The sequence below is a fragment of the Bacillus sp. 1780r2a1 genome (assembly GCA_024134725.1).
Classification (GTDB): domain Bacteria; phylum Bacillota; class Bacilli; order Bacillales; family Bacillaceae_H; genus Priestia; species Priestia aryabhattai_A.
This window is the reverse complement of sequence record CP099863.1, coordinates 330,344-388,014: the sequence shown is the minus strand read 5'-3', so window position 1 is coordinate 388,014 and position 57,671 is coordinate 330,344. Positions and strand designations below refer to the sequence as shown.

The window sequence follows — 57,671 nt, the reverse complement described above, 5'->3', positions numbered from 1 at the left end:
TTCTAAGAAACCTTTAGTAATCAAATCTATCTTACTTGTCTTTTCCTTTTCTTTCAATCTCTAATTAGTTCTATATACCTGTTTTATGTAAGGTGGTGCGTATCTTATTGCTGTGCATAATACGTATTGTACAAGCCGTTATAGTCATCTTTTAACTTAGCGATGTTCATTGTATCGTTTGAGACAATATCAATAACATCCGTACTTACATATAACAAATAGTCATTCGAATAAAATGAGATATATGCTGGCCTTCCTCCCTTTCTAATACTCAAACAATAATTATAAACATCGCTAGAACTTAAATTTTTGACAGAAGCATAGACAACTGCATTATTTTTATCTTTCGCTGCTATGTATTCGTTCCAATTGTTCAACTGAAAGGTACGACCAACTCTAGATTTTGCTGACCGCCGCTTTCCATTAAAGATGTACGCTGAAATAAAAATAGCATTAATGTCTTTCCTCTCAGGAAAGACTTCGTTAATAATACTTTTAAAATCAGCCAGCGATAGTTCATAAAGATCAAATCGGATTCTATTGTTCTGATGAACTTGGAAAAAAGGTATTCCTTTTGTATAGTCAAAATCAATCATAAAATCTTTTAATTGAACCAAATTGTATCAGCTCCTCTTTTTTAGGGTGACGTCCTAATTTTTAAAACGCTCTGCTTTACATATGGGAATATATTCTAAACACTTTTTTATTATAGATGATTTTAGTTAAAATTGAACCTTCTTTCATAAGGAATAGATTAAGCATAATCATAGATAACAAGAAAAAACCCTCTCAGATTTATTCTGAGAGGGATAAATTTATGCGATCAACTCAAATGTTTCCATTACATTGATGCTGTTAACAACAGATTGAAGCATTGAACAATTCTTTCTAGCAAGTTCAATTGATTTTTCAATTTTATCGTGCGGAAGATTTTCACCGCTAATTTTATAGTGTAAATGGATGCTTTCAATGCGATTTGCTTCTTTTTCATTTCGCGTCACGTCTGCTGAAATGTGAATATCTTTCACTTCAATGCGCTTCTTTTCTAATATTTTACGAAGAACGCCACCGCTACAAACCGCAATGGATGAAACCATTAGCTGAAACGGACGAAAGCCGTATTCATCATCTCCTGCCACCTGCAAATTCCCAAATGGTAAATCTGTTGAGAAACCAACTTCTTGCATTTTAAATTCCATCCCAAAATACCTCCTAGGGTTTTAATTCGTTATATCACGAATTGGAACGATACTCAAATATTTAAGTTCCCTTATTGTCATTTTCAGATAGATTCTATACGATTATACGTGGAGAAAAAACATCTAAAAACGAGGTCACTTATATGAACAGAACGTTACGAACACGATTTTGGGTCTTGGTTAGCCTAGTAGCGATTTCTGGCTTTAGTCAAGGTATGTTGTTACCACTTATTGCTATTATCTTTGAAAAAGATGGGGTATCATCGACTTTAAATGGATTAAACGCTGCTGGCTTATATATTGGTATTTTACTGGCATCTCCATTTATGGAGCCACTCTTACGAAATTATGGCTATAAACCGATTATCATGTGGGGAGGAGCTTTAGTAATCTTATCCCTCTTTTTGTTTCCACTTTGGAAATCGGTTACGTTTTGGTTTTTGCTTCGTCTCGCAATTGGAATTGGGGATCATGCTCTTCACTTTGCTACGCAAACATGGATTACAGCATTTTCACCTGTTGAAAAGCGCGGACGGAACATCTCACTGTACGGCCTTTCCTTTGGCATTGGTTTTGCGGTCGGTCCTTTGATGGCCAATTTGGTTAACGTAAGTGAATCGTTGCCGTTTATTTTTTCAGCATTCATTTGCTTCATCACATGGGCATTTTTATTTTTATTAAAAAATGAAATTCCAACGGGTGATGAAGAAATAAGTACAATGTCTTTTGCTGCAACAATGAAGCGCTTTTCACAAGCCATAAAATACGGTTGGATTGCGTTTTTACCACCGCTTGGTTACGGGTTCTTAGAGTCGTCACTGAATGGAAGCTTTCCGATTTACGGATTGCGAATTGGTTTAAACGTAGAATTTATTTCACTTTTGCTAACCTCTTTCGCAGTCGGCGGTATTATATTTCAGCTCCCTCTTGGCATGCTGAGTGATAAATATGGACGAAAGTTTGTTCTTCACTGGATTTTATTTTTAGGCTCTGGAGCATTTTTATTGGCAACGCTACTAGAATCCACAACAATTCCACTATTAACTTGCTTATTTATCGGAGGGATGCTCCTTGGCTCTACGTTTAGTCTAGGAATCAGTTATATGACAGATCTCATGCCAAATTCGCTGCTACCAACAGGCAACTTGCTGTGTGGAATTGCCTTTAGCGTTGGAAGCTTAGCGGGACCGTACCTAGGTGGAACTTTTATTGGGCTGTTTGAAGGTTTAAGCTTTTTTGTCGTTATTAGTTCTATACTATTTTTAATTTTCCTGTGCGTCTTTTTGTTTGGCACATCCGTGCCAAGCTACAAAAAGACTACCTTATCAAAATGAATGGAAAAGGAGGTTGCTTTATTGCAACCTCCTTTTCCATTCTTCTCTATACCTTCAGCTCACCGTGCTCAAGTCCTGACTTCTCAACTTGAATCGTCGAATGCTCAATACCACACTGCTCCTTCACTAAGTTCAGTGCCTTTTGTAAAATAGCCTGACAATCCTGGTCGTCACTTACTTGTAAATGACAGCTAAAAGAATGAAGTCCAGATGTAATCGTCCATACATGAATATCGTGAACATCTTTTACACCATCAATTTCTTTAAGTAACTCCTTAATTTCGTTTGTATCTACGTGTGCAGGTGAACCCTCCATTAAAATATGAACGCTATGAGTTAAGACTCCCCAAGCACTTTTTAAAATCAAGAGTGCTACCACCACAGAAATAATAGGGTCGGCAATATACCAATTAAATAAAAGCATGAGTAACCCGGCAACTAAAGCGCCAACAGAACCTAAAGCATCTCCTAACACGTGCAGATATGCACTTCGCAAATTAACGTTATCTTTTACGTCGCCTTGTCGTAAAAGCGACCAAGCACTAAGCAGGTTAGCACCTAGACCAATAGCTGCGATAACCATCATCATACCGCTCGCAACCGTTTGAGGATGCAGCACGCGTTCATAGGCTTCATAGATAATAAAACCTGCGATAACAAAGAGAGTTACTCCGTTAAATAAGGCAGCCAACACTTCGAATCGATAGTATCCGTACGTTTTTTCCGATGAAGCTGCACGGTTTGCAAACCAAATAGCTACAAGGCTTAGTGCTAGTGAACTTGTATCCGAAAGCATATGCCCACTGTCGGATAGGAGTGCCAAGCTGTTTGTCACAAGTCCTCCAATGAATTCTAAAATCATAATACCTGCTGTAATACATAAAGCAATAAGAAGTCCTTTTTGGTTGCCCTCACGCTGCCTGTCAAAATGATGATGCCCATGGTGGTCATGGCCGTGATGGTGATGATGGTGGTGACTCATTCAATCTCCTCCCTATTCTTCGTGCACGCATTCAATGTGCTGAATCACTTGATTTAAAATACCTACAACATGTTCGTCGGCATATGTGTAAAAGTATGTATTCCCTTCTCTTCTGTATTTCACTAATCGTAAATTTCGCAAATAGCTTAGCTGGTGGGATACAGCGGATTGTGAAATGTTTAATACTTCTGTCATATGGCCAACGGAACACTCTTCTTGAAACAGTAAATATAAAATTTTCATTCTTGTAGGATCAGAAATTGCTTTTAGCATGCGAGACGCTTCATCGACCGTTCTGGCCGATAAAAAGTGATGGTCTTCTCTTTTCATTAAAGCTTCCCCTTCCACAATACACAATAGTATATGAACATATGCTCATATACTTTATTGTAAATTTCAGAAAAATATTTGTCAACTGTTACTATTTCCAGAAATACTGTTTTCATTACTACGGGGTAGCATGCCGTGCTGCTTCATCATTCTTTATTTAACGAGTTAAAACTAGATATAACGTCTGTGATTTCTAGACTGAATCAATCATTTTAAAAAAATAAGCCTAATTTTAAAAAAAAGCTACACAAAATCCAGAAAACTGTTATATAATACAATTAATAATAATAAACTGTATTAAAACAGATTGAGAGGAGAAATAACAATGAGCAGACAAGAACGCAAGAATATGATTATGTTTATTGAAACAATTAAGGGGTTTGATCGTGAGACATTAATGTATATGACGGACGCTGACATCGAACATGTTTATTCTTCTGCATATCGACTGTATGAAGAACACTTAGATATGTAAGAGCATATACTCTTCTTAGATTATAAACGCAATTTTCACTATTCCTTCTGTAGCTATTCCATGTTATACTTTTGTTACTAATATATTCAAAAAACCTTATAACAATTGTAAGACGTGCTGCTATCGCTGAGATGGCAGCTTTTGTGCTTTTTTAGGGGTAATGATTGTGATTATTCTTCTCAACTACTACATTATAGGAGGCTTTTTATGGAACAAACATTAGCAAAAAAACAAGAGAATCAATCAGCTTCTTCGTTCCTTGCTGGCATGCAGGCACACGGCGAATTGATTGCTGCTCTTGTAAGCGGCGTGCTTATTTTAGCTGCTTGGCTTTTATCAAAACAAGATGCTTCGACCTTATCTATTACGTTATTCGTGCTTGCTTATGTTATTGGCGGATTTGCCAAAGCTAAAGAAGGCATTGAAGAAACAATTGAAAATAAAGAACTAAACGTAGAAATGCTGATGATTATTGCAGCTGTTGGTGCCGCTGTAATTGGTTACTGGACAGAGGGTGCCATGCTTATCTTTATTTTTGCATTAAGCGGAGCGCTTGAAACATACACCATGAATAAAAGCAGTCGCGAAATCAGTGCTTTAATGGATTTACAGCCTCAAGAAGCAACTCGTTTAAACGGGGATCATGAAGAAGTCGTAGCTATTTCTGAACTACGAGTAAACGATACTTTACTTGTGAAGCCTGGTGAACGCGTACCTGTAGATGGCATTGTCTTATCAGGTGAAACAACAATTGATCAGGCTGCGATTACCGGTGAATCAGTTCCCATTTTAAAAACGGCTGATGAAGAAGTATTTGCAGGTACGGTAAATTTAAAAGGCGCTATCGTCATTCAAATGACAAAGCCAAGTACGGAAACGCTATTCCAAAAGATTATTCAGCTTGTTCAAAGTGCCCAAAGCGAGAAATCACCTTCTCAGCTATTCATTGAACGATTTGAAGGAACCTATGTAAAAGTGGTTCTATCCGTTGTTGCCATCATGCTATTCCTTCCTCACTATGTTCTTGGGTGGAGTTGGACTGAAACATTTTACAGAGCGATGATTTTACTGGTTGTCGCCTCTCCTTGTGCACTTGTAGCGTCTATTACGCCAGCTTCTCTGTCAGCTATTTCAAACGGAGCCCGTAAAGGAATCTTATTTAAAGGGGGCGTACATTTAGAGCGATTAAACCATTTAAACGCTGTTGCATTTGACAAAACCGGGACGCTTACGAAAGGAAAGCCTGAGGTAACGGATGTACTTGTTCGTGACGGCGTTTCTGAAGATGAGTTTTTAATTAAAATTGCTTCAATTGAACGTCATTCAAACCATCCGCTTGCTCAATCAATTGTACAATTTGCAAAAGATAAAAAAAACCTTCAGTTACTTCAACCTGAATCTCTTGAAGATGTTCCGGGATTTGGTGTTATTGGTACCATTCAAGGTAAGCAGTGGAAGATTGGAAAAGCAGATTTTATTGGCAAGAACGATGCAATGTCCTTTAAGGACGGTTCTGCAACGGCTCTTGCTTCGGAGGGAAAAACTGTTGTTTATGCAAGAGATGAACACGGCGTTATTGGAATCCTAGCATTAAAAGACGTGGTGCGAACAGAAGCAGTCGAAGCAATTAAAGTCCTGAAATCTTTAGGTATCCACACGGTTATGATTACGGGAGATAGTGAAAAAACAGCGGAAGCCATTGCAAAAGAATGCATGGTAGATGAATATATTTCTGAATGCTTGCCTGAAACAAAGGTGGATAAAGTAAAGGAATTAAAAGAAAAATATTCGACTGTAGCTATGGTTGGAGACGGAATTAACGACGCTCCGGCTCTTGCTACTTCCAATGTTGGAATTGCTATGGGAGAAGGTACAGACGTTGCATTAGAAACGGCTGACGTTGTATTAATGAAAAATAATCTATCTAGAATTGCCGATGCTGTTAAATTATCTAAGCGAATGAACAGCATTGTTAAGCAAAACGTTATTTTTTCAATCAGCGTTATTTTCTTATTAATCGCATCAAACTTCCTTCAAGTTCTCGATATGCCTTTTGGCGTGATTGGACATGAGGGGAGCACAATTCTCGTTATCTTAAATGGACTGCGTTTATTAAAGTCTTAACACCCAAAAAGAGGCCTTTTATCAGGCCTCTTTTTTTATAAAAGCAAATTGCTTAATGGTAACCGTTTTGTCCATTTTGGCTGTTGCTTGTTTTATGTTTTGGATGACTTTTCTTGTTTTGTTTTGTGTTACTTCCGTCTTTTTTCGTATGTTTTGTCATGGTAAATCCCCCTTTCATTTCACTATTAGTATGCCCACTTTCCAGTCTTCGTCTCATACCAATATGTGCAAATAGGGTCTTCGCCTTATGCTTTGATTGCTTTTTTTCGCTCATAAAAAATGGCGTTAATTTCTCCACCAATGACAATAATCATCCCTGATAAATACAGCCAAATCAGCAACACAATAATGCCGCCTAAGCTTCCGTATGTCGCCGTATAGTTTCCAAAATTATTAACGTAATAAGAGAAAATAAACGACACAACTGTCCAACCAATCGTTGCAAAAACAGCTCCTTGTACAACGTTCTTTAAAGTCAAGCGCTTATTAGGAGCAAAATAGTATAGCCCCATAAACACAATAAATAAGATAACGCCGCTAATAATCCACCTAGAAGCGGCCCATAGTGATAAAAAGGTTTCAGATAGCCCAAAAGTTGAGAATAGGTAAAAGCCGACCATATGACCAAACACAGGCAACAACAGCGCCACAATAATCACGAAAATCATCGCAAACGTTAGTAATACAGCCATGCCCCTTGCCACTAGAAAAGGACGGTTCTCTTGTACATGGTAAGCACGGTTAAACGCTCGGACAATAGCATTAATTCCGTTAGACGCTGACCACATTGTCGCGATGATTCCAAACGATAACAGCTTTCCGTTATGAGAGCCTATAATATTATCTAGATTGTTTTCAATCATGCTCATTGCTTGATCTGGCGCAAAACTTTCAACAAGCCCTAATAAATCAGGGGCCTGAACGGGTAAAAAGCCAATAAGCGTAATGAGAAAGATTAAGAATGGAAAAAGGGATAACAACAGATAGTACGCTAGCTCCGCTGACAGGCTTGGCAGTTCATCGTTATGAATGCGAGCTGCTAATTCTTTTATAAAAGCTACAATCTTTGCTGTGTCGGCCATATGCTCACCTCTCAATTATTCCTGTTCATCTTGGCCATACTTATGTGAGAAAGTCTCCTTTGTTGTTTTTACTACGTCTAGCACTTGGGGAGTTGTTTTCTTAAGTTGCTCCACCTGTGTCGTTAGAAAGGAAACGTCATCGGATACTTGCTCAATTGTTTCACGCACGGCAGCATATTTTTCTTGAAGGTTTTGCTTTACCTCATCTGGATGTTTAATCATATGTACCGTCTTATTTTTAACAGCTTTACTGTTTTCAATAACCGTTCTACGCGTATTTTTGTCAAGCATTGAAATTGCAGCACCAGCGATTGCTCCAATAATAATCCCTTCAAGTAGTTTGCTTTTTCCTTGACTCATATTCTCACTCTCCTCTTGTTTAATTAACTTAATTTATGCTCTGTTATAATTTCTTCTACTAACTGCTTACATCCTGCCGTAACCAGATCGTATACCTCGTCAAAGTTCCCCGTATAATAAGGGTCAGGAACGTTCTCAACGAATAAATGTGGGACATAATCTAACAGACGTTCAATGCGTACATCACGACGATGTCCAGCCATACGTCTTAAGTTCCCCACATTTTCAGCGTCCATGCCAATAATGTAATCAAACTGATTCAGATCTTCTTCAATAACTTGGCGCGCTTTTAAACCTGTAACGTCAATTTTATTATCTGTTAAGATGCTAAGCGTTCCTTCATGGGGTGGCTTGCCCTCATGCCAATTTCCTGTTCCAGCTGAATCAACCTCAATTTGCTTCTCAAGTCCTTTGTCTTTTACGAGCTTTCGAAAGATTGCTTCTGCCATTGGAGAGCGACAAATGTTTCCAAGACATACAAATAGTACTTTAACCATAGTTTCGACTCCTTTCTCTTATTACAAACATTATATACAAGCCTTTTCATTTAAGAAAACCCTGTTTTTGGTCAAAGAGTTTGACAACACAGTGTTCTTCTTATAAAAACATGTTACAATGAAAAAAAAGCTCGGAAGGATGAACATAGTGGATTTATCAGTAAAGTCTCCAGAAAACATTACGTTTATGATTGATCAAATTAGCGAAAAGCTTCGCATGTTAAACATCGGTGCAATTAAAGGCGATGCGTTTGATGAAGAAATGTACGAGGATTTAAAATATTTATATGAAATGGTTATGCGTAAAGATTCATTCAGTCCAAGTGAAATGCAAGCAATTGCAGAAGAATTAGGGGCATTACGCAAGCAAGCTTAAGCTTCACAAACGCCGTCAGTGTCTATCTTGTACATTGACGGCGTTTTCTTACCTACACGGCTTCTTCTCACTTCATTACATTTGTTTATCTTTCTTTAAAACATTATACGAGTAGAATTTTTTAAAAAGTCTTTCTTTTCCGAGAGTAATTGACGATAGTTAAAAATACAGATACAATGTATCGCAATACCTATAAGCATACACTCGTATAATCTTGGAAATAGGGTCCAAGAGTTTCTACCAAACTACCGTAAATAGTTGGACTACGAGAGTTGAACATTTTTATACCTCTATATTACTTCTGAGCGGTGTTCTACTCTTTTTAGTCCTTCATTGTTTCACAATGAGAGGAGATAAACCATTATGTCAAACCATTCACTTAAAAAGCAAATTGCTGTTGCAAATAAACAAATCCCAGCTGATTTAGTCATTAAAAACGGACGCATCATCGATGTGTTTACGTTAAGCATTCTTGAAGCAGACATCGCCATTGCAGATGGAATGATTGTCGGCCTTGGCCACTATGATGGCAAAGAAACAATTGATGCTACTGGTAAATATATCTCACCCACTTTCATTGATGGCCACGTTCATATTGAGTCATCAATGGTCACACCTAAAGAGTTTGCAAAGCTTCTTGTGCCAAGAGGTGTTACTACTGTCGTAACCGATCCTCATGAAATTGCCAACGTTTCAGGCGAAAAAGGCATTGAATTTATGCTTCAAAACTCTGAAAACCTTCCGCTTGAAGTACTTGTTAACTTACCATCAAGCGTTCCAGCTACTCCGTTTGAAAGCTCTGGAGCTGTCCTAAAAGCAGAGGACTTACGACCATTTTTCAACCATGAACGCGTGATTGGTTTAGCTGAAGTTATGGACTTTCCTGCTGTTCGTGACGCAAACGATGATATGCTTGCTAAGCTTCAGGGAGCAAAAGATCATCAGGGCGTAATCGATGGCCACGGAGCAGGACTAGATTCAACAGGAATTAATATTTATCGAACAGCTCACATTTCCACAGACCATGAGTGCGTAACGGCTGATGAAGCACTAGAACGCGTACAACGGGGCATGCATGTCCTTATTCGCGAAGGATCTGTTGCTAAAGATTTGAAGCAAATACTTCCGGCTGTTAACGAGCGCAACGTTCGACGATTCTTATTCTGTACAGACGACAAGCACCTAGATGATTTGCTAACCGAAGGGTCTGTCGACCACAACGTTCGCCTTGCAGTGAGTGAAGGTTTAGACCCTTTTATGGCAATTCAAATGGCTTCATTAAACGCGGCTGAGTGCTACGGATTAGCCCAACAAGGTGCTATTGCTCCTGGATATAAAGCAAACATCATGCTATTTGATGAATTAGAAAATATTTATGCGTCAACGGTTATTACAAATGGAGAAGTGGTGGCCAAAAGCGGCCAGCTAGTAATTAAACCGTCTAATGAAACGAGCGAGCCTAAAGAATTGATGCACTCCGTAAATTTAAAATCTATTTCCATTGAACAGCTACAAATTAACATGAAAAACAATAAAGCAAATATTATTGAAATCATTCCAAATCAGCTTATTACCAACCACGTAGTGGAAGAAGTAGTAGTTGAAAACGGAACATTTAGGATTGATACAGACAGAGATCATTTAAAGTTAGTCGTGGCCGAGCGTCATCACCAAACAGGAAACATTGGACTGGGGATTGTTAAAGGGTTTCAATTAAAAGATGGAGCCATCGCAACAACAATTGCCCACGACTCTCACAATGTTGTTGCTGTTGGTACAAATGACCAGGATTTACTGATGGCTATTAAAGAAATGGAAAAAATCCAAGGTGGAATTGTACTGGTGAAGGATGAAAAGGTGCTTGCTTCTCTTCCACTTTCAATTGGAGGTCTAATGTCTCCTCTCCCTTACGAACAAGTAAACAAAGAGCTTCACGTTCTGCATGAAGCGTTAAAAGGATTAGACATTAGCAATGCCTTCAATCCATTACTTACTTTATCTTTTTTAAGCTTACCCGTTATTCCATGCTTAAAATTGACGGATAAAGGACTTTTTGACTTTACAAGCTTTAAGCATATTGGAATAGAAGCAGATTAATTCATAAAAAAGCTCACTCTCGTAACGAGAGTGAGCTTTTTATTTATACGTACGCGTAGACGTTGTTGAACGGTTCTTGCGGTTTTTATAGTACTGGTAGCCTTCTTTCATTAAAATAGGGAATACAGCCACTATGATTTTTTTTAAAACTCTTCTCATGTGCATCGCACCCTTTCCTTGTCTTATGACATTAATTTACCCGACTTTCTTTAATAAAAAACATAAAAAAGCAAGCAGATTTTCTTCTGCTTGCTTTCTTGTGCTTGCTTTCTTGTGTCATGAATTATTTTGAAATAAACATTTGTGTCCAGTAAGTTGAATCTCCTTCAACAAAACCTACACCGATGTGAGTAAAGTCAGGATTCATGATGTTTTTACGATGACCATCACTGTTCATCCAGCCTTCCATTACTTCTTCAGGTGTTTTTTGACCTTTTGCAATGTTTTCACCTGCAGATGAATATTTAATACCGAATTGCTTCATCATATCAAATGGTGAACCGTACGTTGGTGAAGTGTGATCAAAGTAACCTTTATCCATCATATCTTTTGATTTTTCACGAGCTACGTCACTTAGTTCTGTGTCAAGCTCAAGTGGTTTTAAACCTTCTTTCGCACGCTCTTCGTTTACTAATGTAACTACTTGTTGTTCAAACTCACTTACGTCTTTTGCTTCAGCTTTTGAATCTTTAGATTCTGCTGGCTTTGCTTCAGCTTGCTGAGCTGGCTTTGCAGCTTCTTTTTGTGGTTGAGCTTCAGCTTTTGGCTGTGCTTCTTCTTTAGCTGGTGCTGCTGCTTCAGCTTTTTGTGGCTGAGCGTTGTATTTCTTTACTAACTCATCGACATTTATATTTTGTGCTGCTTGAGCATCTTTAATAGTAATTTGCTTTGGTGTGTTGCAGTCAGGTGCAGCTGCGTTAGCTTGTCCTGCTGTTAATAAGCCGATTGAAACGGCACCTGCGATTGTAGCAATACGGAACTTCTTATTCATGTTGTAAATTCCTCCTTGAATGATATATCTGTATTTGTAGACAGCTACGCTACAGAATGAATCTGCTAATCTCGCGTTGCATATTCATTGTTACATGGATTCATAGAGTCAATCAACCGCTTTTCCGTTACCAAAATTAACTAGAGTTTTTTGTAATTTTTTTTAATACATTGTTAGCCGTTGGTATTCCTCACTTTTCTCCTCTCTTTGCCTGCTCTATTAAAGTCGTTAGTAATATAACTGTAAATATAGCGTTACAAACGTTACAAGAAAAGAATGAGAATAATAGGAACGAGACCATTTTATATCCTTTTTTACCATTCAAGAAAAAGGTTTTGTGATATGATTCAATGTGTGGATTCATTTAGAAACACGAAGTAGTTAGTAAATAGAAGTGCTTCGTAGATATACTTACTAAAATGATCGGGGAACGATATTATGTGGAAAAATCGCAACGTATGGATTTTACTGTCGGGTGAGCTAATCGCTGGATTAGGTTTATGGATGGGGATTATCGGCAACCTAGAGTTTATGCAGGCTAAAATCCCTTCCGATTTTATGAAATCAATTATCTTAGCCATCGGAATTGTCATTGGGGTGGCTCTAGGCCCTCTTGCTGGAAAGCTTACTGACCAAATACATAAAAAGAAAGTAATGCTAGCAGCAGGATTGCTTCGAACAATCAGCGTCTTATTTATGTTCCTTGCATTGGCAACTGGTTCGATTGGTTGGATGATTGTTTTCCTTATTTTAATTCAAATTTCTGCTGCGTTCTACTTTCCTGCTCTGCAGGCTACGCTTCCTCTTGTTGTAGATGAGAAAGAATTACTTCAGCTAAATGGCGTATATATGAATGTTTCTACGCTGTCTAGAATTTTAGGTACAGCACTGGGCGGTGCTCTTTTAGTTGTCTTACCCTTACACATGCTTTACCTTTTTTCATTCGCTGCTTATCTCGCTCTATTTCTATTAACTATGTTATTAAAAGTTGAAGATGATAGCGTGTCTAAGGTTGCAGATCGTGTTAAAGAAAAGCGGAATTTCAGCACTTTATTCCCAATAATTAAGCAAGAGCCACTTGTTTCAATTACGCTTATCATGCTGTTAATTCCTTTGTTATTTATTGGTGGATTTAACTTAATCGTTATTAATATTAGCGAGCTACAAGATAGTGCTGCAATTAAAGGTTGGATTTACACAGCAGAAGGCATCGCTTTTATGCTTGGTGCATTTACAGTTAAACCGCTCACTAAATATATGAGCCAAGTACACATTTTGTTTGTGTTTTCATTTTTTGTGGGCGTGTCGCAGCTCATGCTTTACATGGCCACAAGCTCTGTTATCACAATTACCGCCTTTACTATCTTTGGATTTGCCGTCGGCTGTTTCTTCCCAGTAGCAGCAACAATTTTTCAAACAACGGTCCCAAAAGATTTTCATGGTCGCTTTTTTTCGTTCCGTAATATGCTTGAGCGTATCGTCTTTCAAGTGGTGCTTTTAACAACAGGGTTCTTGCTAGATAGCATTGGTTTTCAGTTAATGACGGTTGCTTTTGGGATCGTGTCTATTGTTCTTACTATCCTATTTTACATTTGGTATCAACAAACGCGGCAAAAAGTCACCTTAAACAAGAAAAAAGCGCTCAGCTGAGCGCTTTTTATTTTTACGATAATACATTTACTGATTCACGAATAAATGTAGGTAGATCATCAGGCGTACGGCTTGTAACTAGTTGGTTTTGGCATACAACAACTTCTTTATCATGGAAGTTTGCGCCTGCGTTTTTCAAGTCAATTGCAATTGACTTATAGCCTGTAATATCGCGACCTTTTAACGTATCCGCATTAATTAAAAGTTGAGGGCCATGACAAATCGCCATTACTGGCTTCTTTTCATCCATAAATGCTTTTGTAAATGCAACAACATCATCGTTAGCACGCAGAATATCAGGTGAAAAGCCTCCTGGTAAGAATAAAGCATCAAATTCCTCAGGCTTTACCTCTTTAATGCCTTTATCAATGCTTACCGTTGCTTCCCCTTGCTTACCTTTTACCGTTTTTCCACCTTCAACATCAATCGTTGTTAACTCATGACCTGCTTCTTTTAATGCTTTTGCAGGATCTGTGTATTCCACATCTTCAAATAAATCTGTTACTAATACTGCGATTTTTTTACTCATCTCAACAAGCAACTCCTTTATTTCTATGTGTAATATCTTTTGTTCTATAAATAATGTACCCCTGTCCTTTCACCTTAAACATGGAATTTAAGAACGATATGTATAAAAAAAGCTTTGCTGATCGCAAAGCTTTACCATTTTGTCTTATATTCTTTATAAATTTTAACTACAACAGGGCTCAAAATGAAGAGCGCAATTACGTTTGGAAGAACCATTAATGCATTAAATGTATCAGCCAAGTCCCATACAAGCGTAACGTTTAAAGTAGATCCTAAAACGATAAAAAGTAGTACAAGCGCACGATAAACGCTAATTCCTTTTTTTCCAAACAGATAATTGATATTATTTTCTCCAAAGTAATACCAACCTAAAATGGTTGTAAAAGCAAAGAAGAATAGACAAATTGCAATAAACGGATGGCCAAACTCGCCGAGACCTCTTGTGAAGCTTTCCTGAGTTAACTGGATACCATTTAAGCCCGTTTCATAGGATTTAGTCATAATAATAACGAGAGCCGTTAGGGTACAAATAATGACTGTATCGATTACAACGGCCATGATTGCCACTAATCCCTGTTGAGCAGGATGTTTTACGTTTGCCGCAGCGTGAGCGTGAGGCGTTGAACCCATCCCTGCTTCGTTCGAAAATAGACCTCTTGAAACCCCATAGCGAATCGCTTCTTTAATCGTTGCCCCGATAACACCGCCAGTGGCAGCAGTGGGGTTAAACGCTGATTCTACGATTAATACAAATGCATCCACGATTCCAGAGAAATTTGCAAATACGATAACTAAGCTTCCTCCTATATAGAAGAGCGCCATAAACGGCACAACAAACTCAGCAATTTTTGCGATCCGCTGAATTCCACCAAAAATAATAAAGCCAATTAGCACTGCAACAACAATTCCTACAGCGACGCGTGGAATATTAAACGTATCAAATGATGCCGCAATGGAGTTTGACTGCACCATATTTCCGATAAACCCGAGCGCAATAATAATAGACACGGCAAAAAAGCCTGCTAACCATTTGCTCCCTACGCCCTTTCGGATATAATAAGCCGGTCCTCCAACAATCTGGCCATCTTTTTCTTCTTTATATTTTTGCGCAAGAACCGCCTCTGCAAAAATCGTGGCCATGCCGAAAAATGAGCTAATCCACATCCAAAAGATGGCCCCAGGCCCTCCAAGAGCAATGGCTGTTGCCACACCTGCTAAATTCCCTGTTCCAACTTGAGCAGCAACTGATGTTGCCAACGCTTGAAAGGGAGATATTCCATCTTTATTATCGGGGTTCTTTTTAAACATTCCGCCAAACGTTTGAACAAATGCTTGCTTGAGCATTGTTACTTGGATAAACCCTAAACGAAACGTATAAAGAATACCAATTCCCAATAAAAATGTAATCATAAATGGTCCCCATAAAAAACCATTTATGCTGTTTACAAATTCTGATATGTTCACTTTTTCTACTCACCTCAAATACTATAATGGTTAAATCAACATGTATGTTTTATCCACACTTCTACCTTCTACTTTGTTATCTCAAAGTAGAAGGTAGAAGTGTCGATGCGATAGACACCGAACCATATCCTTTGACAATACTGAGACAAAACTCCTGATTTATTGAACACAATTATGTCATTATACCGAAAAAAGATAAAAAGACAAAGTAAGTTTTTAACTGTAAACACTTACATTTTTCATAAAAATGAGGCTGGTTCATAGGTCTTTCATTCAATCATATATCTAAACGATTGAGAGTTATCTCTTTTTTTATAATTCCATTATTTGTTGACTTGGAAAACAAGTTTAAGAAAAGCGCGGAATACAGCGTAGGACATGCGACTTCTGCGGGAACTAGAGGAAAAACTGAGACCCCGCATCAAAGCGGGGAGGATAAGGTTCTTCCCCGCGGAAAACGAGTGCCTGTAGTAAAATGAAACGAACGTGTTCTAACAACTTAACTTATTTAAAACAGTCCCGATTCTTCTTTAGAGAAGCATTCATGTAATTAGGTCACACTCTCACTCAGGTAAATTGAATTGTTGAAAGGTCGTGTTAAAGGAAACAGGATAAATTTCTTTCCCCGCAATTGTATTAATGATACATTGATTGCGCTGAACAGATAACCCTAAGTTTGTTGCGCTTGAACCATGGGAGTGTTCAATATTTGTTAATGTAAATATGTGATGGTCACGAGGAGTTTTGAACTGCAAACGATAGTCTTTCATTACCTTAAAGCGTTTATCATCTTCCCACTCAATTTCATGATGAAATCTATCCATCCACTTTGGTACATGTGGCTTATAACCCGTTGCAAGAACCACTCGATCAGCTTCATAAGAGAATTCTTTATTCGTTTGCTTTTGGCGGCAATGTAAATGATAGCCACCTTTATTTGTTATTCCTTTTACTTCGATTGAAGCTCGGATCGTAACTGGAACCTCACCTTGAATTGAGCGATGATACATTAAATCATAAATGTGCTGAAGAGTAGAAGCTTCAATCCCATTTCGTAAAGGATTTAAATCTTCTAATGCTTGCATTCTTTCTTTAAAAGGTAGACTGTGAAAATGCTGAACATAATCTGGTGAGAATAGCTCTTGAGCAAGCTTTGACTGATCCAATTGCTGAAAGTTTGAAGAGCGGGTAAACCAGCTCAAATGATAGCCATATGTAGGCTGATTTTCTAAAAGATCATAAAAAATCTCTGCTGCACTCTGACCAGAACCAACGACGGTAATATGATGCCCTTCTTGCAAATGTTTTTTGTGTTGTAAATATGAACTGCTATGTACAACATCATTTCCCAAGGAATACTTAAGGCCTTTTGGTACGAACGGGACTGCACCTGTTCCTAGCACCACATGCTTCGCATAAAATAGCTCTTCTTTATTACTCTTCGTCTGCTTCACCGTTACTTCATATCCATATTCGTGATCCTTTACATCAACAACTTCGTGTTGAAAATGGCACGAATTAAGCTGAGCTTCTACCCACTTAGCATACTCATTATATTCCTGCCTTGGAATATCAAATCGATTAAAATAGAAAAATGGATACATCCGCTTTTGCTTATGGATATAATTTAAGAACGTGTAGGGACTAGTCGGATCAGCAAACGTAACTAAATCTGCTAAAAATGGTACTTGCAAATCTGTTCCGTTAATTAACATACCTGGATGCCATTCAAAGTTCTCCTCTTTATCAAAAAACACTGCACTTATTTCTTCAACCGGCTCGATTAACGCAGCAAGTCCTAAATTAAATGGACCAATACCAATTCCAATCACATCATATACTTGTTCATTCATTCAAAAACTCCCTTTCACCAAAAAAGCTAGCAGTTTATAGTCCTGTTAGCTTTTTACCCGTTCTACATAAATTTATTCAGCTATCGCTACGCTCATTTTAGGGGTAAAGGCTTCAAAATGAATGTTTTTCCTTTTCACTCCTATTATCTTTAAGCTTTTAATCATTTCTTCCATAAAGAATGGTGAGCCACAAATATAAAAAGAAGCTTCTGGGTCTTTGCACCACTTTTGTAAATCCTTTTGAGTAATACGTCCAACTTTTTGGTCATACGTTTTGTCAGCATCTACATCCCCACCACTATATGCTACATGGTAGCTAAACGGATGCTTAGCGAAAAGCTCCTCTAGCTCCTCTTTAAAAATATGCTGTTCTTTCGTTCTAGCTGCATGAATAAACGTAACATCTTGATGCTCTTCAATAGCTTTTTTCAGCATTGACATTGTTGGCGTTATGCCAACTCCTCCGCTAATTAAGACGATTGGCTGTCCTGAACTTCCTTCTAAAACAAAGTCACCAGCAGGCGCGCTCACTTCAATTTGGCCACCTACTTCTAAGTGATCATGTAAGTAAGCTGAAACCTTTCCTTCTTCTACGTGCAGCTCTCTTTTTACCGTAATGCGATAGTACGATTGCTCCCAAGTATGAGATAAACTATATTGACGAATAGACGTATATTCTTCTGAAGGCACTTGAACACGAATACTTACATATTGTCCTGGTACAAAGGAAGGTAACGGATTTTGATCCACTGGTTTTAAATAAAAAGAATACACATCACTCGACTCTTTAACTTTCTTAGCAACCTCAAACGGTTTATAATCACCCCATCCACCATCAGTTTGCTCAGCTTGTTTGTACATCTCTTTTTCAACAGTGATAAAAATAGCAGCAATTTCTCCGTATGCTTCTTTCCAAGCTTCCAAAATATCATCAGTTGCGTTGTCTCCAAGGACCTCTTTAATAGCACCAAGTAAAAACTCACCTACAATTGGATAATGCTCAGCTTTCACCCCAATGCTTCGGTGTTTATGTGCAATTTGCTTCACAACCGGAACTAATACGTGGAGCTGATCAATATGCTGTGCGGCTGCATACACCGTGTTAGCAAGAGCAGTTTGTTGACGCCCTGTTCTTTGATTTGTACGATTAAATACGTTTAATAACTCAGGATGAGCTTCAAATAAATTGCGATAAAAACAGGTTGTAATTTGTTCACCATACTGAGCTAAAATAGGAGCCGTACTTTTCACAATATCAATTTCATGCTGATTCATTTTGTTGTCCCCCTAAAAGATATATTTAATATATATGTTTTAAATTATAAAGATGTATCAAAAATACATCTTTATAATAACCTAAAATTTTTGAAAAAAATAGCTATTTCTGAAAAGCGTAATAAATAATTCACAAATTAGTGATGTGTATAAAAAAGAGCAACTTGCTATTCCTCTCGCAAACAGGCATGATATGATTACTACAGTTGGTGAAGAAAGAAGCGTGAGACTATGAGGCTAACACAGTATACAGACTATTCATTACGTGTGCTGCTTTACTTAGCTGTTCGAGATCGTCAAAGCTTAAGCAATATTAAAGAAATTGCCGATGCTTATCAAATATCAAAAAATCACCTTATGAAGGTAACTCATGAACTAGGAAAGCTTGGATTAATAGAGACGATTCGCGGACGTAAAGGCGGCATTCGATTGGCAAAAAACCCTAAAGAAATTAATATTGGCTCCGTCGTGCGCCAAACTGAAGAAGACTTTCATATTGTTGAATGTTTTAACAATGAACTCAATAAATGCACCATTTCTCCTTCATGTAAGCTTAAACATGTGCTTTACGAGGCTATGCAGGCTTTTATTAAAGTACTTGATAGTTATACGCTTGAAGACTTAATCACAAATAAAGATGAACTAAATTTCTTATTGTTATCCCGTCAGCAGCTCGATTAAAAAATTGATTTCACCCCCTTTTTTCTTATTTTAAAAGATGTTACAATGGCACACAGATTGGAAAGACAAAGCTCTTCCATTCAAGCAGACAATGAACCTCATTCTGTTCAGCTGTGTAACTACAAATGAGAAGAAAGGGTGTTATAGGATGCACGTAGGAAGTAAAGGTTGGTACGTTGAACAATTAAAACGAAATGGTGTACGACACCATGAAGGACGTAAAATTGAAAAGTACAAAACGTATGTACTTGCTAATCTACTTGATAAGCACAAAAGATAAGCATAACCATTAACTAATTTTCCGCGGCTTTGGTAACGTCAAACCGCTAAATAAAGAACATATTCTTTCTATAAGAAAATAAAAGCCACGAGAAATCATACTCTCGTGGCTTTTAATATGGTTTTTTCTGATAAAAATAATTTGGTGACAGCACCTTGTTTTTATAAGGCTTGTGAAAAATATGCGTAGTTGCTGGTGAAACGGGTGGGATGAGCCAAGTCCAGTTCCCCGTTACTTCTCGTCCATTTTTCTCTTCACGCTCTTCAAATAAGCGAAACTGCTGAGCAGCTGTATGATGGTCAACAATGCTGACCCCTTGCTCTTTAAAAGAAGACAAGACGGCCACATTTAGTTCAACAAGCGCTTTGTCCTTCCATAACGTTGCATTATAGCGAGTATCTAGATCCATAATAGAAGCCACTTTAGGAAGCATATTATAACGATCTGTATCCGCTAAGTTACGTGCACCAATTTCTGTACCCATATACCAGCCGTTAAACGGTGCTGCAACATATTCAATTCCACCAATTTCTAGCTTCATATCAGAAATCATTGGCACTCCATACCATTTAAGCTGTAGGTCAGCAAATTCTGCTATCTCTGGGTGTGTAATAATGACTTCCTTGACAAGTTCTTTAGGAATCGAGAACCATTGTGGCTTCTTCTCATCCACTTGAATAACTAAAGGAAGTAAATCAAAGTGCGTACCTGCCCCTTCCCAACCTAACTCTTGGCACACTTTTGTAAACTCATTGGATGCCGCATCACCAAGCTGGCCGTATTCCATTTCATAGCCCGCGTACCTCAGAAGCTGGTGATTCCAGATTCGTACCGGCTCTTTCTCACCTATTTTTGGTTTGAAAACTGTAATTGTTGAGCGAATTTTCCCATCGTTAGTTGCATACTCAATATGCTTAAAAAGAGCATCGCGTACTTCTTCAACAGTTGATGCTTCACGCTCATCAAACACATGAAGAGACTGCCAAAACAAGCGCCCAATACACTTATTACTGTTTCTCCAAGCCATTCGGGCACCATGTTCAAGCTCATCAAATGTATGAGTATACGTTCCTGTTTCTTCAATTTCTCTTTGAATCTGCGCTAAACGCTCAGCAGTTTCGTGGGTTCTATCAAGCTCTGTATAACAAAGGTGAATAAATTCACTCGCTTTTATCATCAAGTCTTGTTTGTTCAATTTTGTTCACTCCTAGAAGAACAACTTCTTGCTTTTGTTAAACCGTAAGCATTCTTCAGTATACCATTACCTTGAATTAAAAGCTTTTTACAATGTTTATTTTATACGTTAATATCCTCGATTAAGGTCTACTTTATTTTCTAAAGGTTTGTCCGCTTCAATTCTGTCTAAGGTGTCTAAGAAACAAGCAACTGCTTCTTCAGGCGTTGTAACAGCTGAAATATGAGGCGTGATTACGATGTTTTTATGCTCCCATAGCATATCAGATTCAGGTAGCGGTTCTACTTCAAATACGTCTAAAAAGGCCTTTTTAATTTTTCTCTTATTGATCGCTTCTATAAGTGCTACCGCATCAACTGTTGCGCCCCTTCCTACATTAATAAAGTATGCACTTTGTAAAATATTCATCCACTCCGCATTAAACATATGATTCGTTTCAGGCGTTAGCGGCAGTGTGTTAATAATCCAATCTGCTTCTTGTAAATACGATGCTTCATCACCAGCTGTCACAACTTGATGAAAGCGTTGATTTCTTGTGCCGCTTCGAGAAACTCCCGTTACGTGGACTCCAAACTGTTTTAACATCTCTGCAATAGCCTGTCCAATTTCACCAGTTCCATAAATAACAACTTTTTGGGTTGATAATAAAATGGGTTCCAATGGTTGCCATTTCTTTTTATTCTGCGCTTTTTGAAAAGCAGCATGGTACTGAAGTTCACTCAGCATATAGCTTAAACAATACTCGCTCATTCTCTCTCCAAATGAACAAACAGTGCGTGTCAAAAGTACATCTTCTTTCCAGCTATCTAATTGAACATAGCGATCCACACCTGCCCCTAGAGAATGAACCCACTTTAACTGATGAAAAGCAAAGTTTTCAACAGGATAAAAACTAACATAAGCATCTGCCCACCTTAAGTCCTCATCCTTTATATGTTTTTCATCAACATATCGAAAAGCTTTTCCTCGCTTATCTTCTTTTTCAATGATACTCTCTAATTCTTTATACATGCGGCTTGTGACCAAAATATTTTGAAGCTCCACTGTCCTCTCCCCTTTGCGTTAACCTATATTCATGCTTCTTATTATGAAGGATGAAATAGAAACAATCGAGTCCAAACCATTTATCTATTCTATTTTTCTAAAACAAGCATTTAAACACCTCATGTTACTGGATGTCATAATATTAGCATAGATTTCTCGCTCTAATTTCGCTATAATCGGGGGTGGATTACTGATAGATAAACAATCATCGATTGATTTTAAATAGAAAAGGTGTGTAAACATGAGCGTACTAACGGTTAAAAATTTAAGTCATGGCTTTGGTGATCGCGCAATTTTTAATGATGTTTCGTTTCGGCTGTTAAAAGGTGAACACGTAGGTTTAATCGGAGCAAATGGCGAAGGTAAATCAACATTTATGAACATTATTACAGGAAAACTCGAGCCGGATGCTGGGAAAGTTGAATGGTCTAGAAAAGTTCGCGTTGGTTACCTCGACCAGCACACTTCTCTTGAAAAGGGATTAACGATTCGTGATGTTTTAAAAGGCGCGTTTCAATACCTATTCGACTTAGAAGCACAAATGAACGGATTATATGAAAAAATGGCTGACGTCTCTCCTGAAGAACTAGAGAAGCTTCTTGAAGAAGTAGGCACAATTCAAGATTTGTTAACGAATAATGATTTCTATGTCATTGATGCTAAGGTTGAAGAAATTGCTAGAGGATTAGGTTTAGAAGATATCGGATTAGAGCGTGATGTGCAAGATTTAAGTGGTGGACAGCGTACAAAAGTCCTTCTTGCGAAGCTCTTGTTAGAAAAGCCAGAAATTCTTTTACTCGATGAGCCTACCAACTATTTAGATGAGCAACACATTGAATGGTTGAAACGTTACCTACAGGAATACGAAAATGCATTTATTTTAATCTCGCATGATATTCCATTTTTAAATAGCGTTATTAATCTTATTTATCATATGGAAAATCAAGAGTTGAATCGCTATGTAGGTGACTACGATGATTTTATGAAAATCTATGAAATGAAAAAGCAGCAGCTAGAAGCGGCTTACAAAAAGCAACAGCAAGAAATGGCTGATTTAAAAGATTTTGTTGCTCGCAACAAAGCTCGTGTATCGACACGAAACATGGCTATGTCTCGACAAAAGAAGCTTGATAAAATGGAGGTTATTGAGCTTGCTCAAGAGCGTCCGAAACCAGAATTCAACTTCAAACCTGCACGTACATCCAGCAAGCTAATTTTTGAAACAACCGATTTAGTCATCGGATATGACGAGCCTCTATCAAAACCACTGAGCCTTCGCATGGAGCGTGGTCAGAAAATCGCATTATCTGGTGCCAACGGAATTGGTAAAACAACGCTCTTAAAGAGTATCTTAGGTGAAATCAAACCGTTGTCTGGTTCTGTTGAAAAAGGAGACTACCAGCACATTGGCTACTTTGAACAAGAAATCAAAACAGCCAACTATAACACATGTATTGAAGAAGTCTGGAACGAGTTTCCCCACTTTACGCAGTATGAAATTCGCGCCGCACTTGCAAAATGCGGTTTAACAACGAAGCATATCGAAAGTAAAGTTGAGGTATTAAGTGGTGGAGAGAAAGCAAAGGTTCGCCTCTGTAAGCTTATTAACAATGAAACCAACATTCTTGTTCTTGATGAGCCTACCAACCACTTAGACGTAGATGCTAAGGAAGAATTAAAACGTGCTTTAAAAGAATACAAAGGAAGTATTCTGCTTATTTGTCACGAACCTGAGTTTTATGAAGACGTTGTAACGGACGTATGGAACTGTGAAACGTGGACAACAAAATTATTTTAATTTTTTCATCACCATGTGCATATAAAGGACAAAAGCGGGAATGCTATTAGTAAGTTCCCCCCCCTTTGTATCGAGTAACCATTTTCGGATGGTTACTTTTTTTAGTTTTTATGAATACGCTATGTATAAATTTCTCTACATCCGACCATACTAGAATCATATTCTCCCCTAATTGGACAAGCCGGTTAGCTTTAATAGCTAGCCGGCTTATTTTTTCATATTCACCCAACTGTCAAAATGATGAATGCTGAAACGAGTGGATGTATCACCTACTATAGAGATCATTTCTTGAATTTCTTGCATCATAGTTGACTCGCCTTTAGAAGCAAACGAAATAAACTTCCCTTCTTTTGAAGGCATGGTTTCCAATCCAATTTCAATAGAAGTTGAAAGCAATGAGCCCCACCTACGCTCATTTTTTGTAAGCTCAATAAACCCATTTTCTCCTTTTGCTTTATTGCGGTAAGCCATTATTGTTACTTCATCAACCATCTTAATAACGGAGTAAGCAAGGCTATCTGATTCAGTGATTGAATCGATTTCATCAAACCAAAATGGAATATCAGCTCCTATTGTCATCTGAAGCGCTTTAGATTGATCAGCAGCGTCTCTTATCATGTCTTCGTATGCACGAACAATTTGCGTCTGATTCTCTTTCCAATTTGACAATAAATACGGCTCAACATCTAGATGAACGCCTTTAAAGCGTTCATCAACTGCTACTTCTTCTTGGTAGCGTCCAATCCATTTCCAAAAAGCTTCATAATCTGATTGACCTGATGTTGCCCATGTACGATCACCATCTAAAGCGTAAATAGTTATTCCGCTACTGCTTGCGGCTTTTATAAAGCGTTGATAGGCCAAGATAGGTATCTCAGAGTTAATTTGCAGATATACACGATTTACTCGCTTTTCTTGAATATCTTTTACTAGCTGCGCTGGATCCTGTTCAATCCGCGTCGTATCCCACAGCCATGTTGAAAAAGAGGAATCATATACTTCTTCACCACTGCTAGCAGCACAACTCATTGAACTCAATAAAGCGAACATTCCTACAAGTAAACCAACAACTTTTCACTTCACACTTATTCCTCCCTTTTATGATCTTCTATTAAGTAAGCCTGCTTTGGATGGTTAGGCTGTTCAGGATATTTAAGCTGAAGTTTGCCTTTGCGCAACATTTTAGATAAGTAATTGTTTCTTACTCCATCAGGCGTTCGATCTAGTAAGTGAGCCAAATCTTTCAGCATAAGAGGCTGTTGTTCACAAAGAGAAACAATTACTTCTTCCATTTTGACTGGGCTTAGACGCTTTTTACGCCTTGCTATTTCAGCTAGATTCCATAAAACACTATTTTCATCTTCTAAATTTGAAATTGGAATTTCTTCTTTATTATAGGAGTATTTGTTTTTATTATAGGACTTAACCTCTTTATTATAGGGGTTATCTCCTTTAATAACAGGAATAACTCCTCTATTTAATCCTTCTAACTCCTCTATTAAAGGCGTTTTATCTTTATTGTAGGAGTTTTCAACTTTATTATAGGAGCTTCTTTTTTCAACAAATTCCACGGTCGATTCGACATCTTCTGTTTTATTTCCCGTATTGCTATTAAACGATAGAGTTGCATTCTTTAGATTTTCAATCTCTTTTTGTCCTTCTAGAAAAGACATAGGTAGAGTGAGTGTTGTCCTCTTTAGATAGACATCTTGATCAATGGTTGGAAGCTTGTAGCCATATGATTCCCATTTATCGTGAAGAACCGTTAAGCCACTGCCAGAACGTTCACATAAATTTAGTAGCCGAAAGAGCTTAAATAAATGTGGATTTCTTAAATTACTCATCTTGGTTATGAACACTTTATCCACAGGGATTCGAAATAAACCTGGATTAGAGAATACACAGCTATGCTGATTGTATTCGAATGTTAATCCACCTTCTCCATTATAGTCTGCATGCAGTAACATATTCGTCACTACCTCAACTAATGAGGAAGCGATCTCACTATTTTGCTGGTGTTTATGAATCTGCTCTGTAACATAAAAGTAGAAGTCATATAGATTTCCAGACCACGTACCGTCTTGGGACGTAAACCGCTCATTCCATCCACCTTGTACATCACTTTCTCGATACTCTAAAAAGTATTGTGGTAAAACTTCTGTGATCATTCTTTCTTCACTAAACATAAGCAGCCCCGCAAGCGTTACACCTTCTTTATGAGTGTCTCTCGCTTTCCCCCATGCCCCTATCTTATAAAGAAACTCTTTAGTCTCAAGGACGTTCCAAGGATGATCCGGCTTTACTGCTGCAAACTTATCTCGATAGCTTTTAATTGTTTCAAAGTTCAGCTCATTTAATCCATAATGCTCTAGGATGAGGTTATCTTGTATCATTTTTTACTCTCCTATTGTATATTTATTCATATTTATCCACTTCTTTTGTGGATAACTAGGCACTTATTCAGTTTATACTTCTTATGTGACTTATAAAAACGAATTTAGTACGCTTGTGATTATGCATAACTGACTGCTAGCAGGTATATAAGCTAGGCACATATCCTTTTTATTTTATCACTTTTTTCTTCTTTACTCTTCCGCATTCTCAACTATTCATAGCTAACTGTTTTTTTGCTACATAAATTCTTCCTTGCCAACAACCTATTAGGTAAATTAATTATTCGCTCTATGAGCTCTGTTTTGTTATAATACAGAACATAATTATAAAGAGAATGAGGGATTTATATGGAAAAAGCAACATTTGCAGGTGGATGCTTTTGGTGTATGGTTACACCTTTTGATGAACTAGAAGGCATTCATGGTATTGTATCAGGATACACAGGTGGTACCGTAGACAATCCAACTTATGAACAGGTAAAATCAGGTACTTCCGGCCATTATGAGGCTGTACAAATCACTTTTGATCCGAACGTATTTCCTTATAAGCGCTTATTAGATCTTTATTGGCCACAAATTGATCCTACTGATCCAGACGGTCAGTTCCAAGATCGTGGTCCTCAGTATCGAACAGCAATTTTTTACCATACTGAACAACAACGCATTGAAGCAGAAGAATCAAAGCAAGCCGTTGCTAACAGCGGTCGCTTTAAGGATCCTATCGTGACAGCGATTCTTCCTGCCTCTGAATTCTACGCAGCGGAAGACTATCACCAAGATTTTCATAAGAAAAACCCTAAACACTATAAAGAAGATCGTGCTAAATCTGGCCGCGATGAGTTTATTAAAGAGAATTGGAAATAAAATCAAAGCACCCACGTTAAAGCGTGGGTGCTTTGATTTTTACCAGTTATTCGTATATGTTGTAGATGTTCCTGGGACATTCCAATACTGCTGGGTTGGTTGCCATGATTTTACTGAGCCATCTAATCGCTTGATAATCGCTTTGAACTGAACGCTTCGATCGGCTGGGAAATTAACAGTTCCTCTCCAATCTCCGTACGTTGAGTTGTAAGAGAGCTTAATTGGATAAGCAGTTGTGTCCCACTGTCCAAGTTCAGGACGATCTCCGACGATGTAAACACTCTCTCCAGGCGCTGTAGGTGCATTTTTAACAACCATGGTTTGTGCAATCGGTTTTATATTTAAATACTGATTAAACTGACTCATACGTGTTGAGTTATTAATAACATCATAGAATCTTAAAAGCGTAAAGCCCGCAAAGTTATAGTTAAATGTCATTTCAGCTGCGCGTTTATACTGCTCTTCACTTCCGATACTTAAAGCATTTTCACCATTTAACACAATCCCTTTTGCATTTGCTAGGCTTGCAACTTCTTTTACCAACGTTTTTGGCATTGAATATTCAGGATATGTGCCGCTATCGACCATTTCTAAGCATGTAAACGTTAAATCTAGCTTGGCTGTTTTAAATGAGTCTAATAATGTACTGTAGTTATTATAACCCGCTGGCTTTTCAGCAGCATGAGGCATTGTTGGGTTATTATATTGCCAGTGTATTCCTGCTATTTTAGCTCCTACAGGTACATTAAACACCGGATCAAATGCTTGATGAGCTAATGCTCCAATACGCTTCGCATGGTCTTGCAGAACTCCTTGATACCATTCTAGAAAATCTTTTCCATAGTTTGTGCTATATCCATCCTTTAAAAACTGATTTCCATCTGAAGGCGGTAAAATTTGCGATATAGATGTTAAATTTAACCCCCATGCTTGGTTTACACCTGCTAACGAACCATACTTGTTAACAGCCCACGTTTGGAATTTTGATTTTGCAAAATTAGTATATGCTTGAAATTTCCCTCTAGAAGGATAGCCTGTGCCATCAGCAGCTGTGTATGAAGGGTAGCGAAGCTCACCAGCTGGTCCCCCTGATAAATAAATCTTTGGAATAACGTCTTTATACGGTGCTAACGCTTGCGCAAACGCTGTGTATAGCTCCCCGTACTGTTTTGTAATCACATCTGTCGCTAATGGATTTACTGTTTCTTTGTTTACTGTACCTGTCTCTGATTTGAAATATAGGCTATCATCCGTTTTAGTATTCCAAATCCATGAAGGAAGAGGTGTGTTACAGTCATCTCCTACATTTCCACCACATTGGTGTGTCGAGATAATCGGCACCATTTTTATTCCAGCATTTCGAGCTGCCTGTGCAAACCTCTGTGCATAAGAGAAGTCAAACTGCTGGTCACCGTTTTTCTCCATATCTCCCCACCAAAAATCTACTGTCACGGCGTAAAACCCATTTTGCTTTGCCTTGCGAAGGTCATTTTCAAAAGCTTCCCACGTAGTAAACTCCGTTACTTTCTTTAGCGGTGCCATCAAGTAGGTCTTGTAATTCGAGTTAAACGACTGTCCATTTACCGCCGCTTGGCTATTGGTTGGCGCTAATATGAAAGCGGTAACAAAACTTAACAAAACAATAAGTGATGCAAACTTTTTAATTGGCTTGTACATACAATTCCCCCTATTTTTTAAATCCAATAGGTTATATTCGGCTTCTTTTTTTTAAATCCTGTTGCTAAGAAAAATAAAATCAGTGCATGAAGAGTCATGCACTGATTTCTTATCTTGTTAGTTCCAAATAGCGCTTACCCATTCAGGATGGTCAATAAATGGATTTCGATTATGCTGATAATCTGAGTAGATAATCTCATTACGACGGCGCTCTGAAGCATCTACAGGATCCTGCTGATGCCACTGTAACAACACTGATAGCTTCCCATGATACGGAGCACTTCCATTGTTCACTAAGTTGTTTAACTCTAAATCTGGTTCGTCGCTTATATCCCCTTCATAACGGACAGCCATATAAAATAGCATACGTGCCACGTCACCTTTTACTGCATCGCGGGGCTCCCATGAATCGCTGTCATAATAGTTGCCTAGCGCTTCAGTATGCTCTTTGCCGCCATTATCAAAGTCTAAATTGTTACGCGTGCTGTTAACTGTAACATCTGTTGGACGTAGATGATGAATGTCTGTTCCTGCTCCCATCGTTGTCCCAAAGTCACCATGTGATTTTGCCCACACGTGCTCGCGGTTCCAATCATTTATCCCTGTACCATTTGTAAACTTCCCTTGAGAACGCCCAGTATACAGTAAGATTACATTATTTGAGTTATTAGGATCTTCATCTGTTTTGCGAAGTGCATCCCATACTGCTGAATATGAGATTTCTGTATGGTCATCAATGATATTATGTAATGCTGATTTCAATGCAGTACCCGTCTTTCCTTCAGCAGATGAATAGTATTCTTCAACCGACGAAGCAGGTGGATTGGTTGGTTCCGTTGGATTAGTCGTACCGCTTGTTTCCTTTGACATCATCGTTACATTTTTTAAGCCTGGATGTGAAAAATAAGCTGTTAAATTCCCAGTTGCTGAAATTTTCTTTCCCTTTAGCGTTGGATTCGTTTGGAGTCCAAAGCCTGAACGAAACGTAGAAGGAATTTGAACATAAAGCATTTTAGCTGGATTATTTTCAGTTGGTGTATCCGCAATTGCTAGTGCATAGTCGTTTGGATAATTACTAGTTAAAACTGTGGTTGTACTAGTTGGTTGCCCGACAACGTATCCTTCTACTGTTTGAATTGCGTTATTTTGTAATGAGACAGCTTGTGAGACGCCAATCGCAGTAGCAGCCTTTGAATGCTGCAGTGGCAGACCGCTAATGACTAGTGCTACTAATAGAGTAACTAGAAACAGTACCTTGTATAAAGGAGCTGAACTTTTTTTCAACATTTTTTCCCCCTATAGAGTTATTATTTGACTCTTTTTATTATAAATTTCAAACGTTAAAATTTTTGTAGGAATTTGTTAAATTTTCTAGGGAAAAGGAATCAATCTTCTTTACAAGTCTTTCTTCTCATAGAAAAGGTCTGCGTCTTTCAAATGAAGTATGATATAATCAACCGAATGTAGAAATTATAGACTAGACAGTCTAATTTGAAATGAGGTTAATGAATGCTTACTTTTGACGAAAAACTATCCGTTATTACGTCTTTCTCTGAACTAGAGCGTAAAGATGTTTCGCTTGGACGCGTAAATTTTCAATACAATGAAAGTGTTTATGATAAAAAGAATATCGTGTATCACTTGCATCCAAACGGAAACGGATTTGTATATGCTGGTCACCTTTCTGAATACGACACAAATGATAAAGGGCTTGTAAACATCCGTGATTTTTCACAAGAAGAGCTACGTACAATTATCGAGCAGTCAATTAATAGTCTTTCACACCGTCCTGAGCAGGAAATGATTGAAGAGGCGGTAATCGGAGATGGGCGCGAACAACGCTGGCATGGTCCTGAAGGAGCTACATTATTGCTTGTACATGAAGATTCATTATGGAATATTTATGCAGGCTTAAATTTAGAAGCGGCGTTTGAGTCATATGAAGAAGCAGAAGACTATTTAATGGATGAAGGATTTAGCCGCTTACGAGGTTAATTTATAAATAAAAGACGCCACGTTCTTTTGATAGAGAACGTGGCGTCTTTTATTTATTCTTCCCATTTATCTGAGCTGGTTTTAATTTTGGAATAAGCACTGTAAATAATAAAACCAATCCAATTCCAATCAATAATAGATATACCCACTGTAGTTTTAATCCTGTTTCCTGCGGTACATCTTGTACTGGTGAAGACCGAACAGGTGACTCAGGTGACGCAAACAAACCATATTTATCAACTTGAGATTGAATGGAGTGATTTGTTGTTGAATCATTTAAAAATAAGGAGCTCTTTAGAGAAGGCTTTTTCTCTTCATTCGTAAATGAAATTCCTATTATTTCCTCAGGAATGTTTTCTACTTCTCTTTTAGTTTGACCAAGAGAATCCGGATTAAGTTTTATCTTCTCATCTTGAAAGATATTCGGTGCTACATCTTGAACTTGTGTTTGCGTATCATCCGCTGCGTATGCACTTGACGTAGATAGAAAGAGAAGAATCGCTATAAATGCGATTCTTCCGATTATATTATGCTTCATACGTTTCATCACTTTCTGCTTGTTTATCCTTGGATGTGAGCATGCGAATGATAAACGGGATAACTGTTAATACAGCAGTTAGTCCAAGCAGAATAATAGTCGCTTCTGCAAATAGAGAAGTCGTTTCGTACTGGATTGACATATATACTTTTGAAGCCGGATCTTCATAATTAAAATTCGGCATTGCTAGATTTAATAGCGGCGTGATAAAGAATAAAATCATCAGCACTGTTATAATCCAACCTACGAAATTACCAATTAGGAAAGCTCCTCTTACAAGAGTTGAAGCTAATAGTAACAGTACAATCGTGAAGATAGACCATTCCATTGCCCTTTCTCCTGACAGTGAGTAAATATTTAAACTAAACGTACTAATCATTAAACCAACAATCATTACCAGTAGCCCAAAGAGTGATCCTCTTACTAAAAGGGGTGCATTTTTGTAGTAATGACTGAAGTAACCTATTAATAAACTGCTGATAAGAATAATAACAAGAAGCACAACCGGTGGAACAGTCTTTGTTTTTTCTGCTGGTACTTCACCGCTTACCTGTAGGGGATTTGCTAAGTAGTCATAAACATAGTCATTGTTTTGACCATCTACTAATGTATTATTCAATAGGCGATATACTTGGCCACGCACAAGCTTCGTTGAATCTACGTTTTGTGACCATTTATTATTAAGCGTATCTGCTTGATCTTGTACTTCATTAACCTTCTCTTGCAGTTCACCCGTATACTCCACAACGCTTGATTGACGTTCACCAAGAGTTGAAATCAAATCATTCATTCCTTTTAACTCTTGCCCCATACTCTTTTGAAGAGTCACAAGACTCGAAACATCTGCATTCTCTTGTGTTGGAGCTTCAACTGCACTTTCAGAAGCTACGCTTTGAACCGTCTCATTCATCGATCCTGCCTTTTCTTGAAGCGCTGATAAGCTTTCAACAATAGATGCTTGCTCTCTTTCAATAAGCTGGCCATAAGAATCCGTAAACTCTTGCATAGATGAAGAGAATGAATCTAGTCCTTCTGCTGTTGATAATAAGTTATTTTGTAGCTGCTTACGGATAACGCTTGGTTGCTCATCTCCATACAAAATTGCTTGAATGCGCTGACGGGTACCTTCATCTTGTAACACAGCGTCTTGAAGATCTCCGTTATTACCTCGATTTAAGGCTAGTTCATACTGTGAAAGGTCTCCATAATATTGGAAAAGCTTTGACATATTCTCTGTTTGAATACCTGGAGCAAACAGCTCAGCCAACCTTTGTTTTCTACTTTCGGATAGTTGACTTGACGATAAAATCTTGGCTTCCTTATTAGTAATCATGCTAACAACAGTTTGCACATCACCATTAGGCTGATTGTTTATTTCTTCTAACTGCGCAACTCTTTCTCTTAGCGCTTCATTGACAGCTAACAGCTCTTTGATTTGCTTTTGCAGTTCTTCTTTTCCATTATTGTCATTGTCTGCTTTCGGAACTTCAACCGTGACGTTTTCCAACTGGTCACTTACGCCCTGTAAGCGTGTAGAGAAGTCTGCAATTTTTTGTTGTGTGTCGGCCACACGTTCATTTTGCTCCTCTTCCGGTAACGCAGCAAGGTTTTCATTCCACGCTTGAAGGTCGTCTTTTATTCCTTGAAGTTGTTGACGTTGATTCTCTAAATCAACAGGAACCGTTGTATAAGAGTCTTCGCTATCTTCTGGAGGCGCCTCACCCTCTTCATCTTCAGGAACGACCGGATTATCTTCTATCGGCGGTAGGGTCTCACCCTCTTCCCCTTTTGAAGGTGGTATCTCTAGATCTTTTCGAAGCGTAGACAGCTTACTTTGCACTTCATTTAGCGTTGTTTGCTCAGTCACTTGGCTGTATTGGCTGAGTAAATCCTGATTTAAACGATTAAGTTCATCTTGCTGTCCAGACGTTTTATCTTCTGTCGCTTCCTGCAAGTTATCAACCATTTCTTTGTTCTCATCAATTTGCTGCTGCACGGTTGAAAGCTTCCCAAATACTTTTCCTGCTTCACTCTCAAACTGCTCGCGATCACCATTTTGCCCTTCAGAAATTGTTGCAATTCCTTCTTGAATATCGCCCACACTTTCCGTTTGAGCTTTTAACAACATTTCTTTTTGTTTTTCTTGATACACTTTGTATTCTTCAACGTATTCAATGAAATTTGTTAAGTTTTCTTCAACCTGCTGTACATCATTTTTACGTTCACTTGAGCCTTCTTGCGCACTTTTTACGTTTGTTTGAATTTGCTCAAGAATTTTCTTTTGATCATCAATTTCACCAGCTAGATTTTTAGAATTAGGCTTATAGAAAGCTACCATGGTGTTTTGGAAAGCAATCTCTTTTTCTAAAATTTTATCGAATTGGCCTCTAACCTTTTCTACTTCTTGCGATACGTAACTCCAATACAGAGAAGACATATCATTATTTACTTTGGCCGTCGCATCCTCTAGTTCACGAACAACTTTTTCTTTATTAACTGCATTTAATTGATTTTGAACTTTGTATTGGAATGTGGCTTTCTTCGGCTTCTCTTGATCATACGTTAAAATATTCTCTGAGAAGTTCGATGGAATATAAATTACCGCATCATATTTACCACTTTGTAATCCATTTGCAGCTGCGCTTCGACTTAGGACTGTCCAATCGTAATCTGAGTCCTTATCTAATATGGCTGCTACTCGTTGTCCAAAACGAATAGGCTCTTCACCTTTTTCTTCCTCCACACCAATATCCTCATTTACAACAGCTATGGCTCTTGTTGCGTTTTCAGTTACTTTCAGCGGGTTATCACCAATATATTGAAAGAAAAGGGAAGGAAACCCTAAGATGAAAATGACAGCTACGATCACTTTAAGCATATATTTTCGCTGTTCCGTCATATTAGAACCTTCCTTTCACTCATACATAAGGGAATTTGAATACGTGTTGCTTTATTGTCTTTTACATAGTATCCAAAACCTGGGTTTACATCTGCTTCTTTACGGTCATAGTTTAGGTTAATCAGGTTTTGCTCTGACTTTTTCATTAGTAACACAGCTTGACGTATTTGCTTCATTTCAGTCGTTAATACATCAAACCCTTTAGAGAAGTCATTTTGACTTCCTGATGCAACGATATTAAAGCCAACATGGCTGTAATTTTTAATAAGCTTTGTAATACGATCTTGCATCAAGGTATCAATGGTTTGCTGGAACCGTCCAAATCCATCAATTACAAGAAGTATCGGTGTAAACGTTAGCTCACCAACGGTTCCATCATGAATCGCTTCCAAGTAGCGCTCTTCTCGTTTTTTGAGCCGTACTTCTGCTCCTTCTATCCACTGCATAATCTGCTCTTTCGTCTCAATGTATGCAATTTCATCTTCCGTAGCATAAGAAGAAAGGCCACGGTCAATTGCGTCAAATAAACCAATTTGATGAATTCCTTGTGCAAGGGACGTTTGTAGCATCACTTTAAGCACGTTTGTTTTGCCTTTTTGTGTCGGCCCCAGAATGAGACAATGTTTATTCTTGACTAGGTTTAAGTGAACTGGACGAACAAATTCTTCATCTAACCCAAGCGGTATAACACCGCTTTCTCGTACGATACGACGATCGGTCATGAACTCATGCAGTACAAGCTTAGGTTGTAACATTGGCACTTGTTCTGGTGGTGTAATATCTGCATATTTCTCTTTCAGAACCTGAACTTGATTTTTAATGTTATCAAGAATCGTGAAGTCATCTTCACCTTCAGCTGGCAAGAACATTTGTGAGAAATAAGACGTATCTGTTTTAATAACCGCACGCCCAGGTATCGCTTCTAGCGCATAAGGAATGCGCCCTAAAATCGTATAGGATTCCGAACTATCCATTAGATAATGAACAACCTTTGTTTTTAAGTTATTCATAAGCGACTGACGAACTGAGTTGATTCGTGTGGCTGTAAAAATCATGTAGACGCCAAGCGACTGGCCGTCGCGTACAAGCTGGGTAAACTGCATTTCTAAATCTTGCATTTCTTCCTTTACAAGATCAAAGTTATCAATTGTTATAAAGATAAGCGGCAGCTTCTCCTGACTAATTCGGTTATACATTTTTATATTGCTTACTTCTCTGTTTTGGAATAGCTGCTTGCGCTCGGCCAGCTCTTGCTTAATAATCTTCATGAACTTTTCAATTTTGCGTCCTTCGTCCATTAAGAAATAATCAGCCGTGTGTGGAAGCTGGCGTAATGGAAGCAGCGTACCATTTCCAAAGTCAAAGATATAGTAGTGTAGCTCATCTGGCTGATAACACTCTGCAAAGCTAAGCATAAGCGTCATCGCAGTGAATGATTTCCCATAACCTGATGAACCGAAGACACCGATATTGCCGTCTTCCATCATTTCGTATGCATATGGCGTTTGGCTCTGTTTTTCAGGCTCATCTACTAATCCAATATAGAATTTCTCTCTCTCTTCTATTTTGAAAGCAGAGCGATATAAACGATTCTCTAACGGTGGTAGCCATGGGCTTCTTAATCGATTAATCCCTAAGTTATACTGGACTTCTTCGATTCTTTCTACGATTACGTCAATCTCTGGCTGAGCGCTTTTCTTTTTCGTTTGCTGTGATGATACGTCAGAGAGTGGAATTAATCCTAAGTCTGTTACAATGGCCACTTCATCTTCCGTTCCATATACATCATCTTGCTGATAAGGTGCCCCGCTCCAAGCAGATTGGAATAGCTCATATACTTCGTTATTACCAACCTGTAAATAACCTCGACCTGTCACAGTAATTGAAGCCGCATCAGCATTTTTTAAGATTTCTTTACTATCTGTTGCGTCCTGTACTTTTAAAGCCACTTTAAACCTTGCGTTACTCCAAATTTGCTCATCGATGACTCCACCTGGCTTCTGTGTGGCCAAGATTAAGTGAACGCCTAAACTACGGCCAATACGAGCAGCGCTGACGAGTTCTCGAATAAATTCTGGCTCTTCACTTTTTAGCTCAGCAAACTCATCCGATATCAAGAATAGATGTGGCAGCGGCTCTTCCGCATCGCCTTGCTTATACAGGTCTGTATAGTCGTTTATGTGATTGACTTCATACTGATCAAATAAACGCTGGCGCCTTTTAAGTTCACTTTTTATAGACGCCAAAGCACGCGTACTAAAGTTTTTACTACCTTCTATATTCGTGATAGTTCCAAGTAAATGTGGCATGTTTTTAAACGGCTGCGCCATTCCTCCACCCTTATAATCGATTAGTAGAAATGCGACTTCATGAGGATGAAAATTGACTGCTAACGATAGGATATATGTTTGTAAAAATTCACTTTTACCTGAACCTGTTGTTCCAGCTAGTAGCCCGTGTGGACCGTGTGCTTTCTCATGTAGGTTCAGCTCCACAAGATCCTCTTTGCCTTTTAAACCGATTGGTACAGCCAAAGACTTGGCCGACTCATTCGTATACCAGTTCTTCTCAATCGGCAGATCATCCACTTCCTTTGCTTGGAATAGCTCAAGAAAGGACACACTGTCTGGAATAGAATTAGTCATTCCTATTTGATGATCTAACGTCCGCAGCATGCGAGCAAATGCTTCATTATCTTCGTTGCGGTGTTCATCAAGCTGAAATGGAATATTAACGGCCTTTTTCTTTTGAATTAAAATGTCTCCCTCTTGTTCATTAATATAGCGAATAAGAGTGTGAACATTATCAGATAAACTTTCCTTTGTTTCGGCTCCAAAGATTGTAGAGAAACCAAGGTGCGGATGCTCTCCTTCGAGATATTCTAAAATCACATGATCTGCAATAAGCTGCTGATTCGTAACAATGAATACTAAGTGAGGTAAAAACGCACCAGTTCCTTTCTCTTCATCCAAATCTCGCTCACGCAATAATTCATAAATAGACGATAAAAGCTGGTCTCTTGTTTTTTCATTATAAATAAAGCCTTTCGCAAACGAATGAGGCAGCTGAAAATGTGGAAGCCACTTCATCCATTCCCAATCCTTATACTCGCTTTCATCAAAGATAAAGATAAAGCGAACATCATGATAGCTATGGGCAAAGGACAGCTGACCAATTAACTGATGAAGCTCACGCTTAACGGTTTTTGATTTACCAATTAAGCCAATAGCTCCGTTTTCTAATTTCGCAGTGATTGGAGCCTGGGAAACTTCGCGGTATACCTTTTCCATGTGCTGAGACTGTTCAAGTAAATCGTCAATTTCTCTATTAGCCATATCTCCTGTATTTAAGGAAATTTCATAGCTAGAAGGTACTGTACCGGTACCAAGACGCATTTGAAGAAAATCGCTACTATCTAGCGTTCGTTCCCAAATACGATCAGAAATATGATTAGTTAGATACTTCATTCGCTCAAATGTTGGAAAGTGATAATGAAGCACTCTTCCCTGTGATTCAGCTAGCTCTTGAAGCTCCGTACGTTTATTTTCTAAATACTGCGTGTAAATACGGCGACGACGTTCTTGACGCTTTTTACGCTGCTTTTTATCTCTGAAATACTGTACCGTTGAGACAACAAGCGTCGTCGTAAACATCATCACGGAAATAATAATAAAGATTCCACGCGGCTGAATAAGGGCTACAGTCCCCATAACGAGGAGCATAACAAGTGGTGGTAAGATTGTAAGCCATAGGCTCCTATTATTATCATCGCTATCCTGTGCTGGAAACGATAAGTGCACTTTTTCATCGGGAAGTTCATAAATCATCCGCGGTGTGCGACGATAAATAGGATATTTCTTTTTCATTTCGGAAATAGGCTGTTTTGACTTAGGAAGTTTCGTGAAAAATTCAGTAAAGCTATGAACCTTTAATAAATCATGTTCTATTAATTCAATTGTAACAGCTCCCCACATAATCACATCACCAAGTTTTAGCTCGGTCACACTTGAAATATGCTGGCCGTTTACAAATACGTTACCGTCTTTTGGAATGATTCGCCACATTGCTTTGGTTTTTAGCAAAGAAAATTCCTTGCTGTTATGTACAATTAGATTTTCTTTAGGCTGATAGACATCGGCTGTATCGTCAACGGTGGAAAAGTTAATCTCATGATAATAATCTATATAGTACGTATCTTCGTGCAACTTTTCCGGACTTAGTACAAACCGAAGATTTTGATCGCTTTCTTGGAGCGTAATCGAGTCGTAATAACTCAGTTGACTCAGTTCGTTATTACCTTGGGAAATAACTATTTTTCGATCTTTTGTTGTTGATATAGTAATGACACCTTTTTCAAATGGATAGGAGAAAAAAGTCACCGTCTCTTTCGAACTATTACCTACAGTTGCTTGGCGAAAATTATCCCAGTTGATCGGCAACTGCTGATAAGTGGTTCCGCTAAAAATCCATAAAATACTCATCTGTCCACCTCCTAGGATGCCGGTTTATCCGACGAATCTGAGTTAGGAGCAGGGGTTTCATCTGACTTTTCATCTTTATTTTGCTCAGCTTCTTTTTCGGACTGCTTCTTATCTGCAGGCTCAGGCTGCTTTTCGCTCTCCTGCTGCTCCTCTTTGGCTGACTCTTCTGCTTGCTTCTTCTCTTCTTCAATCTGTGATTCAAGTTCTTCAATTTCACTTTGAACCGGGTCTAGCTTCTCTTTTCTTTTATCGCTCGCAAGATTTTCATCTACTTTTAACTGATTTTCATATTTATAAAGACCATATAAAATTAAGCTTCGATCTTCTAATAAGCGTGCTTCTTCTAAAGCCTGTTCATTTTCACCTCGACCGATATGAATCCAATAGCTTAAATATTTATCGTCTGATTGAAGCGTAACTGTATTTTGAATCACTTCTTTTTGTTCTTCACTTAATGATTCGTTCGTTAAGTAAGCTAAAGCCAGTTCGTACTGAACAACCTTTGGCATTTCTTTTACTTTATAATCTTCTAACTGCTCAATGACCCCGCTATACTCCTGCTGTAAAAAAGCTTCATTACTATTTACAAAAGCCTCTTGCTTTGGCTGCAAGAAAAATGTGGAGTAAAATGTATAAATTAAAGCGGGAATTAAGAGCACCGTGACACCAATTGATGCAAAGCGAAAAATAGTCCACTTTTTCTTTGGAACGGTGATAACGGTTTTTCGCGCTTCTTCTACTATCTTTAGCTGTTCTCGAATAATCGTTAAAAGTTCACTTAAGTCGTTAGCCTTCATTAGTTTGGAAGCAACTTCTGATAGCTCAATTGTTTCGTGCAATTTCAAATACTGAATAAAGCTATATTTCGAATCAACAAGTGAAGCAATTGTCGCTTTTACTTCTGATAGCTCACGAGCCGAGTCATATTCGTATGGTGGAATGCTTTCTTTAATTCCATAGTGTAAAAAAGCAGGTGTTAAGCTTGCATCAAACATTAAATTTTCTGGACAAATTACAAGGTGAAATCTTGTAAAAGCATGATTTTGTATAGATTTTACAAGCTGATACGCAAACTGCCACTTTTGCTCTTCCGTCTTTTTCTTAAAAAAGGAAAATGGAACGAAAGCTTCGGACGGCTGAATTTTCACATGGAGCTCATCTTCATTTACGATGATTTCACGAATGAAATCTGGATGCATCTCCTTTAACATATCGACTTCTATGCCATCATTTAGCTTTATCTTTTCCTTTTGAAAAATAAACGTATAGCCTTCTTGTTTATCACGAATAATAGACGCTTCTAATAAGCTTTCTAAGTAAGTCGGTTTCTTTTCTGCCATTTTAGTAAGCTCCTTCAAAGAATTTCAATGCAATCACCGCTTGAAATGCCACATTCATTTAATTTTTGATGGCCTGCAAATACCACGTTTTTATTCGGAACGCGAACCCAGTATCCTTCTTTTGGTGTACTTGAAATTTTTTTAGCTTGCCATGCAATTTCAATCACTTTTTTTACAGAATGATAGTCTGATAGTCTCAAATCAAACCGCTCACCCGTATAGTGTTTTAGATCGATGGTCACTTCAATATACATATGATCTCACCTCAAAACATAGAAAAAGCGCCGTCATCTAAAAAAATGGGGCGCTCTTTTTATCTTATCACTCTTTGTATGAGCAAATTAACCGCGAATTTGGCTAGCGATTTGGTTGTCTGTATCTTCAAGAACGGTTGCAGAATCATCAAGCTGTTTAGCAATTTTGTTTAACAGATTCGACATTTCCACGAAAGATGGCTTTAGCTCTTCATATTGAGCGATAAATGCTTGGCTAGAAGCACCTTCCCACATATCTTGTAATTGATTTCTCATCATATCAAGGCGGCCAACTAGGTCTTGAACTTGCCCACTTTCATTATTATAGCGAGCAGCCATTTCACGAAGTTCTGCTGGAGTAACACGAATGATTCCTGACATCGATTTCTCTCCTTATGTATCGTTATAGATTTACTTTAATTGTAAGAAAGAATAGGGTTGAAGGTCAAAGAGAACTTGTAAGAACCAGAAAAAATAAGAATATATATCTACATATACCCCTAAAAAATTACAAAAAAACCTATAAAACAATGATTTTTATCACAGTAAATATGGCATAAACAGAGACAATTATACCTACATAATAGAAATATGTTCATTTATCATACAAAAAAAGCTAACAATTGTGATAAAGTTTGTTAGCTTCTATTTAAGATGAAAAGTAATTAAAAAGATTCTTATTTTCTTTTAGCATTTTTAATTCTTCTGGAATAAGAAGTTTTGAAAGCGGGGTATCTGGATTTAGTAAAATTGCCGTATTCTCGTTTATCTCTTGCAATAAATCAGAAAATTTAATCACTGCAGCTCTTTCTTCTTTTAACATCTTCTCAAATGGATAATTAGATGAAAAGGCAGGTAAATATATTTTCTGATTCTTTTCCATTACTCGTACACGCTTGTAAAAGTCAGCAGACTTTTCATTACCTGATACTTCGATACATAACAGGTTGCTTTTCATTAGTTCTTTATAGAAATGTCCAATTTCTCTATTATCTTTCATTGCTTCAATTAAAGCTTTTTCTAATGAATTAAAAGAACTACCCATATTTTTCAATTCCATGCTGTATATTTTTTGAGTCGTTAAACGTCTGTAAGAAAGAAACTTGTTGATTAGTTAACAGTTTTTTGTACAGACCGCCTTTTTCTCGTTTATTCATCTGATCTTATTACACCTCAAACTTCATAAATTTTCAATCAATTACATCGCGCTTTCTTTGCATGGAGCGCAGTAACTATTCTTCTTCGTTCCAAGTTTTCATAAAGGAATTCTCACTTTCCCTTTCATTCCCCTGCAAAATCTAGATTTTGAGCTAAATTTGTTCTATCTTCTATTTTTTGAAGGCCTTTACCACCCAATATGCCTAAACCCATTTGGATAACACCGTATGTGAAAAACTCTGTGCGAGTATGCAAATCACCGCTTGCTACTTTTTCTTCCCATGAATTCGAAAGTGATGCCCACATCATGTCTAGCGTCTCTAAAGGTTGCGTAATTTCAGCTCGCATCGTTTCAAAAGTTCCCCATTCCGAAAGAGACTTAATCCCTTCCCATGTATCCTTAACCCCCGTTGTGGCACCGTCCCACACGCTGCTCCAAAACTCTGTCCAACCACCGGATAGCTCATCTGCTTCTTTTAGTTTTTCAGCTGTTTCGCTAACGAGGAGGTAAGCACTTTCAGTTAGCGATTCAATTTTTCCAATAATTTGCTGAATTTCCTCTTGTAAATTTAGAATAGACTCAACGTTTGCCACGGATAAAAAGTGCAGATTCGTGGATTCCCAGCTTAAACGCTGCAACGCATCTTCTGCTTCTCCTCTCGAGTGCTTAATGCGCTCTGAAAACCGCTCCAAGTCTTCAAAATTCACTTTAATTTCCATGTATACACCCTCTTTCCTATCGATATGTTTCATTTACATATATTAAAAGCCTACTAGATAGCCTCTGCTTCTTCTCTTAGCCTCAACATTTCGTGATGCAATGAGCGGTATAGCTCGTCTCGAACGTCATATAACCGATAAGCTGTCTGTAAGATTTCATTATTAACATTCTCATAAGAGTCTTTCGAACGGCCAGACCATTCAGAAGTATACTGTTGATGAGCATTTTGAAGGGCATATAGCATTTCTTCAAAACGATTAATAATTTGTTGGACCGTCTCTAAATACAGCTCAAGCTTTTCAACATCTCGATTATATTCCATTCGCTTTCTGTTGCGATCCATATCGTCAAAGAAGTCATCCATCGCATCAATCAAAATATCCCACGTCCTTATTCCTTTATTATTAGAAGTCTCTTAAAGTAATGTTAAAATAAGGTTATCCAAAACAAAATGCATCGTTTAAACTATTTTCAATAATAGGATAATATATCTATATGATTTTTTACCCAAAAGAAAGCAACGCCCTTTAGCTTATAGGCGTTGCTTTTTAAACTCTTATTACTTTATCACAATCAAAATTCTTTTGAAAAGCAAATAAAGAGATTATTTCTTTTTACTATGTTTATGAGAAGATGTTTTGTTATTTGTCTTTTTTCTAGGCTTGTAACTTTGCCTTTTTTCTTGCTTTGTACCTTCTTCTACAACTTCACCCATATACAGTTCTTTCTTTGCTAGTTCAATTTTCAACTCGCGTGCAATTTGCTTTAGCTCTCTCTCTTCACGCTCTGTTACAAGTGAAATGACCGTTCCCTCAGCCCCAGATCTTCCCGTACGTCCTGATCTGTGCACATATTGTTCAACACTTTGAGGAACATCTACATGAATAACGTGTGACAGCTCTTTAATATCAAGGCCACGTGCCGCTACATCCGTCGCTAATAAGATTGGAAACTCGCCTTTACGAAATGACGTTAAAACCTTTGAGCGATCAAGCTTTCGCGTTTCGCTATGAAGCGACCCTACGTTAAGCTTCTTAAACTTCAGCTTTTCTTCAAAAGTAGATAACGTTTCAATCCCTTTGAAAAAGGCTAGAGCTTTCATTGGTCCCTGATGCGCAAGCTTACGAAGTACTTCTACCTTATCTCTACCTTCACTTACGATATACATATGCTCAACTTTTGGAGCAGGAAGTTCATCTCTATTTACTTGAACGAAAAGAGGGTCATTCATTAATTCCTTAGCTAATATTTGCGTATGCTGGGATAGCGTGGCTGAAAACACAAGAAGCTGACGGTCACTTGGAGCCATTTTAACAATACCTTGTACCGTTTGAATATGTTCAGACACAAACAACTGGTCGGCTTCGTCAATAACGATTGTTTTCACTTCATGCATCTTCACTTTTTTCATTTTAATCAGCTCTTGAATGCGGCCAGGTGTTCCAACGATTAGGTTAGGACGTTTTTTCAACTTTTCCACTTGACGCTTAATGTTCGCTCCACCAATAAGCGCTGCGCTAGAAATTCCGCTTCCTTGCCCCCATGTTTGAATTTCACTATGAATCTGCATAACAAGCTCATGAGAAGAAGCTAAGATTACAGCTTGAATATGAGATGGTCCTGGCTTAATGTCATGTAAAATTGGCAGTAGATAAGCAAGGGTCTTACCCGTACCTGTTGGCGATTCGCCCATTACATCTCTTTTATTTAAAATTTCTGGTATAGCTTTTGTTTGGATAGCCATTGGCTGTTCAAAGCCTGCCTTCTTCCACGCTTCTTGCAAGAAAGGCTGTAGCTGTTCAATAAATTGACTCATATCTTTTCTCCTTTGTCGTTCATCTATTATAAATGCGTAAAGCATCCGTTTCACCTTCAATAGAAGTCCCACCTATGATACACCATTGATTCGTTGAAATACAATGCTTCACGTGAGTATTCATAAGAAAAGCATTGAAAACGCGTCAAAACAATGCATTTTCAATGCTCTTTTCTTGGGACTATCTTAAAATTGGAAGCCTCATTGTAATGGTAGTTCCTGCACCAGTAACGGACCTTACAATAATATGGCCACCATGGAGCTCACAAATGGCTTTGGCAATGTTCATTCCAAGACCCGATCCCTCTTTTTTTTCACTTGTATTTGTTCCCCGGTAATAACGCTCAAAAAGGTTTTCAAGTACGGTTTCATCCATTCCTACTCCATCATCCTTCACTTCGATAGAAATAAAGTCTGTTTCTACAAAAATTGATAGTTTAATAGTAGTATGAGGTGGATTATGCTTGATTCCATTAAAAATGATATTATCAAGCATTCTCTCAAACCAACGTTTATCAACCTTTACTAAAACCTTTTCATTTAAAGGTTTATAAACAAAATGAACATCCTGAATTGTTCGATCATTTACAAACTTTAACACCACATTTTGGAGAAGTTGATTAATTTCTAAAGGTTTAGCCTCTAAAGGAATAGCTTGATTTTTTAGTTTAAAGGCTAACGAAAAATCCTCTACCAGCTCAACCATATATTCTCCTTTTTGACGAAGCGTCTCACCAATTTCTTTCAGCTCTGCTTCCGTCCATTTATACTGCCCACTTTCAAGCATATGACCATAGCCTTGAATAGTCGAAATGGGCGTTCTTAAATCGTGAGAAATGCCTGTCATCCACTCCTCTCTCGTCAATTCGAGCTTTGTTCGCTCTTTTTCAGCGACGCTGAGCTTTTCTGCCATCTTATAGAAAGCTTTTATGACTTCTTCATATAAACGGTACTGGAATCGAACTTTTCCATTTTTACGAAACACACGCTTTTTTTCTTTATCTGTTAGTACTTCTGAATAGTTACCATTTCCCATTCTTTCAAGCCAGCTGGTAAACAATAGAAGCGGACCTCCGTATCGAAAAGCATTCCATACGGCAAACGCAATGGTGGCCAACAATACAGTGACTGCAATGACAATAACTACAATAATAATTTGTTTAATAACAGATGCATTCACAATATCCGTATGCTGGCGGTTAGGAGTATGAAAAACCCACGTGTACCCCGTCTTTTTATCATAAAAATTAGTGGTGGTTGTATCATATTTACCTGGTTCAAACTTGCGACCAATTAACTCTAAAGGACGATATCTTGCTTCTCGTTCTTCTCTAAATGCAACAACGATATGGCCTGTTGAATTTAAAATTTGCAGACTCGCATTGTTTTTCACTATTTCCTGCGTAATATCCTTTTGTTCTTTTTCATTCGGCAACTTTCCTTGATACTTTTCATAGATATTCTGTAATTCATCCCGTAAGTCATTTTCATACCCAAGGACATAGTAAGAAGGTACGTCAAAAAATTTCTCAAACGAAGTAACAACCTGATACTCTTTTAGTTTCTTTGTTTCTTCCATTTGTATAAGTTCAGCCACTGAATATCTATCTGGAAAGCCTTCCGGAGTATTTACTTCACCGATGACCTTTCCACTTTCATTAATAACTTGATACCACATATTTTCCTTTACAATTTGCTTTTGAATCTTTTCTGGTATTACTGCGTGGTCTTCTGTAACATCAGTATCTGTAACAAGAAGGCTAAGAGTGCCTGAAGGAAAGTCATGTTTAATTTCTTCGTTTGAAAGATAAAAAGCAAGAATAAAAAACACTGCGCATAACAGCAGTAGTATGCAAACAAACAAGGAGATAAACTGAAAAGAGAAATGGAAGGTTAGTCTTCTTTTAATTGATTTCACGATGTTTTTCCACGGACCAGCTTATATCCAAGTCCTCTTACGGTAAGAAGATGCTTTGGACTTCCTGGATTTTCTTCAATTCGCTCTCGAATTCTACGAATATGAACAGTGACTGTATTTTCATCAACAAACTGATTGTATCCCCAAACCGCTTCTAAAAGCTGTGACTTAGATAATACAATGTTGACGTTTTTACAAAAATGAAGTAGCAACAAAAAAACCTGAGCGGGACAAGCTACAACCTTTCCATTCACAATTAATTCGCCTGCTGTTTCATCAACTATAAAGTGATCAAACGTATAGCGCTTCACCATTGAAACAGATTGGCCATGCTTTGATTTTTCAAGAAGCGCTTCCTTCCGCCGTAATCTTGCTTTAATTCGAGCTGCGATTTCTAATGGGTTAAACGGCTTCGTCACATAGTCATCCCCACCAATCGCAAACCCAGTTAATACATCTAAATCCGATACCTTGGCCGTTACAAACAGAATATAGGCGTTTGATAGTTCTCGGATTTTTGGACAAATATCAAAGCCGCTCTTATCAGGTAACATGACGTCTAATAAAATAATATCAACTGAATGTTTTTGTAATACATCTAGTGCTTCTTTTGCATTATACGCTTTATATATATGTTGAAAACCCTCTTTATTCAGTACCGTTTCCATCATTTTCACAATGGCCACCTCGTCATCCACTAATAAAATAGATGCTTTATTCATCTTAGTCACCTCTTTATCTTATTATCCGTTTTCGATTTTATCATAGCAACATTACGAAAAGATTAACATTATTAGGGAATATTAATGAGATGATAATCTACTGTTTACGTTCTTGAAAATATGCGGCCATATACTGAATACATAGATTAACAGAAAAGAGGCTTTTGATATGGACACAAAACGTGTGACGCTAATTGATAGCATGAGAGGATTTAGTTTATTTGGTATCTTACTCGCTAATATGCTCATTTTCCAGTACGGAATTTATGGAAAAGATGCGATTCACTTATTCTCTTTATCGGAAAGCGATATGGGTGGATATTACTTTTTAAAAATAGTTGTTGAAGGAAGCTTCATGCCAATTTTCACTTTTTTATTTGGGTATTCAATGGTCAAAATGCAAGAGGGCTTAAAGCGAAAACAGCTGAGTGTGAAACGTCACTTTTCTCGACGTTTTATCTTGCTTTTGGCAATGGGTATGTGCCATGGAATTTTCCTTTGGGAAGGTGATATTCTTGCTTTTTACGGGATGATTGGCTTCTTTTTATTATTTTTCTTTTTAAACCGTAAGCCAAAAACGCTGCTACTATGGGCTGCACTGTTATTTCTTTTAGTTGGGGCATCAAGTTACGGATCGTTAAATGAAACAACTGAATTCTTAATGGATAAGGATAATTTAGCAACTTACGTCAAAGAATCTATTTCAATCTATGGTTCTGGAACCTATACAGAAATTAGCGATTATCGTAATAACTCCGATGAGCCGTTAAACATTGATGGAACCAAACTGGCATTGATCTTTTTACTAGCTCCATTTGCTACAGCACCTTTATTTCTACTCGGTATGTATGCAGGAAAGAAAGGTTGGTTTCAAAGTCCAGCACTGCATCAAAAGCGTTATGGACGCCTGGCCGTCATTTTAATCCCTATCAGTTTACTTTTTAAAGCTACTGCGCATGTGTGGCCAGATGCTAGCTGGGCAGGTATTCCAAGTGCTTTTGGATTAAATCTGCTATCGCTCGGCTATATGTTTGGGTTTGCATGGGTTTATTGCAAGCTTGAGAAATCCACTCTGATGAAGGCTTTTGAAAGCGTTGGCCGCCTTTCACTAAGCAACTACTTGTTCCAAACGGTGATCTGCACCACTATTTTTTATGGATATGGCCTAGGGCAGTTCGGAACATTTGGCATGATTAAAGGCATTGCACTATGTACAACAATCTATTTCATTCAGCTCGTTTTCAGTTTGCTTTATTTACGTAAGCTTAAAGTTGGCCCTGTCGAACAGCTGCTTCGTATGTGGACGAATTTATCATGGAGTGGCAAAGCAACCATGAAGAAAACATTTATAGATAATAGTAACAAATCTGTGATTTAATCGATTTTCATAGGAGGATTTATTGATGTGGGCTATTAGTACAAAAGAGTTTCAAGGGTTATTTAAAAGTATTCGATCTATTATTATTATTCTATCTATTCTCGGAGTATCCTACGGATTAGCTCATCTCATGGAGCAATTTGAAACCCAATTAACGCAGACACAGTTTAAGGATGGCGCCAATAGCGGGATTATCATAATGCTATTAGTATTCGGCCCGCTTTTTGTTTCAAGCCTCTCTCACGGCTTAATAAATCAGGAAGTAAAATCCCGAACAATGAGATTTTTAGCTACAAAAGCCTCTAGAGAACACATTATTTTAGGAAAGTTTTTAGGGGTTTGTCTCTTTTGGTTTACGTGTATTACGGCATCATTTTTCTTAATTGCGCTTGTTTCACACAGCTTTTCTTTGTCCATATTTTTCGAGTGTATCTTGTTTGCCACTTGTATCATCTCATTAGTTCTCATGATTTCAACATTAATTTCTAATCCAGCTCATACGATGTTTTTTACAATAGTTTTATCTGTCGCTTTACCAGCAATAAGCATTTGGAGCATATTTTCATCTAAGCTATATATTACATGGTTTAAATATATAACCCCATACTATTATATCTATCTAGGAAAGGGCTATATACTGATACTCTTAGCATTTGTCGGCTTGTTTATAACAATCAGCTTGCTTCATTTTAAAAGGAGAGAACTATGATGTATGCAATTGAAACATATAACCTAACTAAGCAATATGGTGATAAAATCGCTGTTAATCATATTAGTTTAAAAGTTTCTTCAGGAGAAATCTTTGGATTTCTAGGTCGAAATGGAGCTGGTAAATCTACTTTTATTAACATGTTAACAGGTATTTCTTTACCTTCTCAAGGAGAGTTTAAACTTCTAGGCAAGCCAATGAGCCAAAAACAAAGAAAGCAAATTGGGGTACTCCCTGACTATTCAACTTTTTATGACCATATGACAGCTTTACAACACTTGCGTTACTTCTCAAAAGTACAAGGAATTAAGCTATCTATAGAAGAAGCTTCTACCTTTCTAAAAAAGGTCGGCCTTTTAGGTTCCCAACATCAAAAGGTAAAGAATTTTTCATTTGGAATGAAAAAGAAATTAGGTATTGCTCAGGCCATTTGTTCCAACCCTACGCTCATTTTTCTGGATGAACCAACTTCAGGAGTCGATATGGAATCCGCACTTTCTATTCATACGCTCATTAAAGAGCTGCAGGCAGAAGGAAAAACTATCTTTATGACCTCACATAATTTACATGAAGTAGAAAAACTATGTACTCGCATAGCCATTATGAAGGACGGCGAGATTGTAACAGAGGGGACCATGGAAGACCTTCGCTCTCAACATCAAAAAAAGAAAAGGGTTGTAATTAAGCATGACCCTTACCCAACAAATCAATCTAAGTCAATTAAGCAACTGTTTCGTACTCTAAGCCCTAAGTTTGAATGTGGACATACGGAGACAACGGTTATGTTAACAAGCAGAAAGAATATTCCGTTTCTCATTCGTGAGCTTACACAATTAGATGTCAATCTTTATAAAGTAGAAGTGGAGGAACCTTCTTTAGAAAATATATTCTTGCAAGAAAACACCTCACCAACTTTACATGTAAACAATTAATAAAAAGCCCCCGCCTTTATCAAAGCGGGGGCTGTACAAGTACTATTCATTAGCTAAAGGCAATGATACTGTTACCAATGTTCCTTTTCCTTTTTCACTCTCAAATTCAATTTCACCTTGGTGACGTTCAATAATTTTAAAACAAACGGCTAGCCCCAGTCCTGTACCTGCTTCTTTGGTTGAATAAAAAGGTGTCCCAACTTGTTCAACTCTCTCTTCACTCATGCCAATTCCTGTATCCCTGAACTGAATAACGGCAAAACCTTCTTCTTCAGCTAATGTTACAATAATCTCACCTTGATTAATTATTGCTTCAATACTATTTTTAATAATATTAATAAATACTTGTTTTAGCTGATTAGGATCTGACATAACGTACAGGTCTCTCTTTGAGTCATAATGAGCAATTAAAGAAATGTTATTAAAATTTGCTTGAGCTTCCATTAAGATTAACACTTGCTTTAACACTTCGTTTAAATTGGTTATCTCAAAAGCTACATGCTGTTTTTTACCTAAAATAAGCATCTCACTAGAAATTAAATTAATTCGATCAATTTCAGCCATCATGATGTCAAGGTAACGTTCATCTACTTGCTTTGTAGCCTGCATGACTTGTACAAATCCTTTTAATGAAGTAAGAGGATTTCTTACCTCATGAGCAACGGCGGCTGCCAGCTGACCAATTACAGACATTTTCTCAGAAGCAATCATAAGCTCTTCATCTCGACGATAATTCGTAATATCCCTGGCAATCATAAATACACCGACAACTTGACTATTAACGACGATTGGTAAAAGTGAACTTCTTAATAAGCGTACTTGCCCTTTTTGATTAATAATCTTTAATTCATACTTAGCACTCTCACCTTTTAAAACATTACGAAAATGTTCATGACAAAGACTTTGATCATCATCAGCGATTAATTCTGAGGTTTTCATCCCTTTTAGCTGTAATCTTGAATAACCTGTTATTTTTTCACCTTGAGGGTTAGTAGAGAGAACTTGCCCTTCTTTACTAATCTCAAATACTGCATCCGGGTTATGTTTAAATAATGATTGATAGTGTTCATGGCTAGTTAGAAGTTCATAATCCTTTTTGGATAACTCATCCTGTGATTGAAGCAAATGATATGCACGACGATAGACTAACCCGTATAGAATAATACCTGTCGCCAACATGAAGAACCAGCCTTTATACTGTTGAAAAAAGATATATAATTCGAACTTATCTTGAGCAAGAATACGAGACAACTTATCAGAAATAAGAATCCATACGGCTCCCGTTATAATGTACATCACTGCAATCTTCAGTGCTGCTTTACGAGCATCTTTTATCAATGTTTATCCACCTATTATTTTTTATAGTTTTTGATGTCAGAGCAAAAAAGTAATTTACTTTTCATTAAACCCACTTCTTTATCCTTTATGTTAAACGTTTGCAACTAAAAAAACACCTGTTTTTTAGTTACAAAGTGAAAATACCAGACAATGGCTCCTGGACTACTATGATAGGTAATTACTTAATATATGTTTTTGCTTTTCATTATAAATATAAGCATAAACAGGACGGCCAATCGTTCCATAGGTCATTCGTTCTCCAAGAACACCAATATCGGTCAAAAATTTTAAATATTTGCGAACCGATACTCTAGAAATGCCTGATTTTTCAGCAATATCATCCGTTGAAAAAGCCTCACCACTAAATTCTTCTATTTTCTGAATAACAACTTCAAGGGTACCCGTTGTAAGCCCTTTTGGTAAGGTTTCTGCTTCAACTTCATCTGCACTATGTGAAGTGAACAACTCGTCCACTTCCTGTTGGTTCATCCTAGACTGTGATTTCATTGTATAGAATTTATTTTTATATGCGACTAATGCTTGTTGAAAACGGCTGAACGTAAACGGCTTAATTAAGTATTCAATTGCGCCATTTCGCAACACTTGTTGAATTGTTTTCATGTCGGAAGCAGCTGTTATAGCAATAACGTCCACTTCTTTCTGTTCTTTCCGAATATATGTCAACAGCTCTAATCCATTTTGACCTGGCATAAAAATATCAAGCAAAATCAAGTCAACGTGCACTTCTTCTAATTGACTGATTGCATCCTTCACGGAATGAGCGACACCCGCTACTGAAAATCCATCAATATCTTCAATATACTTTTGATTAAACTGCGCTACCATCGGATCATCTTCTACAATTAAAATGTTAATCATGTTGCTCTACCCTTCCTTTATATATAAGGTTTATTGAAAATGTTGTTCCGCTATTAACAAATGAGTCAATCATTAGCTCACCTTGTAAGGCATCGATGCTTTGTTTCACTAGATATAATCCAAAGCCTCGATTAGCACCCTTTGTTGAAAAACCTTTTTCAAATATCCGAGTAAGCTTATCTGATGACATTCCATAGCCATTATCTGAAACCTCAATTGCCAAACGTTCATTTTCATACTTTAATACTACGCCTACTTTTTTTGATTTTTTATTATCTTTAACGGCATCAATTCCGTTATCTACTAAGTTGCCAATAATGGTAATAAGATGATGTGTAAGCTGTGAATCTTGGGGCTCTGGAATTTGATTAATCACTTCCATGCTTAACTGCACTTGTTCTTCCCTAGCATAGCTCATTTTCCCCATTAAAAAGCCAGCTAATGCTAGATCTTTTATTTGTTTCGTTACCGAATTTACTTCCCCGTACCTGTGATCAACAAGTTCATGGATATATTTTGAAAGTTCATCATGATACCCCATTTGTACCATTCCTAAGATAACATGTAGCTTATTCATAAACTCATGGGACTGAGCACGTAACGCTTCAACATACGTTTTAACACCTGTAAGCTGCTCAGCTAGCACATTCACTTCCGTTTTATCACGAAATGTTGATAAAGCTCCTACCGCTTCGCCATCTACAAGCAGCGGTACGCGGTTTACAACGATTGAAATACCATTGACTACTTGCTCTTCGTCATAATGAGATTCGCCTGTTGACAATACTTCCTCCAATCGTGAGCCTGGCATATAATCAGCAATCTTTAAGCCGATTGGCCGCCCCGATAAGCCCGCTTTTTTAAATAAGCGTACGGCCGATTTATTGGCTAGAGTAATCGTTCCTTCCTTATCAATCGCAAGAACACCCTCTCGAACGGACTGTAACATCATGCTTCTTTCCTCAAGGATTTTAGCAATGTTTGATGGTTCTAAACCGAATAACGTTCGCTTAATATAGGTTGCTAATAGGACAGCACCGATAATTCCAACTAATAATCCGAAAAGAGAACCAATTAAAATGCGTCGATGGTCTTCCTGAACAGCTTGCTCGACCTGAGCTAGCGAAATTCCTACAGCCACCGCACCAATTTGTTCACTGCGTTCATTATAAATAGGTACAAATGCTCTTAACGATTCATCTAACGTTCCTTTTGCAACTGATGTATACCGTTCACCTTGTAAGGCCTTTTTCTCATCTCCACCTTCAAAATGCTCTCCAATTTTAGCTTCATTGGGGTGAGACTGACGAATTCCATCCATATTCATGACTACAATAAACAACACACCTAGCTCTTCTTGAATGGAATTAGTATATGCTTGAATGTCTTCTGAATTTTTTTCTGCTAATCCTTTTCTTACCTCACTGGAGTTTGCAACAATTTTAGCCACATCGGTCGCTTTTTCTGCTTTTTGATTCCGAACGTTTTCCTCCGTTGAGTTACTGACTAACAAATCGGTTAATAATAATGACATTAAAACAACGATACATACAAGTAAAATGATGACTGATCGCAGCTTCATTCTTAATCCTTTGACCATTCGCATCAACCCTTTCTCTTTTTATAGTACACCAAAAAATCCTTATCCACATGTGGATAAGGATTTTTTGAGCAATTTGATGTTTATAACTTAGGACCTTTTCGATATTTAAACCAGCCCATTTTGTAAAAGGCAAAAACCATAACCCCTACCAGACCAATCATAATTCCAAGTACGATAAAGTAATTATATTTACCAGCGAGCTCTGGCATATATGAGAAATTCATTCCATACAAACCTGCGATAAACGTAAGAGGCAAGAAGATAGCTGACATCAGCGTCAGCGTAAACATAATGGAATTCATTCTGTCTGAGTTAATTGACATAAAGCTTTCTCGAATATCATTTGATAAATCTCGACTGGCATTCATGATTTCAATCATATTTAACAAATGATCATAAATATCGTTAAAATAACGCACCTGTTCTTTTTCTTTTAAAGCGTTTGTGGACATAATGCGGTAAATTAAATCACGCATTGGATTTAAAATTCTGCGCATTCGCGATAAATCACTGCGAATGTCATATAGATTTCTCATCAGTTCATCCATTGTTTCATTCTTTGCATTGTCTTCGATATCATCAATTTGATCTTCTAATCGGTAAAGTGTGGGGAAGTATTCATCTACTGTATGATCAAGCAGCTCATAAATAATTTCCCACGGATCATTCTCTACAACGTTTGGGTCCTTCTCTACAAGGTTTGTCACCCTAGCTACGCTTCTTAGCTTATCGACATGATACGTAACGACAAAATTATCTCCAATAAACGCTGACACCTCTAGGTTTTCTAATTCTTCTTTATGTAGCGCATAATATACTAAGAAATAGTGCTCATCATAAATTTCAAATTTTGCTCTTTGACCTTGATTTAAACAATCTTCAACGGCAAGTGGATGAAAATCAAACTTCTCTTCAAGAGCTTGCTGCTCTTGTTCTGTTGGATTATAAAAGTCAATCCAGTACCAGTCAATTGAAGGGTGAGCCTGCAATTCGTCAATTGTTAAATTGGTCAAAAGCTCTTCTTTTGTTTTGGCTAAAATTTTAATCATATGAAAACCTCTATTAGTTCTTTATGAACATTACTCATTACTTTTTACCTTCAGTACTGATATTACCCTGCTTTTATTGCATTCAAACATGCTAGCACCTTCCAAATAATTCAATTAAAAAAGTGGCACCCATTGAATGGTACCACTTTTCTGCATGACATCATTTAGAGAATTCATCTTTGACTTTTTGCAAGAGCTCTTTATTTGTTAGCAAGTCATATCCTGTTAACGCCATGGTTTTTGCCCCTAGAATAAGCGCTTCTTGTCCTTGTGGACTAAGAGCCGCTTCTCTAAATTCATGAGTATGACAAACAAAATATTCGTCACATATCTTAATGTATGGATGAATTGAAGGCACCACTTGGCTCACATTCCCCATGTCTAGTGAACCATGATCGCCTTGATCTTCAAAAATTTCTTCCGTTGACACGCCTAGCATCTGTAGATTTTGTGTATAAGCTGTTGATAATACTTCATTTGTCACCATATCATCATATGAAAATTCATAGTTTGAAATTTCCAATCGTGCTCCTGTGGATAAAGCTGCACCTTGTGCACAAGCTTTTACTCGCTCTGTTACCTCATTAACATACTTTCTATTAGATGCTCGCACATAGAATTGCGCTGTAGCATAGTCGGGTACAATATTAGCAGCCTTGCCTCCTTCAGGGATAACACCATGGATTCTGACATCTGGCTTCACATGCTGACGAAGAGCATTGATTCCATTAAATGTTTGAATAACTGCATCTAGCGCATTGATTCCTTCATGAGGTGCTGCTGCTGCATGTGCTGATTTTCCGAAAAACTCGAATTGAATAGCGTCCATTGCTAGTGATCTACCGCTTTTTTGGTGGCAATAATATGGATGAACCATCATAGCTGCGTCTAGATGGTTAAAAACACCCGCATCTGCCATCGTTACTTTACCACCCGTTGTTTCTTCTGCAGGTGTCCCGTATACATATACTTTACCGCCTGTCTCACTCAAAACTTTGCTCAATCCAATCGCTGCTGCAATGGCCATTGTACCAATCAAGTTATGGCCACAAGCATGTCCTAGTCCCGGTAGCGCATCGTATTCTGCCATAAAGCCAATTGACGGTCCTGGCTTATGACTATCATACACAGCCGTAAAAGCAGTAGCTAAATCACACGTCCCTATTTCCACCTCAAAATTATGCTTAGCTAACTCATTTGTGAGTGCTGTACAAGCTTTTACTTCTTCATGGCCAAGTTCCGGGTTATTTCCAATATATTGACTAATATCATAAAATGTTTGCTGTAACTCATCGATTGCTGAAATAATATTTTCCTTCATCACGCATTCCTCTTTCCTTTAGCCTCATTAAATATAAATACATACGATTTTATTATACATGTCATTCTAATGAAAAAAGCTCACTTTTTCAAAGATTGAAAAAGTGAGCTTGAAATTATGAAACTTGATTTTCATCTTTTTTGTATTCAGTTTCCCAGTAGTCTGCATTTTTGATTCCAAGCTTAACCGGATCAAATACCGGATTTAGCCCTTGCTTTTTCTGAGCTTCATAGTCTTTTAACGCCACAAGCGCTGGTTTTGCTAAAATTAAAATAGCTATTAAATTCAACCATACCATGATTCCTAGACCTGCGTCGCCAAGAGCCCAAGCAATATCAGCTGTTTTAACTGCTCCGTAAAATGTTGCACCTAATAATACAAACTTTAATACCAACATAGCCCACTTACCATTTTTTCCTCTTGTTAAATATGCAATGTTTGTTTCAGCGATATAGTAGTACGCCATAATCGTTGTAAATGCAAAGAAAAATAGTGCGATTGCTACAAACCCAGCTCCAAATCCAGGAATAAAGGAATCAATTGCTGCCTGTGTATATCCAGGACCTGCTTCTACACCTTCTAAATTTGAAACGATAAATGCACCATCGGGTGATTGTGTGTTATACATCCCCGTAAATAAAATCATAAACGCTGTTGCTGAACAAACTAGTAATGTATCGATATAAACGGAAAACGCTTGAACAAGACCTTGTTTCACTGGGTGAGATACCTCAGCTGCAGCTGCAGCGTGAGGGCCTGTTCCTTGCCCTGCTTCGTTGGAATAAATTCCACGCTTAACTCCCCATGAAACAGCTAAACCAACAATTCCACCAAAAGCTGACTCTAGTGCAAAAGCACTCTTGAAGATTAACGAAAGAACTGCTGGTAATTCAGTAATATTAATTGCAATAATAACTAAAGAAAGTGCGATATAAGCTAAAGCCATAAACGGCACAATAATTTGAGCTACTCCCGCGATGCGCTTAACTCCACCAAAGATAATCCCAGCTAATAAAATAATTAAGCCGATAGCTGTTACCGTTGGGCTAATGCTAAATGCATTATCTAGGCCTGCTGCGATAGAGTTAGATTGAACTCCAGGCATTAAGATGCTCATCGCTACCAGTGCTGCAATCGCAAAGATAACACCATACCATTTCATTCCAGTTCCTTTTTCAATATAGTAAGCTGGCCCCCCTCGATATTGTCCATCTTGCTTTACCTTATAAATTTGTGCCAGTGTTGATTCGATAAATGCACTTGAAGCACCAATGAAAGCTACGGCCCACATCCAAAACACTGCGCCCGGTCCACCGAACGTAATGGCTGTTGCTACCCCTGCAATGTTACCTGTACCCACACGCCCAGATAATGCTAATGCTAGTGCTTGGAAAGATGATACCCCTGCTTTTGAACTCTTTCCTTGAAACATGAGCTTAACCATTTCCTTTAGATGTCTAACCTGTAAAAAGCGAGTGAGAATGGAAAATAAAAGCCCGATCGCAAGACAACTATAGATAACCGGTGTACTCCATAGTACGTTATTTAAGCTTGCAACAAACTGTTCCAATAAAAATCCCCCTTATAACTTGCTAATTTTCTGTTTTTTTAAAATTATAAGTTATATTGTTTATTTTAACAATATAACTTTGATTATTTATTTTAAATTTAGTTATTTTATACAAAAATAAATAGTTTTTATAGATTCTATAACTATCTTTCATAAAAAGAAAGCGATATCATTTTTTTATAACTCTACGCATATTTTTATTCTCACGCCAGTTCTCTAAGAGAAACAAGCACCAAAGTTCCATTTTTTCATAAGTTGAGAGAAAAACGTTTATTAGAGAAAGTGGGCTTAAATATGAAAATTGAACCTTTGTTTTATCGACCGCTTGCCCTAGATCTTCTTTATATGTGTGTACTAAGCTATCAACAATATCAGCAAGCAGGTACGTTCGAGGTCCCAAAAGGGTATCAATTTATTAAAGCATTCCAAGCATCTGTCCTTGGAAAAAAAGAGTGGTTTGGGTTTATTTTAGAATCAGATGAGGCAATTGTTATTGCGTTT

General features: G+C 37.7%; 51 protein-coding genes and 1 riboswitch (1 of these 52 cut by a window edge). Of the genes, 15 read left to right on the top strand and 36 right to left on the bottom strand.

Annotated features, from left to right (window positions below; genetic code table 11):
* Positions 1 to 104: 104 nt before the first annotated feature.
* Positions 105 to 617: a hypothetical protein gene (locus tag NIZ91_02060; protein ID USY55491.1), complete on the bottom strand. Its 513-nt coding sequence runs from the start codon at positions 615 to 617 to the stop codon at positions 105 to 107.
* 198 nt (positions 618 to 815) lie between these two features.
* Complete coding sequence (locus NIZ91_02055; GenBank protein USY55490.1) at positions 816 to 1,199, bottom strand: OsmC family protein; 384 nt, start codon at positions 1,197 to 1,199, stop codon at positions 816 to 818.
* 143 nt (positions 1,200 to 1,342) lie between these two features.
* Between NIZ91_02055 and NIZ91_02050 the strand changes: the two genes are divergently transcribed.
* Entirely contained in the window at positions 1,343 to 2,533 is a 1,191-nt protein-coding gene (locus NIZ91_02050; protein USY55489.1) for an MFS transporter, read from the top strand.
* Positions 2,534 to 2,579: 46 nt separating this feature from the next.
* Here the strand turns inward: NIZ91_02050 and NIZ91_02045 are convergent, their stop codons facing one another.
* The gene (locus NIZ91_02045; protein USY55488.1) at positions 2,580 to 3,515 is read right to left on the bottom strand and encodes a cation diffusion facilitator family transporter; all 936 of its coding nucleotides are present in this window, start codon (positions 3,513 to 3,515) and stop codon (positions 2,580 to 2,582) included.
* Between the two features lie 12 nt (positions 3,516 to 3,527).
* Entirely contained in the window at positions 3,528 to 3,845 is a 318-nt protein-coding gene (locus tag NIZ91_02040) for a metalloregulator ArsR/SmtB family transcription factor (protein USY55487.1), read from the bottom strand.
* A gap of 325 nt (positions 3,846 to 4,170) precedes the next feature.
* Between NIZ91_02040 and NIZ91_02035 the strand changes: the two genes are divergently transcribed.
* Positions 4,171 to 4,320 carry a BH0509 family protein gene (locus tag NIZ91_02035; GenBank protein USY55486.1) on the top strand — a complete coding sequence of 50 codons (150 nt, stop codon included), beginning with the start codon at positions 4,171 to 4,173 and terminating at the stop codon, positions 4,318 to 4,320.
* A 207-nt stretch (positions 4,321 to 4,527) separates the two neighbouring features.
* A complete protein-coding gene (locus tag NIZ91_02030) occupies positions 4,528 to 6,444 on the top strand; it encodes a heavy metal translocating P-type ATPase (GenBank protein USY55485.1) in 1,917 nt (638 codons plus the stop codon).
* Between the two features lie 245 nt (positions 6,445 to 6,689).
* Here NIZ91_02030 and NIZ91_02025 read toward each other — a convergent pair whose 3' ends face one another.
* From NIZ91_02025 to NIZ91_02015, 3 genes are read right to left on the bottom strand one after another with little or no spacing between them, the layout of a single operon-like run.
* Entirely contained in the window at positions 6,690 to 7,526 is an 837-nt protein-coding gene (locus NIZ91_02025; GenBank protein ID USY55484.1) for a YihY/virulence factor BrkB family protein, read from the bottom strand.
* Between the two features lie 15 nt (positions 7,527 to 7,541).
* A complete protein-coding gene (locus NIZ91_02020) occupies positions 7,542 to 7,886 on the bottom strand; it encodes a YtxH domain-containing protein (GenBank protein USY55483.1) in 345 nt (114 codons plus the stop codon).
* 23 nt (positions 7,887 to 7,909) lie between these two features.
* Positions 7,910 to 8,383 (bottom strand): low molecular weight phosphotyrosine protein phosphatase, encoded by a 474-nt coding sequence (locus NIZ91_02015; protein USY55482.1) that lies wholly within the window; start codon positions 8,381 to 8,383, stop codon positions 7,910 to 7,912.
* Between the two features lie 148 nt (positions 8,384 to 8,531).
* Between NIZ91_02015 and NIZ91_02010 the strand changes: the two genes are divergently transcribed.
* Both NIZ91_02010 and ade read left to right on the top strand, forming a co-directional pair.
* Positions 8,532 to 8,759, top strand: a complete 228-nt coding sequence (locus NIZ91_02010; protein ID USY55481.1) for a DUF1128 domain-containing protein — start codon at positions 8,532 to 8,534, stop codon at positions 8,757 to 8,759.
* A 184-nt stretch (positions 8,760 to 8,943) separates the two neighbouring features.
* Positions 8,944 to 9,045, top strand: a riboswitch (purine riboswitch).
* Positions 9,046 to 9,122: 77 nt separating this feature from the next.
* A complete protein-coding gene (gene ade, locus NIZ91_02005) occupies positions 9,123 to 10,856 on the top strand; it encodes an adenine deaminase (protein USY55480.1) in 1,734 nt (577 codons plus the stop codon).
* A 283-nt stretch (positions 10,857 to 11,139) separates the two neighbouring features.
* On the opposite strand, the gene NIZ91_02000 is transcribed toward ade, so the two are convergent.
* The gene (locus NIZ91_02000) at positions 11,140 to 11,847 is read right to left on the bottom strand and encodes a CAP domain-containing protein (GenBank protein ID USY55479.1); all 708 of its coding nucleotides are present in this window, start codon (positions 11,845 to 11,847) and stop codon (positions 11,140 to 11,142) included.
* A gap of 438 nt (positions 11,848 to 12,285) precedes the next feature.
* On the opposite strand from NIZ91_02000, the gene NIZ91_01995 reads away from it, so the two are divergent.
* Complete coding sequence (locus tag NIZ91_01995) at positions 12,286 to 13,497, top strand: MFS transporter (protein ID USY55478.1); 1,212 nt, start codon at positions 12,286 to 12,288, stop codon at positions 13,495 to 13,497.
* Between the two features lie 13 nt (positions 13,498 to 13,510).
* Here the strand turns inward: NIZ91_01995 and NIZ91_01990 are convergent, their stop codons facing one another.
* The 4 genes from NIZ91_01990 to hmpA form a co-directional block, all read right to left on the bottom strand.
* Positions 13,511 to 14,026 carry a type 1 glutamine amidotransferase gene (locus tag NIZ91_01990; protein ID USY55477.1) on the bottom strand — a complete coding sequence of 172 codons (516 nt, stop codon included), beginning with the start codon at positions 14,024 to 14,026 and terminating at the stop codon, positions 13,511 to 13,513.
* Between the two features lie 131 nt (positions 14,027 to 14,157).
* On the bottom strand, positions 14,158 to 15,489 hold the full coding sequence (locus NIZ91_01985; protein USY55476.1) for a sodium:alanine symporter family protein: 1,332 nt from the start codon (positions 15,487 to 15,489) through the stop codon (positions 14,158 to 14,160).
* 563 nt (positions 15,490 to 16,052) lie between these two features.
* Positions 16,053 to 17,342, bottom strand: a complete 1,290-nt coding sequence (locus tag NIZ91_01980) for a SidA/IucD/PvdA family monooxygenase (GenBank protein USY55475.1) — start codon at positions 17,340 to 17,342, stop codon at positions 16,053 to 16,055.
* Between the two features lie 72 nt (positions 17,343 to 17,414).
* Entirely contained in the window at positions 17,415 to 18,617 is a 1,203-nt protein-coding gene (hmpA, locus tag NIZ91_01975; GenBank protein ID USY55474.1) for an NO-inducible flavohemoprotein, read from the bottom strand.
* 231 nt (positions 18,618 to 18,848) lie between these two features.
* Between hmpA and NIZ91_01970 the strand changes: the two genes are divergently transcribed.
* A complete protein-coding gene (locus NIZ91_01970; GenBank protein USY55473.1) occupies positions 18,849 to 19,298 on the top strand; it encodes an Rrf2 family transcriptional regulator in 450 nt (149 codons plus the stop codon).
* Positions 19,299 to 19,446: 148 nt separating this feature from the next.
* Entirely contained in the window at positions 19,447 to 19,578 is a 132-nt protein-coding gene (locus NIZ91_01965; GenBank protein USY55472.1) for a YflJ family protein, read from the top strand.
* A gap of 112 nt (positions 19,579 to 19,690) precedes the next feature.
* Here the strand turns inward: NIZ91_01965 and NIZ91_01960 are convergent, their stop codons facing one another.
* Complete coding sequence (locus tag NIZ91_01960) at positions 19,691 to 20,755, bottom strand: nitric oxide synthase oxygenase (GenBank protein USY57068.1); 1,065 nt, start codon at positions 20,753 to 20,755, stop codon at positions 19,691 to 19,693.
* 126 nt (positions 20,756 to 20,881) lie between these two features.
* The gene (locus NIZ91_01955; GenBank protein USY55471.1) at positions 20,882 to 21,817 is read right to left on the bottom strand and encodes a D-2-hydroxyacid dehydrogenase; all 936 of its coding nucleotides are present in this window, start codon (positions 21,815 to 21,817) and stop codon (positions 20,882 to 20,884) included.
* 241 nt (positions 21,818 to 22,058) lie between these two features.
* On the opposite strand from NIZ91_01955, the gene NIZ91_01950 reads away from it, so the two are divergent.
* Positions 22,059 to 23,615: an ATP-binding cassette domain-containing protein gene (locus NIZ91_01950; GenBank protein USY55470.1), complete on the top strand. Its 1,557-nt coding sequence runs from the start codon at positions 22,059 to 22,061 to the stop codon at positions 23,613 to 23,615.
* A gap of 207 nt (positions 23,616 to 23,822) precedes the next feature.
* Here the strand turns inward: NIZ91_01950 and NIZ91_01945 are convergent, their stop codons facing one another.
* Both NIZ91_01945 and NIZ91_01940 read right to left on the bottom strand, forming a co-directional pair.
* Positions 23,823 to 24,653 (bottom strand): amidase, encoded by an 831-nt coding sequence (locus tag NIZ91_01945; GenBank protein USY55469.1) that lies wholly within the window; start codon positions 24,651 to 24,653, stop codon positions 23,823 to 23,825.
* A 47-nt stretch (positions 24,654 to 24,700) separates the two neighbouring features.
* Positions 24,701 to 26,008 carry a transcriptional regulator gene (locus NIZ91_01940; GenBank protein USY55468.1) on the bottom strand — a complete coding sequence of 436 codons (1,308 nt, stop codon included), beginning with the start codon at positions 26,006 to 26,008 and terminating at the stop codon, positions 24,701 to 24,703.
* 348 nt (positions 26,009 to 26,356) lie between these two features.
* On the opposite strand from NIZ91_01940, the gene msrA reads away from it, so the two are divergent.
* The gene (msrA, locus tag NIZ91_01935) at positions 26,357 to 26,872 is read left to right on the top strand and encodes a peptide-methionine (S)-S-oxide reductase MsrA (protein ID USY55467.1); all 516 of its coding nucleotides are present in this window, start codon (positions 26,357 to 26,359) and stop codon (positions 26,870 to 26,872) included.
* 39 nt (positions 26,873 to 26,911) lie between these two features.
* On the opposite strand, the gene NIZ91_01930 is transcribed toward msrA, so the two are convergent.
* Both NIZ91_01930 and NIZ91_01925 read right to left on the bottom strand, forming a co-directional pair.
* Positions 26,912 to 28,549: a family 14 glycosylhydrolase gene (locus NIZ91_01930; protein ID USY55466.1), complete on the bottom strand. Its 1,638-nt coding sequence runs from the start codon at positions 28,547 to 28,549 to the stop codon at positions 26,912 to 26,914.
* Between the two features lie 117 nt (positions 28,550 to 28,666).
* A complete protein-coding gene (locus NIZ91_01925; protein ID USY55465.1) occupies positions 28,667 to 29,836 on the bottom strand; it encodes an endonuclease in 1,170 nt (389 codons plus the stop codon).
* A gap of 222 nt (positions 29,837 to 30,058) precedes the next feature.
* Here NIZ91_01925 and NIZ91_01920 point away from each other — a divergent pair, with 222 nt between their 5' ends.
* The gene (locus NIZ91_01920; protein ID USY55464.1) at positions 30,059 to 30,544 is read left to right on the top strand and encodes a hypothetical protein; all 486 of its coding nucleotides are present in this window, start codon (positions 30,059 to 30,061) and stop codon (positions 30,542 to 30,544) included.
* Between the two features lie 49 nt (positions 30,545 to 30,593).
* On the opposite strand, the gene essA is transcribed toward NIZ91_01920, so the two are convergent.
* The 12 genes from essA to NIZ91_01860 form a co-directional block, all read right to left on the bottom strand.
* Positions 30,594 to 31,082, bottom strand: coding sequence for a type VII secretion protein EssA (gene essA, locus NIZ91_01915; protein USY55463.1), 489 nt, complete (start codon positions 31,080 to 31,082; stop codon positions 30,594 to 30,596).
* Positions 31,072 to 33,981, bottom strand: coding sequence for a type VII secretion protein EsaA (gene esaA / locus NIZ91_01910; GenBank protein ID USY55462.1), 2,910 nt, complete (start codon positions 33,979 to 33,981; stop codon positions 31,072 to 31,074). The genes essA and esaA overlap by 11 nt, the downstream gene beginning before the upstream one ends.
* Positions 33,978 to 38,462, bottom strand: coding sequence for a type VII secretion protein EssC (gene essC / locus NIZ91_01905; protein USY55461.1), 4,485 nt, complete (start codon positions 38,460 to 38,462; stop codon positions 33,978 to 33,980). Before essC ends, esaA begins: the two co-directional genes overlap by 4 nt.
* 11 nt (positions 38,463 to 38,473) lie before the next feature.
* Positions 38,474 to 39,802, bottom strand: a complete 1,329-nt coding sequence (gene essB, locus NIZ91_01900) for a type VII secretion protein EssB (GenBank protein USY55460.1) — start codon at positions 39,800 to 39,802, stop codon at positions 38,474 to 38,476.
* 14 nt (positions 39,803 to 39,816) lie between these two features.
* The gene (locus NIZ91_01895) at positions 39,817 to 40,056 is read right to left on the bottom strand and encodes a ubiquitin (GenBank protein ID USY55459.1); all 240 of its coding nucleotides are present in this window, start codon (positions 40,054 to 40,056) and stop codon (positions 39,817 to 39,819) included.
* A gap of 87 nt (positions 40,057 to 40,143) precedes the next feature.
* Positions 40,144 to 40,437 (bottom strand): WXG100 family type VII secretion target, encoded by a 294-nt coding sequence (locus NIZ91_01890; GenBank protein USY55458.1) that lies wholly within the window; start codon positions 40,435 to 40,437, stop codon positions 40,144 to 40,146.
* Positions 40,438 to 40,705: 268 nt separating this feature from the next.
* Positions 40,706 to 41,101: an SseB family protein gene (locus NIZ91_01885; protein ID USY55457.1), complete on the bottom strand. Its 396-nt coding sequence runs from the start codon at positions 41,099 to 41,101 to the stop codon at positions 40,706 to 40,708.
* A gap of 236 nt (positions 41,102 to 41,337) precedes the next feature.
* Positions 41,338 to 41,934, bottom strand: a complete 597-nt coding sequence (locus NIZ91_01880) for a hypothetical protein (GenBank protein USY55456.1) — start codon at positions 41,932 to 41,934, stop codon at positions 41,338 to 41,340.
* A gap of 53 nt (positions 41,935 to 41,987) precedes the next feature.
* Positions 41,988 to 42,311 carry a hypothetical protein gene (locus NIZ91_01875; GenBank protein USY55455.1) on the bottom strand — a complete coding sequence of 108 codons (324 nt, stop codon included), beginning with the start codon at positions 42,309 to 42,311 and terminating at the stop codon, positions 41,988 to 41,990.
* A 228-nt stretch (positions 42,312 to 42,539) separates the two neighbouring features.
* Complete coding sequence (locus NIZ91_01870) at positions 42,540 to 43,751, bottom strand: DEAD/DEAH box helicase (protein ID USY55454.1); 1,212 nt, start codon at positions 43,749 to 43,751, stop codon at positions 42,540 to 42,542.
* A 181-nt stretch (positions 43,752 to 43,932) separates the two neighbouring features.
* A complete protein-coding gene (locus NIZ91_01865; protein USY55453.1) occupies positions 43,933 to 45,669 on the bottom strand; it encodes a HAMP domain-containing histidine kinase in 1,737 nt (578 codons plus the stop codon).
* The gene (locus NIZ91_01860) at positions 45,666 to 46,391 is read right to left on the bottom strand and encodes a response regulator transcription factor (GenBank protein ID USY55452.1); all 726 of its coding nucleotides are present in this window, start codon (positions 46,389 to 46,391) and stop codon (positions 45,666 to 45,668) included. The genes NIZ91_01865 and NIZ91_01860 overlap by 4 nt, the downstream gene beginning before the upstream one ends.
* 169 nt (positions 46,392 to 46,560) lie before the next feature.
* Between NIZ91_01860 and NIZ91_01855 the strand changes: the two genes are divergently transcribed.
* Genes NIZ91_01855 through NIZ91_01845 form a run of 3 tightly spaced genes read left to right on the top strand, consistent with a single transcriptional unit; the run spans position 46,561 to position 49,410 of the window.
* The gene (locus tag NIZ91_01855) at positions 46,561 to 47,769 is read left to right on the top strand and encodes a DUF418 domain-containing protein (protein ID USY55451.1); all 1,209 of its coding nucleotides are present in this window, start codon (positions 46,561 to 46,563) and stop codon (positions 47,767 to 47,769) included.
* A 25-nt stretch (positions 47,770 to 47,794) separates the two neighbouring features.
* The gene (locus NIZ91_01850; protein ID USY55450.1) at positions 47,795 to 48,478 is read left to right on the top strand and encodes an ABC transporter permease; all 684 of its coding nucleotides are present in this window, start codon (positions 47,795 to 47,797) and stop codon (positions 48,476 to 48,478) included.
* Positions 48,478 to 49,410, top strand: a complete 933-nt coding sequence (locus NIZ91_01845; protein USY57067.1) for an ABC transporter ATP-binding protein — start codon at positions 48,478 to 48,480, stop codon at positions 49,408 to 49,410. Before NIZ91_01850 ends, NIZ91_01845 begins: the two co-directional genes overlap by 1 nt.
* A 42-nt stretch (positions 49,411 to 49,452) precedes the next feature.
* Here NIZ91_01845 and NIZ91_01840 read toward each other — a convergent pair whose 3' ends face one another.
* The 6 genes from NIZ91_01840 to NIZ91_01815 form a co-directional block, all read right to left on the bottom strand.
* Positions 49,453 to 50,748 carry an ATP-binding protein gene (locus tag NIZ91_01840; GenBank protein ID USY55449.1) on the bottom strand — a complete coding sequence of 432 codons (1,296 nt, stop codon included), beginning with the start codon at positions 50,746 to 50,748 and terminating at the stop codon, positions 49,453 to 49,455.
* 165 nt (positions 50,749 to 50,913) lie between these two features.
* The gene (locus NIZ91_01835) at positions 50,914 to 51,627 is read right to left on the bottom strand and encodes a response regulator (GenBank protein USY55448.1); all 714 of its coding nucleotides are present in this window, start codon (positions 51,625 to 51,627) and stop codon (positions 50,914 to 50,916) included.
* Positions 51,620 to 53,227, bottom strand: a complete 1,608-nt coding sequence (dcuS, locus tag NIZ91_01830) for a DcuS/MalK family sensor histidine kinase (protein USY57066.1) — start codon at positions 53,225 to 53,227, stop codon at positions 51,620 to 51,622. Before dcuS ends, NIZ91_01835 begins: the two co-directional genes overlap by 8 nt.
* A gap of 83 nt (positions 53,228 to 53,310) precedes the next feature.
* The gene (gene corA, locus NIZ91_01825; GenBank protein ID USY55447.1) at positions 53,311 to 54,279 is read right to left on the bottom strand and encodes a magnesium/cobalt transporter CorA; all 969 of its coding nucleotides are present in this window, start codon (positions 54,277 to 54,279) and stop codon (positions 53,311 to 53,313) included.
* Between the two features lie 160 nt (positions 54,280 to 54,439).
* Complete coding sequence (locus NIZ91_01820; GenBank protein USY55446.1) at positions 54,440 to 55,600, bottom strand: M20 family metallopeptidase; 1,161 nt, start codon at positions 55,598 to 55,600, stop codon at positions 54,440 to 54,442.
* Between the two features lie 115 nt (positions 55,601 to 55,715).
* Positions 55,716 to 57,170 (bottom strand): alanine:cation symporter family protein, encoded by a 1,455-nt coding sequence (locus NIZ91_01815; protein USY55445.1) that lies wholly within the window; start codon positions 57,168 to 57,170, stop codon positions 55,716 to 55,718.
* A 294-nt stretch (positions 57,171 to 57,464) separates the two neighbouring features.
* Here NIZ91_01815 and NIZ91_01810 point away from each other — a divergent pair, with 294 nt between their 5' ends.
* A protein-coding gene (locus NIZ91_01810; protein USY55444.1) for a lipase family protein crosses the window boundary here: on the top strand, positions 57,465 to 57,671 show its beginning. 543 nt of this gene lie beyond the right edge of the window; 207 of the gene's 750 nt are visible here — the first part of the coding sequence; the start codon lies at positions 57,465 to 57,467; its stop codon lies off the right edge, out of view.

What these genes read in the sequence shown, in the direction of transcription:
- essB (USY55460.1), bottom strand. Translation starts at nt 39,802, where the DNA reads ATGGCAGAAAAGAAACCGACTTACTTAGAAAGCTTATTAGAAGCGTCT.
- NIZ91_02045 (USY55488.1), bottom strand. Translation starts at nt 3,515, where the DNA reads ATGAGTCACCACCATCATCACCATCACGGCCATGACCACCATGGGCAT.
- NIZ91_02035 (USY55486.1), top strand. Translation starts at nt 4,171, where the DNA reads ATGAGCAGACAAGAACGCAAGAATATGATTATGTTTATTGAAACAATT.
- NIZ91_01860 (USY55452.1), bottom strand. Translation starts at nt 46,391, where the DNA reads ATGAATAAAGCATCTATTTTATTAGTGGATGACGAGGTGGCCATTGTG.
- NIZ91_01845 (USY57067.1), top strand. Translation starts at nt 48,478, where the DNA reads ATGTATGCAATTGAAACATATAACCTAACTAAGCAATATGGTGATAAA.
- NIZ91_01925 (USY55465.1), bottom strand. Translation starts at nt 29,836, where the DNA reads ATGTTGAAAAAAAGTTCAGCTCCTTTATACAAGGTACTGTTTCTAGTT.
- NIZ91_02000 (USY55479.1), bottom strand. Translation starts at nt 11,847, where the DNA reads ATGAATAAGAAGTTCCGTATTGCTACAATCGCAGGTGCCGTTTCAATC.
- NIZ91_02055 (USY55490.1), bottom strand. Translation starts at nt 1,199, where the DNA reads ATGGAATTTAAAATGCAAGAAGTTGGTTTCTCAACAGATTTACCATTT.
- NIZ91_01990 (USY55477.1), bottom strand. Translation starts at nt 14,026, where the DNA reads ATGAGTAAAAAAATCGCAGTATTAGTAACAGATTTATTTGAAGATGTG.
- NIZ91_02020 (USY55483.1), bottom strand. Translation starts at nt 7,886, where the DNA reads ATGAGTCAAGGAAAAAGCAAACTACTTGAAGGGATTATTATTGGAGCA.
- NIZ91_01965 (USY55472.1), top strand. Translation starts at nt 19,447, where the DNA reads ATGCACGTAGGAAGTAAAGGTTGGTACGTTGAACAATTAAAACGAAAT.
- NIZ91_01930 (USY55466.1), bottom strand. Translation starts at nt 28,549, where the DNA reads ATGTACAAGCCAATTAAAAAGTTTGCATCACTTATTGTTTTGTTAAGT.
- NIZ91_01895 (USY55459.1), bottom strand. Translation starts at nt 40,056, where the DNA reads ATGTATATTGAAGTGACCATCGATCTAAAACACTATACGGGTGAGCGG.
- NIZ91_01880 (USY55456.1), bottom strand. Translation starts at nt 41,934, where the DNA reads ATGGAAATTAAAGTGAATTTTGAAGACTTGGAGCGGTTTTCAGAGCGC.
- NIZ91_01885 (USY55457.1), bottom strand. Translation starts at nt 41,101, where the DNA reads ATGGGTAGTTCTTTTAATTCATTAGAAAAAGCTTTAATTGAAGCAATG.
- NIZ91_01870 (USY55454.1), bottom strand. Translation starts at nt 43,751, where the DNA reads ATGAGTCAATTTATTGAACAGCTACAGCCTTTCTTGCAAGAAGCGTGG.
- NIZ91_01970 (USY55473.1), top strand. Translation starts at nt 18,849, where the DNA reads ATGAGGCTAACACAGTATACAGACTATTCATTACGTGTGCTGCTTTAC.
- NIZ91_01950 (USY55470.1), top strand. Translation starts at nt 22,059, where the DNA reads ATGAGCGTACTAACGGTTAAAAATTTAAGTCATGGCTTTGGTGATCGC.
- corA (USY55447.1), bottom strand. Translation starts at nt 54,279, where the DNA reads ATGATTAAAATTTTAGCCAAAACAAAAGAAGAGCTTTTGACCAATTTA.
- NIZ91_01820 (USY55446.1), bottom strand. Translation starts at nt 55,600, where the DNA reads ATGAAGGAAAATATTATTTCAGCAATCGATGAGTTACAGCAAACATTT.
- essA (USY55463.1), bottom strand. Translation starts at nt 31,082, where the DNA reads ATGAAGCATAATATAATCGGAAGAATCGCATTTATAGCGATTCTTCTC.
- msrA (USY55467.1), top strand. Translation starts at nt 26,357, where the DNA reads ATGGAAAAAGCAACATTTGCAGGTGGATGCTTTTGGTGTATGGTTACA.
- NIZ91_02040 (USY55487.1), bottom strand. Translation starts at nt 3,845, where the DNA reads ATGAAAAGAGAAGACCATCACTTTTTATCGGCCAGAACGGTCGATGAA.
- NIZ91_01835 (USY55448.1), bottom strand. Translation starts at nt 51,627, where the DNA reads ATGATTAACATTTTAATTGTAGAAGATGATCCGATGGTAGCGCAGTTT.
- essC (USY55461.1), bottom strand. Translation starts at nt 38,462, where the DNA reads ATGAGTATTTTATGGATTTTTAGCGGAACCACTTATCAGCAGTTGCCG.
- NIZ91_01980 (USY55475.1), bottom strand. Translation starts at nt 17,342, where the DNA reads ATGAATGAACAAGTATATGATGTGATTGGAATTGGTATTGGTCCATTT.
- NIZ91_01995 (USY55478.1), top strand. Translation starts at nt 12,286, where the DNA reads ATGTGGAAAAATCGCAACGTATGGATTTTACTGTCGGGTGAGCTAATC.
- NIZ91_02030 (USY55485.1), top strand. Translation starts at nt 4,528, where the DNA reads ATGGAACAAACATTAGCAAAAAAACAAGAGAATCAATCAGCTTCTTCG.
- NIZ91_01920 (USY55464.1), top strand. Translation starts at nt 30,059, where the DNA reads ATGCTTACTTTTGACGAAAAACTATCCGTTATTACGTCTTTCTCTGAA.
- NIZ91_01940 (USY55468.1), bottom strand. Translation starts at nt 26,008, where the DNA reads ATGATACAAGATAACCTCATCCTAGAGCATTATGGATTAAATGAGCTG.
- NIZ91_01855 (USY55451.1), top strand. Translation starts at nt 46,561, where the DNA reads ATGGACACAAAACGTGTGACGCTAATTGATAGCATGAGAGGATTTAGT.
- NIZ91_02015 (USY55482.1), bottom strand. Translation starts at nt 8,383, where the DNA reads ATGGTTAAAGTACTATTTGTATGTCTTGGAAACATTTGTCGCTCTCCA.
- NIZ91_01850 (USY55450.1), top strand. Translation starts at nt 47,795, where the DNA reads ATGTGGGCTATTAGTACAAAAGAGTTTCAAGGGTTATTTAAAAGTATT.
- NIZ91_01890 (USY55458.1), bottom strand. Translation starts at nt 40,437, where the DNA reads ATGTCAGGAATCATTCGTGTTACTCCAGCAGAACTTCGTGAAATGGCT.
- NIZ91_01960 (USY57068.1), bottom strand. Translation starts at nt 20,755, where the DNA reads ATGATAAAAGCGAGTGAATTTATTCACCTTTGTTATACAGAGCTTGAT.
- esaA (USY55462.1), bottom strand. Translation starts at nt 33,981, where the DNA reads ATGACGGAACAGCGAAAATATATGCTTAAAGTGATCGTAGCTGTCATT.
- NIZ91_02025 (USY55484.1), bottom strand. Translation starts at nt 7,526, where the DNA reads ATGGCCGACACAGCAAAGATTGTAGCTTTTATAAAAGAATTAGCAGCT.
- ade (USY55480.1), top strand. Translation starts at nt 9,123, where the DNA reads ATGTCAAACCATTCACTTAAAAAGCAAATTGCTGTTGCAAATAAACAA.
- hmpA (USY55474.1), bottom strand. Translation starts at nt 18,617, where the DNA reads ATGAATCAGCATGAAATTGATATTGTGAAAAGTACGGCTCCTATTTTA.
- NIZ91_02050 (USY55489.1), top strand. Translation starts at nt 1,343, where the DNA reads ATGAACAGAACGTTACGAACACGATTTTGGGTCTTGGTTAGCCTAGTA.
- dcuS (USY57066.1), bottom strand. Translation starts at nt 53,227, where the DNA reads ATGGTCAAAGGATTAAGAATGAAGCTGCGATCAGTCATCATTTTACTT.